This window comes from Arthrobacter sp. Helios, assembly GCF_023167125.1.
GTDB lineage: Bacteria > Actinomycetota > Actinomycetes > Actinomycetales > Micrococcaceae > Arthrobacter_B > Arthrobacter_B luteolus.
In genome coordinates, this window is sequence record NZ_CP095402.1 from 457,719 (window position 1) to 514,435 (window position 56,717).

Annotated in this window: 53 protein-coding genes, 1 tRNA gene and 1 riboswitch (1 of these 55 only partly in view); of the genes, 35 read left to right on the top strand and 19 right to left on the bottom strand. The window is 65.2% G+C overall.

Translation table 11 applies throughout. The features are described from left to right. From ArtHe_RS02005 to purU, 6 genes are all read right to left on the bottom strand, one after another. On the bottom strand, window positions 1-596 hold the 5' portion of the coding sequence (locus tag ArtHe_RS02005) for a sugar-binding protein (RefSeq protein ID WP_248318523.1). It extends 487 nt beyond the left edge of the window; 596 of the gene's 1,083 nt are visible here — the first part of the coding sequence; the start codon lies at window positions 594-596; its stop codon lies off the left edge, out of view. 57 nt (window positions 597-653) lie between these two features. Further along, on the bottom strand, window positions 654-1,949 hold the full coding sequence (gene mmsB, locus ArtHe_RS02010) for a multiple monosaccharide ABC transporter permease (RefSeq protein ID WP_066298752.1): 1,296 nt from the start codon (window positions 1,947-1,949) through the stop codon (window positions 654-656). After that, a complete protein-coding gene (gene mmsA, locus ArtHe_RS02015; protein WP_066298753.1) occupies window positions 1,946-3,517 on the bottom strand; it encodes a multiple monosaccharide ABC transporter ATP-binding protein in 1,572 nt (523 codons plus the stop codon). Before mmsA ends, mmsB begins: the two co-directional genes overlap by 4 nt. 223 nt (window positions 3,518-3,740) lie before the next feature. Continuing rightward, entirely contained in the window at window positions 3,741-4,946 is a 1,206-nt protein-coding gene (locus ArtHe_RS02020) for an ROK family transcriptional regulator (RefSeq protein ID WP_248319634.1), read from the bottom strand. 85 nt (window positions 4,947-5,031) lie between these two features. Beyond that, window positions 5,032-5,556 carry a gamma carbonic anhydrase family protein gene (locus ArtHe_RS02025; RefSeq protein ID WP_248318524.1) on the bottom strand — a complete coding sequence of 175 codons (525 nt, stop codon included), beginning with the start codon at window positions 5,554-5,556 and terminating at the stop codon, window positions 5,032-5,034. A 39-nt stretch (window positions 5,557-5,595) separates the two neighbouring features. After that, on the bottom strand, window positions 5,596-6,471 hold the full coding sequence (gene purU, locus ArtHe_RS02030) for a formyltetrahydrofolate deformylase (protein WP_248319635.1): 876 nt from the start codon (window positions 6,469-6,471) through the stop codon (window positions 5,596-5,598). A gap of 69 nt (window positions 6,472-6,540) precedes the next feature. Between purU and ArtHe_RS02035 the strand changes: the two genes are divergently transcribed. The 6 genes from ArtHe_RS02035 (at window position 6,541) to ArtHe_RS02060 (ending at window position 12,364) form a co-directional block, all read left to right on the top strand. Next, window positions 6,541-7,122: a GNAT family protein gene (locus ArtHe_RS02035; RefSeq protein WP_248318525.1), complete on the top strand. Its 582-nt coding sequence runs from the start codon at window positions 6,541-6,543 to the stop codon at window positions 7,120-7,122. A 2-nt stretch (window positions 7,123-7,124) separates the two neighbouring features. Then, window positions 7,125-7,214, top strand: a riboswitch (ZMP/ZTP riboswitch). A 79-nt stretch (window positions 7,215-7,293) separates the two neighbouring features. Then, window positions 7,294-8,583 (top strand): serine hydroxymethyltransferase, encoded by a 1,290-nt coding sequence (gene glyA, locus ArtHe_RS02040; RefSeq protein WP_248319636.1) that lies wholly within the window; start codon window positions 7,294-7,296, stop codon window positions 8,581-8,583. A 50-nt stretch (window positions 8,584-8,633) separates the two neighbouring features. Continuing rightward, the gene (locus tag ArtHe_RS02045; protein WP_248319637.1) at window positions 8,634-9,536 is read left to right on the top strand and encodes a bifunctional methylenetetrahydrofolate dehydrogenase/methenyltetrahydrofolate cyclohydrolase; all 903 of its coding nucleotides are present in this window, start codon (window positions 8,634-8,636) and stop codon (window positions 9,534-9,536) included. Between the two features lie 122 nt (window positions 9,537-9,658). Next, window positions 9,659-10,627, top strand: a complete 969-nt coding sequence (locus ArtHe_RS02050) for an ABC transporter ATP-binding protein (RefSeq protein WP_066298765.1) — start codon at window positions 9,659-9,661, stop codon at window positions 10,625-10,627. Further along, the gene (locus ArtHe_RS02055; protein ID WP_248318526.1) at window positions 10,620-11,492 is read left to right on the top strand and encodes an ABC transporter permease; all 873 of its coding nucleotides are present in this window, start codon (window positions 10,620-10,622) and stop codon (window positions 11,490-11,492) included. The genes ArtHe_RS02050 and ArtHe_RS02055 overlap by 8 nt, the downstream gene beginning before the upstream one ends. Beyond that, complete coding sequence (locus tag ArtHe_RS02060; protein WP_248318527.1) at window positions 11,489-12,364, top strand: ABC transporter permease; 876 nt, start codon at window positions 11,489-11,491, stop codon at window positions 12,362-12,364. Before ArtHe_RS02055 ends, ArtHe_RS02060 begins: the two co-directional genes overlap by 4 nt. Before the next feature lie 140 nt (window positions 12,365-12,504). On the opposite strand, the gene ArtHe_RS02065 is transcribed toward ArtHe_RS02060, so the two are convergent. Continuing rightward, window positions 12,505-13,152 (bottom strand): response regulator transcription factor, encoded by a 648-nt coding sequence (locus ArtHe_RS02065; RefSeq protein WP_248318528.1) that lies wholly within the window; start codon window positions 13,150-13,152, stop codon window positions 12,505-12,507. Next, window positions 13,149-14,456 (bottom strand): histidine kinase, encoded by a 1,308-nt coding sequence (locus ArtHe_RS02070; protein ID WP_248318529.1) that lies wholly within the window; start codon window positions 14,454-14,456, stop codon window positions 13,149-13,151. The genes ArtHe_RS02065 and ArtHe_RS02070 overlap by 4 nt, the downstream gene beginning before the upstream one ends. Window positions 14,457-14,581: 125 nt before the next feature. Between ArtHe_RS02070 and ArtHe_RS02075 the strand changes: the two genes are divergently transcribed. Further along, a complete protein-coding gene (locus tag ArtHe_RS02075) occupies window positions 14,582-15,577 on the top strand; it encodes a GAP family protein (RefSeq protein ID WP_248318530.1) in 996 nt (331 codons plus the stop codon). A 16-nt stretch (window positions 15,578-15,593) separates the two neighbouring features. Here ArtHe_RS02075 and ArtHe_RS02080 read toward each other — a convergent pair whose 3' ends face one another. After that, complete coding sequence (locus ArtHe_RS02080) at window positions 15,594-16,112, bottom strand: O-acetyl-ADP-ribose deacetylase (RefSeq protein ID WP_066298779.1); 519 nt, start codon at window positions 16,110-16,112, stop codon at window positions 15,594-15,596. A gap of 139 nt (window positions 16,113-16,251) precedes the next feature. Here ArtHe_RS02080 and ArtHe_RS02085 point away from each other — a divergent pair, with 139 nt between their 5' ends. From ArtHe_RS02085 to ArtHe_RS02100, 4 genes are all read left to right on the top strand, one after another. After that, window positions 16,252-16,764: a hypothetical protein gene (locus ArtHe_RS02085; protein WP_248318531.1), complete on the top strand. Its 513-nt coding sequence runs from the start codon at window positions 16,252-16,254 to the stop codon at window positions 16,762-16,764. 96 nt (window positions 16,765-16,860) lie between these two features. Further along, the gene (locus tag ArtHe_RS02090) at window positions 16,861-17,709 is read left to right on the top strand and encodes an exodeoxyribonuclease III (RefSeq protein WP_248319638.1); all 849 of its coding nucleotides are present in this window, start codon (window positions 16,861-16,863) and stop codon (window positions 17,707-17,709) included. 12 nt (window positions 17,710-17,721) lie between these two features. Continuing rightward, a complete protein-coding gene (gene trpS / locus ArtHe_RS02095) occupies window positions 17,722-18,762 on the top strand; it encodes a tryptophan--tRNA ligase (RefSeq protein WP_248318532.1) in 1,041 nt (346 codons plus the stop codon). A gap of 26 nt (window positions 18,763-18,788) precedes the next feature. After that, window positions 18,789-19,349 (top strand): 2'-5' RNA ligase family protein, encoded by a 561-nt coding sequence (locus tag ArtHe_RS02100; protein WP_248318533.1) that lies wholly within the window; start codon window positions 18,789-18,791, stop codon window positions 19,347-19,349. Window positions 19,350-19,404: 55 nt separating this feature from the next. Here the strand turns inward: ArtHe_RS02100 and ArtHe_RS02105 are convergent, their stop codons facing one another. From ArtHe_RS02105 to sdhC, 5 genes are all read right to left on the bottom strand, one after another. After that, a complete protein-coding gene (locus ArtHe_RS02105) occupies window positions 19,405-20,214 on the bottom strand; it encodes an alpha/beta fold hydrolase (protein WP_248318534.1) in 810 nt (269 codons plus the stop codon). Window positions 20,215-20,367: 153 nt separating this feature from the next. Further along, window positions 20,368-21,144, bottom strand: a complete 777-nt coding sequence (locus tag ArtHe_RS02110; RefSeq protein WP_066298786.1) for a succinate dehydrogenase iron-sulfur subunit — start codon at window positions 21,142-21,144, stop codon at window positions 20,368-20,370. Next, the gene (gene sdhA / locus ArtHe_RS02115) at window positions 21,144-22,910 is read right to left on the bottom strand and encodes a succinate dehydrogenase flavoprotein subunit (RefSeq protein WP_066298787.1); all 1,767 of its coding nucleotides are present in this window, start codon (window positions 22,908-22,910) and stop codon (window positions 21,144-21,146) included. The genes ArtHe_RS02110 and sdhA overlap by 1 nt, the downstream gene beginning before the upstream one ends. Before the next feature lie 74 nt (window positions 22,911-22,984). Beyond that, a complete protein-coding gene (locus ArtHe_RS02120; RefSeq protein WP_248318535.1) occupies window positions 22,985-23,449 on the bottom strand; it encodes a succinate dehydrogenase hydrophobic membrane anchor subunit in 465 nt (154 codons plus the stop codon). A 3-nt stretch (window positions 23,450-23,452) separates the two neighbouring features. Continuing rightward, the gene (sdhC, locus tag ArtHe_RS02125) at window positions 23,453-23,833 is read right to left on the bottom strand and encodes a succinate dehydrogenase, cytochrome b556 subunit (RefSeq protein WP_066298792.1); all 381 of its coding nucleotides are present in this window, start codon (window positions 23,831-23,833) and stop codon (window positions 23,453-23,455) included. A 250-nt stretch (window positions 23,834-24,083) separates the two neighbouring features. Between sdhC and ArtHe_RS02130 the strand changes: the two genes are divergently transcribed. The 18 genes from ArtHe_RS02130 to ArtHe_RS02220 all read left to right on the top strand — a co-directional run bounded on the left by ArtHe_RS02130 (window position 24,084) and on the right by ArtHe_RS02220 (window position 45,668). After that, window positions 24,084-25,223 carry a mannose-1-phosphate guanylyltransferase gene (locus ArtHe_RS02130; protein WP_066299390.1) on the top strand — a complete coding sequence of 380 codons (1,140 nt, stop codon included), beginning with the start codon at window positions 24,084-24,086 and terminating at the stop codon, window positions 25,221-25,223. Window positions 25,224-25,359: 136 nt separating this feature from the next. Further along, a complete protein-coding gene (locus ArtHe_RS02135; protein ID WP_246168677.1) occupies window positions 25,360-26,526 on the top strand; it encodes an amidohydrolase in 1,167 nt (388 codons plus the stop codon). A gap of 299 nt (window positions 26,527-26,825) precedes the next feature. After that, the gene (locus ArtHe_RS02140; protein ID WP_248319639.1) at window positions 26,826-27,896 is read left to right on the top strand and encodes a BMP family ABC transporter substrate-binding protein; all 1,071 of its coding nucleotides are present in this window, start codon (window positions 26,826-26,828) and stop codon (window positions 27,894-27,896) included. A 134-nt stretch (window positions 27,897-28,030) separates the two neighbouring features. Then, on the top strand, window positions 28,031-29,575 hold the full coding sequence (locus tag ArtHe_RS02145; protein ID WP_066298797.1) for an ABC transporter ATP-binding protein: 1,545 nt from the start codon (window positions 28,031-28,033) through the stop codon (window positions 29,573-29,575). A 71-nt stretch (window positions 29,576-29,646) separates the two neighbouring features. Next, the gene (locus ArtHe_RS02150) at window positions 29,647-30,933 is read left to right on the top strand and encodes an ABC transporter permease (protein WP_246168678.1); all 1,287 of its coding nucleotides are present in this window, start codon (window positions 29,647-29,649) and stop codon (window positions 30,931-30,933) included. Then, window positions 30,930-32,219 (top strand): ABC transporter permease, encoded by a 1,290-nt coding sequence (locus ArtHe_RS02155; RefSeq protein ID WP_248318536.1) that lies wholly within the window; start codon window positions 30,930-30,932, stop codon window positions 32,217-32,219. Before ArtHe_RS02150 ends, ArtHe_RS02155 begins: the two co-directional genes overlap by 4 nt. A 13-nt stretch (window positions 32,220-32,232) precedes the next feature. Next, on the top strand, window positions 32,233-32,697 hold the full coding sequence (locus ArtHe_RS02160) for a cytidine deaminase (RefSeq protein WP_248318537.1): 465 nt from the start codon (window positions 32,233-32,235) through the stop codon (window positions 32,695-32,697). Next, window positions 32,694-33,980 (top strand): thymidine phosphorylase, encoded by a 1,287-nt coding sequence (locus tag ArtHe_RS02165; protein WP_248318538.1) that lies wholly within the window; start codon window positions 32,694-32,696, stop codon window positions 33,978-33,980. The genes ArtHe_RS02160 and ArtHe_RS02165 overlap by 4 nt, the downstream gene beginning before the upstream one ends. Before the next feature lie 243 nt (window positions 33,981-34,223). Next, the gene (locus ArtHe_RS02170) at window positions 34,224-34,886 is read left to right on the top strand and encodes a DedA family protein (protein WP_248318539.1); all 663 of its coding nucleotides are present in this window, start codon (window positions 34,224-34,226) and stop codon (window positions 34,884-34,886) included. Window positions 34,887-34,974: 88 nt separating this feature from the next. Beyond that, entirely contained in the window at window positions 34,975-36,126 is a 1,152-nt protein-coding gene (locus ArtHe_RS02175; RefSeq protein WP_248318540.1) for an adenosine deaminase, read from the top strand. Next, window positions 36,119-36,835, top strand: a complete 717-nt coding sequence (locus ArtHe_RS02180) for a MazG nucleotide pyrophosphohydrolase domain-containing protein (protein WP_248318541.1) — start codon at window positions 36,119-36,121, stop codon at window positions 36,833-36,835. Before ArtHe_RS02175 ends, ArtHe_RS02180 begins: the two co-directional genes overlap by 8 nt. Before the next feature lie 117 nt (window positions 36,836-36,952). After that, window positions 36,953-38,233 carry a phosphopyruvate hydratase gene (eno, locus tag ArtHe_RS02185; protein WP_248318542.1) on the top strand — a complete coding sequence of 427 codons (1,281 nt, stop codon included), beginning with the start codon at window positions 36,953-36,955 and terminating at the stop codon, window positions 38,231-38,233. A 107-nt stretch (window positions 38,234-38,340) separates the two neighbouring features. After that, a complete protein-coding gene (locus ArtHe_RS02190; protein ID WP_248318543.1) occupies window positions 38,341-39,108 on the top strand; it encodes a septum formation initiator family protein in 768 nt (255 codons plus the stop codon). Between the two features lie 132 nt (window positions 39,109-39,240). Further along, window positions 39,241-40,869: a DUF501 domain-containing protein gene (locus ArtHe_RS17855; protein WP_282568707.1), complete on the top strand. Its 1,629-nt coding sequence runs from the start codon at window positions 39,241-39,243 to the stop codon at window positions 40,867-40,869. Window positions 40,870-40,952: 83 nt separating this feature from the next. Beyond that, window positions 40,953-42,287: a S8 family serine peptidase gene (locus tag ArtHe_RS02205; RefSeq protein ID WP_248319641.1), complete on the top strand. Its 1,335-nt coding sequence runs from the start codon at window positions 40,953-40,955 to the stop codon at window positions 42,285-42,287. Between the two features lie 77 nt (window positions 42,288-42,364). Beyond that, window positions 42,365-43,747, top strand: coding sequence for an FAD-dependent oxidoreductase (locus tag ArtHe_RS02210; RefSeq protein ID WP_248318544.1), 1,383 nt, complete (start codon window positions 42,365-42,367; stop codon window positions 43,745-43,747). A 161-nt stretch (window positions 43,748-43,908) separates the two neighbouring features. Further along, window positions 43,909-43,981, top strand: a tRNA-Leu gene (locus ArtHe_RS02215). Window positions 43,982-44,273: 292 nt separating this feature from the next. Then, the gene (locus tag ArtHe_RS02220; protein ID WP_248318545.1) at window positions 44,274-45,668 is read left to right on the top strand and encodes an ABC transporter substrate-binding protein; all 1,395 of its coding nucleotides are present in this window, start codon (window positions 44,274-44,276) and stop codon (window positions 45,666-45,668) included. A 122-nt stretch (window positions 45,669-45,790) separates the two neighbouring features. Here ArtHe_RS02220 and ArtHe_RS02225 read toward each other — a convergent pair whose 3' ends face one another. The 4 genes from ArtHe_RS02225 to ArtHe_RS02240 all read right to left on the bottom strand — a co-directional run bounded on the left by ArtHe_RS02225 (window position 45,791) and on the right by ArtHe_RS02240 (window position 49,908). Next, window positions 45,791-46,537 (bottom strand): ABC transporter ATP-binding protein, encoded by a 747-nt coding sequence (locus ArtHe_RS02225; protein WP_066298960.1) that lies wholly within the window; start codon window positions 46,535-46,537, stop codon window positions 45,791-45,793. Next, window positions 46,534-47,478, bottom strand: coding sequence for an ABC transporter ATP-binding protein (locus ArtHe_RS02230; RefSeq protein ID WP_248319642.1), 945 nt, complete (start codon window positions 47,476-47,478; stop codon window positions 46,534-46,536). The genes ArtHe_RS02225 and ArtHe_RS02230 overlap by 4 nt, the downstream gene beginning before the upstream one ends. A 116-nt stretch (window positions 47,479-47,594) precedes the next feature. After that, entirely contained in the window at window positions 47,595-48,575 is a 981-nt protein-coding gene (locus ArtHe_RS02235) for a branched-chain amino acid ABC transporter permease (protein WP_066298962.1), read from the bottom strand. A 10-nt stretch (window positions 48,576-48,585) separates the two neighbouring features. Next, window positions 48,586-49,908 (bottom strand): branched-chain amino acid ABC transporter permease, encoded by a 1,323-nt coding sequence (locus ArtHe_RS02240; RefSeq protein ID WP_248318546.1) that lies wholly within the window; start codon window positions 49,906-49,908, stop codon window positions 48,586-48,588. 367 nt (window positions 49,909-50,275) lie between these two features. On the opposite strand from ArtHe_RS02240, the gene ArtHe_RS02245 reads away from it, so the two are divergent. The 6 genes from ArtHe_RS02245 (at window position 50,276) to ArtHe_RS02270 (ending at window position 56,110) form a co-directional block, all read left to right on the top strand. After that, on the top strand, window positions 50,276-51,124 hold the full coding sequence (locus ArtHe_RS02245) for a Bax inhibitor-1/YccA family protein (protein ID WP_066299415.1): 849 nt from the start codon (window positions 50,276-50,278) through the stop codon (window positions 51,122-51,124). Window positions 51,125-51,255: 131 nt separating this feature from the next. Continuing rightward, the gene (locus tag ArtHe_RS02250) at window positions 51,256-51,975 is read left to right on the top strand and encodes a GAF and ANTAR domain-containing protein (protein ID WP_248318547.1); all 720 of its coding nucleotides are present in this window, start codon (window positions 51,256-51,258) and stop codon (window positions 51,973-51,975) included. A 44-nt stretch (window positions 51,976-52,019) separates the two neighbouring features. Beyond that, window positions 52,020-52,943, top strand: coding sequence for an aldose 1-epimerase family protein (locus ArtHe_RS02255; RefSeq protein ID WP_248318548.1), 924 nt, complete (start codon window positions 52,020-52,022; stop codon window positions 52,941-52,943). Between the two features lie 57 nt (window positions 52,944-53,000). Further along, window positions 53,001-54,278, top strand: a complete 1,278-nt coding sequence (locus ArtHe_RS02260) for an AI-2E family transporter (protein WP_248318549.1) — start codon at window positions 53,001-53,003, stop codon at window positions 54,276-54,278. Then, a complete protein-coding gene (ilvA, locus tag ArtHe_RS02265) occupies window positions 54,275-55,516 on the top strand; it encodes a threonine ammonia-lyase (RefSeq protein WP_248318550.1) in 1,242 nt (413 codons plus the stop codon). The genes ArtHe_RS02260 and ilvA overlap by 4 nt, the downstream gene beginning before the upstream one ends. Before the next feature lie 3 nt (window positions 55,517-55,519). Further along, the gene (locus ArtHe_RS02270) at window positions 55,520-56,110 is read left to right on the top strand and encodes a rhomboid family intramembrane serine protease (RefSeq protein WP_248318551.1); all 591 of its coding nucleotides are present in this window, start codon (window positions 55,520-55,522) and stop codon (window positions 56,108-56,110) included. A gap of 33 nt (window positions 56,111-56,143) precedes the next feature. Here the strand turns inward: ArtHe_RS02270 and greA are convergent, their stop codons facing one another. Next, on the bottom strand, window positions 56,144-56,635 hold the full coding sequence (greA, locus tag ArtHe_RS02275) for a transcription elongation factor GreA (protein WP_246168667.1): 492 nt from the start codon (window positions 56,633-56,635) through the stop codon (window positions 56,144-56,146). Window positions 56,636-56,717: the final 82 nt, after the last annotated feature.

The following is a 56,717-nucleotide window of genomic DNA, read 5'->3' on the forward strand; positions in this document are numbered from 1 at the left end:
GCTTCAATTTCGGGCTGCAGCACGTCCATGGCGCCGTCGAAGAAGACCTGGGCGTTGGCATCGTCGGGGGATCCGGCGAACAGTTCAATGTTGTACGGGCCTTCGGGCTTGTTGGCCTTCATACCGTCCAGCAGCGCCTGGCCCTGCAGCTGGCCGACCTTGAAGTTGTCGTAGGCCACGTAGTAGTCGACGTTCTCGGTGTTGGTCAGCAGCCGGTCGTAGGCAATGACGGTGATACCGGCATCCTTGGCTTCCTGCAGCTGCGAGCCAAGCTGGGCGCCGTCGATGGCACCGACCACCAGTACCTTGACGCCGTTGGTGATCATGGAGCTGATCTGGTTCTGCTGCTCGGACACGCCGCCGTTGGCGAACTGGACCTGCGGCTCGTAACCGGCTTCCGTGAGGCCGTCGTTGAACAGGCCTTCAGCAAGGACCCAGTTCTCCGAGGTCTTCTGGGGCAGGGCAACGCCAATGGCGGATCCCTCTTCGAAGCCGGCGGCGTCAGTGGTCCCGGACTCGTCGGCACGGCCGCAGGCTGACAGCGACAGTGCTGCCACCGTGGCGACAACTGCAAATGACTTTGCGATTTTACGCATCGTGTTCTCTTTCTGGGTGGGTGGAGCGGGCGGTTTGGTGGTGCGGTTCAGGGGGACTTAGGCGTCCGTTCCGATGGTGGACTTGGTGCCGGTGGGCATTTCGGGCTTCGGGTTCACCGGAGCCGGTACGGAAAGCTGGTCCGGTTTTCTGCCGAAGCTGCGCATCATCAGGCCGGTGATTGAGGGCTTGCCCTGGGATTTGTTCCACACATCGAGGGCGACTGCGACCAGCAGGACGAGGCCCTTGATGATGGAGGTGAGGTCGGCGCCGATGCCCAGCAGCTGCAGCCCGTTGTTGAGGACCGCCATAACCAGGCCTCCGACGACGGAACCAACCACGGTGCCGACGCCGCCGGACACTGCGGCGCCCCCGATGAACACGGCGGCAATGGCGTCGAGTTCCCAGCCGGTTCCGTCAAACGGACCGGACGCCGTGGAGCGGGCGACGAAGATCATGCCTGCCAGCGAAGCGAGGATGGACATGTTCATCATGACCAGGAAGTTGACCTTCTTGCTTTGCACGCCGGACAGTTCGGCGGCATGCAGGTTGCCGCCCACCGCATAGACGTGGCGTCCGATCACTGTCTTCGTGGAGATGAAGACGTAGAAGATGACCAGGGCACACAGGATGATTCCGGAGATGGGGAAGGACGTCCCGGGCCGGCCGGTGGAGAAAAGGTACGTCGCGTAGAGGATGGCGGCGACCAGCAGGCCGGTCTTGACCACCGAGACCCAGACGGGCGGGTTGGCCGAACCGATCTTGGCGGTCTTGGCGCGGCGCCGGATTTCACCGACTACGACGACGGCGGCCAGGAGCAGGCCGAGCAGGAGGGTCAGGTTGTTGAAGCCCGTGTTCGGTCCAACCTCCGGAAGGTAGCCTGCGCCAATGAACTGGAAGTCCGAGGAGACCGGAACGGTGTTCGACTTGCCGACCCACTGGTTCGCACCGCGGAAGATGAGCATGCCGGCCAGGGTGACGATGAAGGCCGGAATGCCGACATAGGCAACCCACATTCCCTGCCAGGCGCCGATGGCGGCACCGATGAGCAGGCCCAGGAGGATGCCGCCGTACCAGGGCAGCCCCCAGTCCCGCATGGCCATGGCCACGATGATGCCGGTGAAGGCGGCGACCGAGCCGACGGAAAGGTCGATGTGCCCGGCGATGATCACGAAGACCATGCCGACGGCGAGGATCAGGATGTAGGAGTTGCCGTTGAACAGGTTGATCATGTTCGTGGGCGTCAGGGTCTTGCCGCCGGTCAGCCACTGGAACAGGGCAATAAGGACGACGAGGGCGAAGATCATGCCGAACTGGCGGCCGTTGCCGCTCAGGAGCGCTTTGACTGCTTTCATGAGAGGGGTCCTTGAGTGGCGTAGTCTGTGGTCTTTTTCCCGGCGGAGGTCATCAGCCGCATCAGCGTTTCCTGGCTGGCATTGGCCTTGGAGACTTCTCCGGTGATGGCACCTTCGAAAATGGTGTAAATGCGGTCGGAGAGACCCAGCAGCTCGGGCAGCTCCGAGGAAATCACGATCACGCCCTTGCCCTGGTTGGCCAGCTCCTGGATGATTCCGTAGATCTCGTATTTGGCACCGACGTCGATGCCGCGGGTCGGTTCGTCGAGGATCAGCAGGTCAGGATCGGTGAACATCCACTTCGCCAGGACCACTTTCTGCTGGTTCCCGCCGGAGAGCTTGGCGACACCTTCGTCCACGCTGGGAGCCTTCGTCCGCAGGCTCTTGCGGTATTCCTCGGCGTACCGGTACTCCAGGTCCCTGTCCACCACCACGCCTTTGGTGATTTTCTGCAGGTCAGCGGACACGGTGGTGGCCTTGATGTCATCCAGCAGGTTCAGGCCCAGGCTCTTGCGGTCCTCGGTGACGTAGGCCAGGCCGTGGCGGATCGCCTGGTTCACCGACCTGAGCGTCAGTGCCTCGCCATCCTTGATGATTTCCCCGCTGATGAAGTTGCCGTAGGAACGCCCGAAGACCGAACGCGCCAGCTCGGTTCGTCCGGCACCCATCAGGCCGGCGAAGCCGACGATCTCCCCGCGGCGCACCTGGAAATTGGAACCCTTGCAGACCAGACGGTCAGCGACGCTCGGGTGGCCCACCGTCCAGCCCCGGACCTCGAAGAAGACTTCACCGATCTTGGGGGTGTGGTCCGGGAACCGGGATTCCAGTGAACGTCCGACCATGCCCTTGATGATCCGGTCCTCGTTGGCACCGTCCCTGGCGACGTCGATCGTCTCGATGGACCGGCCGTCGCGGATGATGGTGATCGAGTCGGCGATCTGCTCAATTTCGTTCAGCTTGTGGGAAATCATGATGCAGGAAATCCCTTTGGAACGCAGCCCGGCCATCAGGTCGAGCAGGTGCTGCGAGTCCGACTCGTTCAAGGCCGCGGTAGGTTCATCCAGGATGAGCAGCTTGACCCGCTTGCTCAGCGCCTTGGCAATCTCCACGAGCTGCTGCTTGCCGACGCCGATGTCCTTGATCGGAGTGGTTGGATCCTCGTTGAGGCCAACCCGTGCCATGAGTTCGGTGGCCTCGAGATTCGCCCGGTCCCAGTCGATAATGCCAAAGCGTTTGGGTTCGTTTCCGAGGAAGATGTTCTCCGCAATGGAAAGTTCAGGGATGAGGGCGAGTTCCTGATGGATGATCACGATTCCGGCTGCTTCGGAACTCCGGATGTCCTTGAACTGGACTTCCCGGCCTTGGAAGAAGATGGCGCCGCTGTAGGTTCCGTAGGGATACACCCCGGAAAGGACCTTCATCAGGGTTGATTTGCCCGCACCGTTTTCGCCGCAGATAGCGTGGATTTCGCCGGCCTGGACGGTGATGGAAACCTCTGAGAGGGCTTTGACTCCGGGAAATTCCTTGGTGATGGACTGCATTTCCAGGATGGTGTGCCTAGCCGGCATTGGTGTATTCCCTGCCATAGGGGCTTCGGGCGCCCCGCGCCCCAGTTGCCCGAGCTGCAATTGCTGCTCGCATTAATGCCTCCCATTGTGACTTCATTGTCTAAACGCGGACCCTGCGAAGGGCCGCTAAGGAAGTAAACTCTCTTGGCCTGCTTGTCGTCAAGTCTTGAACACAAGAGACCCGAAATTAACCAAAAAACATGCTTTCAAATGTAATTCAGTGTCAGAGTACGGCACGGGCCTGTGCCAGTACCAGCGAAGCTGCTCCCAGGGCTTCCGCCCGGTCTCCAAGCGAGGACATGCTGAGCGTGGTGGTCTCGCCGATCAGCGGCACGGTATGCCGGAGCAGGCCGCGCCGGACGGGGTTCAGCAGCACATCACCCAGACCGGTCAGCGAACCGCCCACCACGATCACTTCGGGATTCAGTGCATTGGCGATCCCTGCCACGGCCCGGCCGACAGCCATGCCGGCGTCATCGACCACCCGCAGGGTGGCCGGATCTCCGGCCGCACCACGGCGGACGATGTCCGCCGTGGTGACCGGACCGGACGATGCGCGGCTGAGCAGGTCCATCATGGTGGAGGTGGAGGCAACCGTTTCCAGGCAGCCGCGGTTGCCGCAGCGGCAGATGAGCCCCTGATCCGAGATCGTTGCGTGGCCGATTTCGCCGGTGACGCCAACGTTCCCGTAAAACAGGGAACCGTTGATGATCAGGCCGGCACCAACCCCGGTGGCCACCTTGACGAAGATCAGGTTTTCGCAGCCCCCGTGCGGCCCCCAGGTCACCTGGGCCAGGGCGCCGAGGTTGGCGTCATTGTCGATGAACACCGGAAGCTGCAGCCTGGCGCCCAGGTCCTCGCGCATGTTGATGCCCACCCATTCCGGCAGGATCGCACCCCGGACCACGGTTCCGGTCCGCCGGTCAATCGGGCCGGGAATGCCGACGCCGGCACCCAGGACCCGGTGCCGTTCCACGTCCGCCTCCGTCAGGACCCGGTCCAGGAGCGCCGACGCCGCATCCATGCCCTCGCCCGCGGAGTGGCCCAGGGGCAGGGCGATGGCAGCCTCGTGGAGGATCTGGTACCCAAGGGTAGCCAGGACAACCCGGATGTGCCGGCGGCCGATGTCGATTCCCGCCGCGACGGCTCCGGTGTCAATGAGGCGCACGGACAGGGCCCGGCGGCCCGAGCTGGTGGTTGGTTCGGTTCTGACCAGCCGGTTTCCACTCATCTGGCGCACAATGTTGGAGACGGTTGCGCTGGAGAGGCCCGTGCTGCGGGACAGCTCTGCCTGCGTCTGCGGGCCGCCGGCCAGCAGCGCCTCAACGATCCGCTGCTGGTTGCGGGCACGGAGGGCGGTCTGGGAACCGGGATTACGGCGCCGGCCAGCGGCGAGGGCCCTCATCGTTGAGGGTGAGTCAGCGGACATGTTGTTCACAGTGCTACACGGGACCTTTGTCGTCAAGAAATGAACGCAAGCTGATGCGGGTTCATCAACCTGCAGCCGGTACGGTTCAGCCTGCCGCCACGGCTTCCCGGTGCGCGGCGGCCGTCTCCAGATAGTGTGCGGCGTTGCGCTGGACCGAGGCGAACTCCTCCTCGGTGAGCGGGCGCCGGACCTTGGCGGGTACTCCGGCTACGAGGGAACGTGGGGGAACCCGGGTTCCCTCGAGGACCACGGCTCCGGCAGCCACCAGCGAACCGGCGCCGATCACGGCCCCGTTCATGATCGTCGCACTCATGCCAATCAGGCAGTCATCTTCCACCGTGCAGCCGTGGACGACGGCGTTGTGTCCCACACTGACCCGGTCACCCAGAGTGGTGGGAAAGCCGGGGTCGGCGTGCAGTACAACGTTGTCCTGCAGGTTCGTTCCCGCTCCGACCCGGATCGAGTTGGAGTCGCCGCGGACACAGGCACCGTAGAAGGCGCTGGCGCCTTCGCCGAGTTCGACCTCGCCGATCAGCGACGCCGTCGGAGCCAGGAACACGCTGGGATCGATGGTGGGTGTTTTTCCGCGGAAGGTAACGATGTGAGCCATGCGACAACTGTAACGGCCGGGAAGCGGGCAGGCTGAGCCCTAGTTGAAGACGATGGTGCGCCTGCCATCGAGCAGGACGCGGTGCTCCGCGTGCCACTGCACGGCCTTGACCAGGGTGCGGCCCTCCACGTCCGCGCCCAGCGCGGCCAAGCGGGCGGCCGTGCGGGAATGGTCCACGCGGATGACTTCCTGTTCGATGATCGGACCCTCGTCCAGATCCGCGGTGACGTAGTGCGCCGTGGCGCCAATCAGCTTCACCCCGCGGGTGTGCGCCTGGTGGTACGGCCGCGCGCCCTTGAAGGAAGGCAGGAACGAATGGTGGATGTTGATGGCCCGCCCGGAGAGGTCGCGGCAGAGCTCATTGCTCAGGATCTGCATGTAACGGGCCAGGACAACCAGTTCGATGTCCAGTTCTTCCATCAGTGCCCGCAGCTGGGCTTCGGCAGCCGGTTTGGTATCCGCGGTGACCGGGATGTGGTGGAACGGCACACCGTAAAACTCTGCCAGGCCGGCCAGATCCTTGTGGTTCGAGACGATCGCCGGAATCTCGATGGGCAGGTTGCCGGCACGCTGCTGGAACAGCAGGTCGTTGAGGCAGTGTCCATCCTTGGAAGCCATGATCAGGGTCCGGACCGGGGCCCCCGAGGGGTGGAGCTCCCACTCCATGCCGAAGGCTTCCGCCACCGGTTCCAGGGGTGCGCGCGTCGCTTCATAGGAGCCCGGCGCGGTGAAATCGACCCGCATAAAGAAGGAGCCGGTGTCCGGGCTGCCGTACTGCTGTGATTCGGTAATGTTCCCCGCCGCGGCGGCCAGGGCTCCGGAAACGGCATGGACGATTCCCGGGCGGTCCGGGCAGGACAGCGTCAGCGTGTAGGAGGCAGGTCGGGAATCGGCGGCTGAGTCGGTTGCCGGCAGTCCGGCGGAAGCATTTACGGTCACCCTGACAAGGTTACCGCCCGGGAGGGGCTGGCCTACTCTGGGTGAATGGACGTTACTTTCGCCCCGTTGTCGGACAAGGACGATGAAGAGCTGGTGAGGTTCCTGACCACCAACCGCTTCCCCTTCCACCTCATCACCGAGCCATCCGAAGAACTGGTCCGCAGGCTGCTGCTTGAAGGGCGGTTCGAGTCCGACGGTGTGTGCACCTACTGGGTTTTTGGTGAAAACCAGCGGCTGGGACTGGTAATCCTGGAAGACCTCGGCACCGAATGCGCTGTTTTCGACCTGCGGCTCGTCGAGGAGCACCGCGGCGAGGGCAAGGGCGTACCGGTGCTGCAGGCGCTCACCGGCAAGGTCTTTACGGATTACCCCCACCTGCGCCGCCTTGCGGGGAAGACCCGGGAAGACAACATTGCCATGCGCAAGACGCTGCTGCGCTCCGGATTCGTCAAGGAATCCCACCTCCGCGAGGACTGGCCGCTGGATGACGGACGGCGGATTGCCTCCGTAACCTATGGGCGCCTGCGCACGGACTGGGAGTCAGACACCGTCACGGATTTCCGATGGGAAGACCTTTCCTCCCCGGATCCGGCGCGCGGACCGGAACCGGGGCCATCTGCGCGGTAACATGGTTGTGCCGCGACTGGCGTCGGGTGGGTAACCACCAGGAAGCGGCACAAGCAGGGCCAAACCACGGATCGCACGCCTGGGCCGGGGTCACGTAGTCATCTGTCTGTCATGCCCGGAAATCGGGGGTGTCCGGCAGGTAGCCTGACCTATAGCCATCTTTCCCAGGAGATCCACGTGAAACTTTCCACCCAGCCCGTCACCAACGCACCCCTCTCGGAGGTCGATCCCGAGATTGCAGCCGTCCTTGAAGGCGAACTCGCCCGCCAGCGGAACACGCTGGAAATGATCGCCTCCGAGAACTTCGCACCGCGTGCCGTCCTCGAAGCCCAGGGCTCCGTCCTGACCAACAAGTACGCCGAGGGCTACCCCGGCCGCCGCTACTACGGCGGCTGCGAGCAGGTCGACGTCGCCGAGAACCTGGCTATCGAACGGGTCAAGGCCCTGTTTGGTGCTGAGTTCGCCAACGTCCAGCCGCACTCCGGCGCCCAGGCCAACGCCGCTGCGCTGGCCGCAATGATCAAGCCCGGGGACAAGATCATGGGCCTGAACCTCGCCCACGGCGGGCACCTGACCCACGGGATGAAGCTGAACTTCTCCGGCAAGCTGTACGAAGTCGCTGCCTACGGCGTGGACGAGAAGACCTACCGCGTGGACATGGACAAGGTCCGCGAACAGGCCCTGGCTGAACGTCCGCAGGTCATCATTGCCGGCTGGTCGGCGTACCCGCGCCAGCTGGACTTCGCTGCCTTCCGCTCCGTCGCCGATGAAGTCGGTGCCTACCTGTGGACGGACATGGCCCACTTCGCCGGCCTCGTGGCAGCCGGTCTGCACCCGAGCCCGGTTCCCTACTCCGACGTCGTCACGTCCACCGTGCACAAGACCCTGGCCGGCCCCCGGTCCGGCGTCATCCTGGCCAAGGAAGAACTTGGCAAGAAGATCAACTCGAGCGTTTTCCCCGGTCAGCAGGGCGGACCCCTGATGCACGTCATCGCGGCCAAGGCCGTCGCCTTCAAGGTGGCCGGTTCCGAAGAGTTCCGCGAACGCCAGGAACGCGTGCTGGAAGGCGCCAGGATCATCGCCGACCGGCTGACCGCACCGGATGTGGCTGAACACGGCGTATCCGTTCTCACCGGAGGCACCGACGTGCACCTGATCCTGGTGGACCTGCGTAATTCTCAGCTGGACGGCAAGCAGGCGGAAGACCTGCTGCACTCGGTCGGCATCACCGTGAACCGGAACTCCATCCCGTTCGATCCCCGTCCGCCGATGGTCACCTCCGGCCTGCGCATCGGCACCCCCGCACTGGCCACCCGCGGTTTCGGCGCGCAGGAGTTCACCGAGGTCGCCGAGATCATCGCCGCAGCCCTGAAGCCGTCTCCCGACGCTGAGGACCTGCGCCGCCGTGTCTCGGTCCTTGCCGAGAACTTCCCGCTCTACTCCGGTCAGGAAGAGTGGTAAGCGTGGAACAGGGCACGAACATGAAAGGCAGCGTTGAGGTGGAAACCGAGATGCCGGAAGGCGCACAGCTCCTCGACGGGCTCAAAGCGGCCCGGGAGATCAAGGACGAACTTGCCGCACGTATCCGGGTCCTGAGCGACGAGCACGGGATTACGCCCGGCCTCGGAACGGTCCTGGTGGGCGGTGACCCGGCCAGCCACTCCTACGTTGGCGGTAAGCACAAGGACTGCGCACAGGTGGGGATCAACTCGATCCGGCGGGACCTGCCGGAGGACATCAGCCAGAAAGACCTGGAAAAGGTCATCGACGAGCTGAACGAGGATCCGGCCACCACCGGCTACATTGTGCAGCTGCCCCTGCCCAAGCACCTCGACACCAACCGGATCCTCGAGCGCATCGCGCCCGAAAAGGACGCCGACGGCCTGCATCCGGTGAACCTCGGGCGCCTCGTTCTGAACGTCTCCGAACCGATGACCTCGCCCCTGCCCTGCACCCCGCACGGCATTGTGCAGCTGCTGGTCCGCAACGGCATTGCCCTCACGGGCAAGAACGTGCTGGTTGTGGGCCGCGGCGTCACCGTTGGCCGCCCGCTGGGACTGCTCCTCACCCGCCGTCCGATCAACGCCACGGTCACGCTGGCACACACGGGCACCGTGAACCTTCCCGAGCTCCTGCACGACGCCGATGTGGTTGTTGCTGCCGCGGGTTTCCCCGGCATGGTCAAGGCAGCTGAGCTGAAGCCCGGCGCGATTGTTCTGGACGTCGGCGTCACCCGTGTCACCGACCCTGAGACCGGAAAGACCACCCTGATGGGTGACGTGGAAAAGGACGCGGCTGCTGTCGCCTCCTGGATTTCGCCGAACCCCGGCGGAGTCGGTCCGATGACCCGGGCCATGCTCCTGTCCAACGTCGTCGAAGCCGCTGAACGCCAGGCCGGTATCCTGGCCGGCTGAGCCGGTCCAGTCCGAGCCGCGCCAGCCAGGCTGCAGGCCCGTCCGCCCTCCGGCGGGCGGGCCTGCGCCGTTGTCAGGGCTGTCTGCACCAGTCCTTGAGCTGCCTGCACTATGATTGCCGGGTGCCGCAGATCACAGCCTTCTCTCCGCCTGCCCAACGGGCCTTCCAAGGACCCGTCATTACCGCCGCGAACCTGAGGAAATCCTATGGAGATTTCACTGCAGTGAACGGCATCAGCTTTGATGTGCCGGCGGGGGAGTCCTTCGGGCTGCTCGGCCCCAACGGTGCCGGTAAATCCACCACCATGAAGATGATCGGCGGCGTCTCCAAACGCACCTCGGGCGAGCTGCGCATTATGGGCCTGGACCCGGACCGCAACGGTCCGGAAGTGCGGGCGCACCTCGGCGTCGTGCCCCAGCAGGACAACCTGGACGAAGAGCTGAGGGTGCGGGACAACCTGCTTGCCTACGGACGCTACTTTGGCCTGCCCAAAAGCTACCTGCAGCCCAAGGCGGACGAACTGCTGGAATTCGCCCAGCTGACCGACAAGGCCAAGGCCCGCGTTGATGACCTCTCCGGCGGAATGAAACGCCGCCTCACCATCGCCCGGTCCCTGATCAATGATCCGAAGATCCTGCTGCTGGATGAGCCAACCACCGGGCTGGATCCGCAGGCCCGGCACATCCTGTGGGACCGGCTGTTCCGGCTCAAGGAAGCCGGTGTCACCCTGATCCTGACCACCCATTACATGGACGAGGCCGAGCAGCTGTGCGACCGCCTGATCGTCGTGGACAAAGGCGCGATCATGGCTGAGGGATCGCCGGCGGCGCTGATCCGCGAATACTCCTCCCGGGAAGTGGTGGAACTGCGGTTCGGTTCGGAACGCAACACCACTGTCGCGGCGGAACTGGGCGGGATCGGAGAGCGGATCGAGACGCTGCCGGACCGTGTCCTGATCTACGCGGAAAACGGTGAGCACGCTCTCGAAGCGGTCGCTTCCCGCGGCCTGCGCCCCATCACCTCACTGGTCCGGCGCTCCTCTCTGGAGGACGTGTTCCTGCGGCTGACCGGAAGAAGCCTCGTTGACTGAGCAGCAGACGCACGCCGTCCTGGGGCTGCGCTCACCACTGACGCCGGAGGAAACGGCGCGCCGTGCCCGGAGGTTCGGCGCCTTCTATTACGCCGAGCACTGGCTGCGCCGGATGCGCGGTTATGGCTGGACCGTGCTGGTAACGGCGATCGGGACTCCGCTGGTCTATCTCTTCGGCATGGGAGTTGGCCTGGCCTCGCTGGTGGATACCGGGACCAACGCAGCCTTCGACGCCGGTGACGGCAGCTCGGTGTCCTACCTGCTGTTTGTCGGGCCGGCCCTGCTGGCGACTGCTGCGATCATGGTCTCCAGCGAGGAGAACACCTACACCGTGATGTCCGGGTTCAAATGGCGCCGGACCTACTACGGCCCCAACGCTTCGCCCTTGAGCAGCGCGCAGCTGGTGGACGGGCACGTCCTCGGACTGGGAACCCGGCTGCTCATTACCTGCGGTGCCTACTTCGGCTTCCTGCTGCTTTTCGGCGCGGTCGGAAACCCTGCGACTGCCTGGCTGATGGTGCTGACGGCGATCCTGGGCGGGCTCGCCTTCGGGCTGCCCCTGATGGCTTACAGTGCCTCAATTACCGAGGACAGAGGCCAGTTCGCGATGGTCCAGCGGTTCATTGTGATGCCGCTGTTCCTGTTCTCCGGCACGTTCTTCCCCCTGGACACGCTGCCGCTGGTCATCCGGTGGATCGGCTGGATTTCGCCGCTGTGGCATGCGTCCGAACTGGGCCGGATGGTCAGCTACGGGCTGGCGGAACCTGTGTTCCTGACCGTGGTTCACGTCGCCTACCTGCTCCTGCTGGCGGTGGGCGGCTGGCTGCTGACCCGGCGGAACTTCACCCGGAGGCTGGGAAAATGAGCGCAGCACACCGCACCGGCAGCACGGGGGAGACCCTGGCCGCCGGCCACACCCTGCAGGGAGCAGCCTGGCCCGAGCCGCGGCAGCGTTTCCTCGGTTCGCTGTACGGCCGGAACATCCGGGCCGTCTTCGCCCGCGGACTCAAAGCCACCTGGGGAACCAACTGGTCCATCATGATCAGCGGGTTCGTTGAACCGGTGCTGTACCTGCTGGCCATGGGCATCGGCCTCGGTTCGCTCATCGGCACGGTCGCCGGGCCCGGCGGAGAGCAGATCAGCTACGCGGCCTACATTGCTCCGGCGCTGCTGTCGGTGTCCGCCATGAACGGTGCCATCTACGACTCCACCATGAACGTTTTCTTCAAGCTCAACTTCGCCCGGCTGTACGAGGGAATGCTCGCGACCTCCCTCGGGCCGCTGGACGTGGCCCTCGGCGAGATTCTGCTTGCCCTGCTGCGCGGCGGAATGTACGCAACCGGATTCACTGCCGTGATGGCCGCCATGGGGCTGGTCACGTCGCCGGCCGCGCTGCTGATGATTCCGGCTGCGGTAGTGATTGCCTTTGGCTTCGCCTCCATCGGCATGGCCATCACCAGCTACATGAAAACTTTCCAGCAGCTGGACTGGGTCAGCTTCGTGATGCTGCCCATGTTCCTGTTCTCTGCCACGTTCTACCCGCTGAGCGTCTACCCGCAGGGTATTCAGCTTGTTATCCAGGCGCTGCCGCTGTGGCACGGCGTGGAGATGCTGCGGCAGATCAACGCCGGAGCCTTCGGGCTCGACACCGCGGGGCATCTGCTCTACTTCGTGGTGATGATCGCCTTCGGCCTGGTGATCACGACGCGGCGCCTGGAAGCCCTTTTCCAGAAGTAGCGTTTCCGGAAGCAGCGGCGTTCCAGAAACAGCAGCGTTCCAGAAACAGCAGTGTCCCGGAAAAGCAGTGTCCCGGAAAAGCAGTGTTCCGGAATAGCAGTGTTCCGGAGGCAGCGGCGTCCAGCACCCGTGCCGGCTGCTCAGGAGGAGCGGGCCCGGGCTGCCAGCGCGGCCTGCAGCCTGGACTCGACGCCCAGTTTGGCCAGCACATGGGACACATGCGTCTTCACCGTGGTTTCGGAGATACCCAGCCGGCGGGCAATCCGGACATTGCTCAGTCCTTCGCCCAGGCAGTCCAGGACTTCGCTTTCACGTCCGGTCAGTTCCACCACCGGAGGCGGCGGGACCGCACCGGAGGTCTGCCGGCTGACCGCCGCGGCGACCAGCCGGCCGGCAACCTCGGGGGCAATAACGGTTCCGCCTTCGTGCACCCGGCGCAGCGCCGTCGTGATTTCTGCCGGTTCGGCAGTTTTCAGCAGGAACCCGGCAGCTCCGGCGGCCAGGACCCCGAAGAGGTAGGAATCGTGGTCGAAGGTGGTCAGGGCAACCACCTTCGCCAGGCCGTCGGCAATGATGGCTCCGGTTGCTTCCACACCGTCCATCACCGGCATCCGCAGATCCATGAGCACGACGTCGGGCTGCAGCGCCCGGGCCATGGAGACAGCTGTGGCGCCGTCGCCGGCCTCGCCGACTACTTCGAATCCAGGTTCCACCTCGATGACCATCCGCATGCCCAGCCGGATCGCCGCATGGTCGTCGGCCAGCAGGACCCTGAGCGTTTCACTCATGCTTTGGTTCCCCCCTGGACCATGGAACCGGTGCCGGACGGGAAGCTGAGATGAGGGCCGTCTGCCGGGCGGTCAGGGACGGCCGCAGCGGGCGCGAGGGGAGTTTCCGGCAGAACTGCCTCCACCGCCCAGCCGCTGCCCCGCGGGCCTGCGGAAGCGTATCCGCCCAGCTGTTCGGCCCGGGCCAGCATGCTGGGGATGCCGGTTCCGGTACCAACTCCACGGTCCGGCTCGGAAGCAGCAGCACCGGTGACGCTCGAATCAGGGCTTGTGCCGCCGTCATTTTCAACCTGGAGCCGGACCCCGGCAGGAACCGGGTCCAGGGACATCCGGACGGCCGAGCCCGGTGCATGGCGTCCCGCGTTGACCAGCGCTTCCGTGACTATCCGGTAGAGGGCGGCCTGCACCGGCCCGGGGAGCCCGGCACCGCCGCCGGGCAGCCCATTGGTCCACCTGATCGTCAGCCCGGCAGCCCGGTGCCCATCCACCACGGCATCCAGATCCGCGGCGTTCCCGGCGAGGGGACGGGGCTCGCCGGTACTGAGCATCCGGATCATGCCGTTGAGTTCCTCCAACCCCGCCACGCTCTCCCGCCGCACATGGGAGAGCACTTCACGTGACAGCCGGCCGTCCGGACTGCTCAGCGCAGCGCCGGACTGAAGCGCGATGGCGGACAGCCGCGAGGACAGGACATCGTGAAGCTCACGGGCCATGTCCTGGCGTTCAGCCGCCAGCGCCAGCTCGTGCTCACGGGAGGCGAGGCTGGCCTGGTCGCGGGCAGCCTGCCGGATTGCCGCCGCCCGGGCAGACTCACTTTCCGCCAGCTGGCCCGCCTTCCGCAGGTTGCCTGCCCATTCGGCAGGCAGCAGCAGCACCATCCCGGAGGTCAGGAGGAAAACCACACCCGCGGCAAGGCTCCCGGTCAGGAACCAGGCCGCGGCCCCGGACGCGGCGCAGACCGCCAGAGTGGAGATCTCCGTGGTCCTCGCGGCACGCGCTGAGCCGAAGAGAACCAGCGAGAAAACGGCTTCAAAAGCGAAAAAGTACCCGCCGGCGCTCCCGGCCAGCGCCAGGGCCAGGGCTGCGCCGGCACAGACCACCACCATAAGGACCGTCCGGCGTCGGCGCAGGACGACGGCAGCGGATCCGGCCACGGTGAGCAGCGGCCACCACGGAGCCAGCCAGGGCAGCAGCGGTTCACGGGTTGCGGTGATATCGACCGAATGCAGCAGCCAGGCCAGCGCAGCATAACCCAGTGCCAGCACCACGTCCTCGCGGCGGATCCGGCCGGAAGAAGAATCCATACCCTCCATCCTGATGGCCCGGACCCCGGCAGCCAAGCAGGCCGCACCGGCCTGAGACGAAAGGATGAGGTCCGCTCCTCCTGATGCCGGATGCCCGCTGAATCCGCTCCCGGAAGAGTGGGGACATGACCTTGGAAATCCTGGCCCAACTGGCCATTCTCGCCCTCATCGACAGCACCAGCATCGGCACGCTCGTGATCCCCGTGTGGCTGCTCCTGCGCCGCGGTGCGCGCAGGAGCGCCGGGAAGGTTGCGGTGTACCTGGGGGCAGTCGGGGTGTTCTACTTCCTGGTGGGACTTGTCCTGCTTTCAGGAGCCACCGGGCTCACCGGTGTGTTGGGCAGCGGCAGCATCGGGTCCGTGCTGGAGCTGCCGGCGGTGCAGGCCGTGATGGTGGCCGCTGGGGCGGGCATGCTGATCTGGTCATTCAAGGACTCAATCGGCATTTCAAAGCCCGGTGCCCGAAACAGCTCAGCAGGGGGATCCGGTGCTGCCGGTCCGGGGGCTGCGGTTCCGGCTCCCGGTCCCGCAGCTGCGGAACCGGGACTCCAGATACCAGCCCAGACACCAGGCCGGATACCAGGCCGGGAGCCGGCCCAATCGAGCCCCCAGGGGGACCGGCCGGGCTACGCGGCCGGCTACGCCACCACAGGCAGTACCTCCGGCAGCGGAAGTCCGGCCGGAGCCCGCGGAGCCAAGGTGGCAGCCGCCGAGCGCTCCGAGGCAACTGAGCGGCGGTGGCAGCACCGGATTGCCAGGGCACTCGACACCCGCGGCGGTCTGCTGGGCCTGGCCCTGCTCGCCGGGCTCCTGGAACTGCCAACCATGCTGCCCTACCTTGCCGCCGTCGGTCTGCTCACCGGTTCCGGTACAGAGTGGCAGGCCTCTGCCGGGATTCTGGGCCTCTACTGCCTGGTGATGCTGCTGCCGGCCGGACTCCTGGTTGCCGGCCGGCTGCTGATGGGACGGCTGCTGGATTCTCCGCTGGAACGGCTGGGCGCCTGGCTGTCCAGGGTTTCCGGGGAGGCCGTGCTGTGGGTGGTGGGAATTGTCGGCTTTCTGCTCCTGCGGGCAGGACTTGCCGGGCTCTTCCCCGGGGCTGCCTGGAACCCGTTCGGCTGAGTTCCGGGCAGGTCAGTCAGTCCGCGGCGGCCAGCGCCGAGCTGAAGATCCGGGTCATGGCGTCGTTGAAAAGGACGAACTCGACAGTGTCTATCCCGGTGCCCGGATGATTCCGGACGGTCCGCACGGCAATCTCCGCGACTGTTCCGGCGTCCCACCCGTAGACTCCGGCGCTGATTGCCGGAAACGCGACCGATGCCGCACCCAGTGAGACCGCCGCGTCCAGGCTGTTCCGAAACGCTGCCGCGAGCAGACGGGGATCTGTCTGGCCGGCGTGCCGGTTGGGGCCGACGGTGTGGATGACCCAGCGTGCCGGCAAGGCAAACCCCTCGGTAACCGCTGCCTGGCCGACTGCAAGTCCGTCCCGGTAGTCTCCGGCCCGCAGGGCACGGCACGCCTCGAGCAGTTCCGGCCCGGCGGCCCGGTGGATCGCGCCATCAACGCCGCCGCCCCCAAGCAGGGAGGAGTTCGCGGCATTCACCACGGCGTCCACGGACCGCCGGGTGATGTCTCCGGTCACTGCCTGAATCTCCATCGCACCAGCCTCCCAGCAGGGCCACCCGCCCGGCAACCGGCAGGCCCGCGTAACCGCAGCCAAGAGCAATCCGCCGCTCCGGGTTTCGCCGTGGGGGTAAGCGGAATCGATCTGCATGAATTTTTGAGAGAATAAACCCATGCAGTCCATCCCTAACGGCAAAACGCCGCCAGCATCCAGCCCCGGCAGGGGAATCAGCCGCAAGATGGCCACCATCGGCACCACCCTTATGGTGTTTGTGTTCATCGTGGCCGTGATCTTCGCCGCCAATGAGAACGACGTCGTTGGCTGGCTGGTGGTGATTATCTCCCTCGGGTGGCTGCTCCTGTTCGCCTTTGTGGTCTTCAGCATCCGCGGGGCTGCCCGGAAGGCCGGCGCAAAGCTGGCGGAGGCACAGGACTCGCTGAACCGTGCAGCGGGGGGTGCTCCGTCTGTGCAGGTCATGGATGAGGCAACCACTCTGCGCGACCAGAAGCTGGATCACAGCTTCAAGATCATCCAGGTGCAGTCCCGGGTGATCCGCGAGAACCTCGGCAGTGACGAGGGCCAGGTGGAACGGGCGATCGAGACGATAGAAATCACCGCGCACAATGCCCGCGGCATGATGAAGAAGGACGACGGCGGCCCGGTCGAGGGCACGCTCGTCGACTGATCCGCGCATCACCTGCGCAGGCCGCATGCCGCTTTGCCGGCAGACCGGCCAAGATGAACCCGCAAGCTACCGAGGGGTATGGTTATTGGCGTGAGCATGGCATCTGCAGGGGAGCCCAGCCCCGCATCGGCACTGGGAACACTGAGAATCGCGACGGTCAACGTCAACGGAATCCGCGCCGCGTACAAGCGCGGCATGGCCGATTGGCTGGCGGAGCGGAACATCGACATCCTCTGCCTGCAGGAGGTGCGCGCGCCGGACAAGATTGTCCGTGAGCTGCTCGGAGACGAATGGCACATCCTCCACGCCGAAGCCGAGGCCAAGGGCCGGGCCGGTGTGGCGATCGCCTCGCGGCAGGAACCTGTTGCTGTGCGCGAACACATCGGCGAAGACTACTTCGCCCTGTCCGGCCGCTGGGTCGAAGCAGACTTCAAGGTGCCCGTGGATGGTGAGGAGAAACTGCTGACCGTTGTCAGCGCGTACGTGCACTCGGGTGAAGCCGGAACCCCCAAGCAGGAGGACAAATACCGCTTCCTGGACGTGATGGCGGCGCGGCTGCCCGTACTGGCAGCAACCAGCGACTACGCACTGATCGTCGGCGACCTGAACGTGGGCCACACCACCCTGGACATCAAGAACTGGAAGGGCAACGTCAAACGGGCCGGTTTCCTGCCCGAAGAACGTGCCTACTTCGACCGTTTCCTTGGTGAGGAGATCGGCTACGTCGACGTCGCCCGGAAGCTTGCCGGCGAGGTTCCCGGTCCGTACACCTGGTGGTCCTGGCGAGGCCAGGCCTTCGACAACGACGCCGGCTGGCGCATCGATTACCACATGGCCACTCCCGGGCTCGCCGACCGCGCACTGAGCGCCGTCGTCGACCGCGCCGCCACCTACGATGCCCGTTTCTCTGACCACGCCCCCGTCGTGGTCGACTATCAGTTCTGAGGTCCAGAAAAGATGACTGAAACCACCTCCACACCTGCACCACGCCAGCGCATCCTCTCCGGGATGCAGCCTTCCGCGGACTCCCTGCACCTGGGCAACTACCTTGGTGCCCTTGTGAACTGGGTCCGGCTGCAGGAGCAGTACGACGCCTACTTCTTCATTCCGGACCTGCACGCCATCACGGTGCCGCAGGATCCCGAGGACCTGCGCAAGCGGACCCGGGTTACCGCCGCGCAGTACATCGCCGGGGGAGTGGACACCGAGCGCGCCACCCTTTTTGTCCAATCGCAGGTCCCGGAGCACGCTCAGCTGGCCTGGGTGCTTAACTGCCTGACGGGTTTCGGTGAGGCTTCCCGCATGACGCAGTTCAAGGACAAGCAGCAGCGCTTTGGTGCCGACGCCGCTTCCGTGGGCCTCTTCACCTATCCGATCCTGCAGGTTGCGGACATCCTTCTCTACCAGCCGCACGGTGTGCCCGTAGGAGAGGACCAGCGCCAGCACGTTGAACTGAGCCGGGACCTGGCCAAGCGGTTCAACAGCCGCTACGGCGAGACCTTCACGGTCCCGGAGGTCTTCATTCAGAAGGACTCGGCGAAGATCTACGATCTGCAGAACCCGGCCGCGAAGATGTCCAAGTCCGCAGCGTCGCCTGCGGGCCTGATCAATCTGCTGGACCCGGACAAGGTCATCGCCAAGCGGATCAAGTCCGCTGTCACCGATGACGGGACCGAAATCCGCTTCGACCGCGAGGCCAAGCCGGGAGTCTCCAACCTGCTCTCCATCTATTCGCTCATCACCGGACGCAGCGTTGACACGCTGGTGAAGGAGTATGAAGGAAAGATGTACGGACACCTCAAGGTTGATCTGGCAGACGCCGTCACCGAGCACATCCGCCCGATCCGCGAGCGGGCACTGCAACTGCTGGACGATCCGGCGGAACTCGACCGGCTCCTCGCCCACGGCGCACTGAAAGCCCGGGAAACGGCGTCGGCTACACTGGCCGATGTGTACGAGAAGATGGGTTTCCTGCCACTGGGTTCCAGCACCCGCTAATCCTTATGGGCTACACGAACTCGACGGTGCAGATTCCAACCGGCGCAGCGCGCGGCGGCCGCACACGGATGCCCGAAACGGAGTGCCAGGTAGGGATTGTCATTCCTGTTCCGGAGCCCATCGCCTCCTATCTGAAGCGGGCGCGTGCGTCCTTCGGCGACCCGATGGCATCGGTTATTCCAGCCCACATCACCCTGGTTACCACCACCCCGGCATCGGACTGGCCGTCCGCGCTGCGCCACGTCCGGCAGGTGACCGCAGCGCACCGCCCCTTCACGGTGACCCTGCGCGGCACCTCGTCGTTCCGGCCGGTGACCCCTGTCGTGTACGTCAACGTGGCCGAAGGGTTCGAAGAGTGCGCACGCCTGCACCGGGAGCTCCAGCGCGGGCCGCTGGAGCATAAGACGCCCTACCCCTACCACCCGCACGTCACGGTTGCCCACGACGTCAGTGAAGCGGGCATGGACGAGGCCCTCACCTCACTCAGCGGATATGAGGCGAGTTTCACGGTGGACCGGATCGGAGTCTTCGAGCACGACGAGAAGGGACTCTGGATCCTTCGCGAGGAATTGGCCCTCGGAGGTTAGGCGAGTCCGCCTGCGCTGCCCGCGTGCCCGCTGTCTTCCCGCGGCTGCGCTTCCCCTAGCTGTGCTGCCCTAGCTGCGCTTCCCCTAACTGCGCTTCACGTGCCCGCCGCAGGTAGACGCGCGACCACGCGGCGATGATGTCAGCCGCACGGGTTGTCTGCTCCCGGTCCGGCATCAGGTGGCTGGCTCCCTCCAGGGAGACGAAGCTGCGCGGCGAACGGGCTGCCAGGAAGATCTCCGAGGCATTGTCCACGTCCACGGTGCCGTCCTGCGGTGAATGCATCACCAACAGCGGGACGCCGAGGCTGCTGATGCGCCCGGCCAGGTCGTGGCTGCGCAGGTCATCGACCAATTCCTGCCGGATGGTCAGGGTCCGCCCACCGAGGGTAACCGCCGCGTGCCCCTGCCGGGCGATGGTCTCCAGCTCGTCTTCGAAGAGGTGCACCACGTGCGAGGGGCGGAAGGGAGCCGCTATGGTCACCAGGGCGGCGAGCCCGGGAACCGCGTGTGCTGCGGCCAGGGCAGCTGCGCCGCCGAGGGAATGCCCCACCAGCAGCGTGACGGGCCGGTCCCGTGACCGCAGGTAGTCCACGGCATTGAGGAGGTCCGCGACCTTGGTGCTGAAGGATCCGTCCGCCCAGGTGCCGGTTGACCTGCCCAGGCCGGCGGCGTCGTAACGAAGCACCCCAATACCCTGGGCCGACAGGCCCTTGGAGATGCGGGAAGCAGCCGCACTGTTCTTCCCCAGGGCGAATCCGTGGCAGAACACGGCCCAGCCGAGCGGGTCACCGTCCGGGATGTCCATGGTCCCGGCCAGTGTGGTCCCGTTGGCGCCGGGAAAGGAGACGGATTCGAACGCTGGCATAAATAAACCCTAGCCCGTCTGCCGGAACGCGGGAAAAGCACCCGGATGGAACGAGCACCGGCCCGGCGGCCGGTGAAATGCAAAAAGACAGCGGCCCCGGTGATGACCGGGGCCGCTGTCTTTCGGGCGGAAACCTTCCGCCCGCTGTGCTGCTTAGATGGAGCGGTTCAGGATGGCCTGCTTGACCTCTGAAATAGCCTTCGTGACCTGGATGCCGCGGGGGCATGCTTCCGAGCAGTTGAAGGTGGTGCGGCAGCGCCACACGCCCTCTTTGTCGTTCAGGATCTCCAGGCGCATATCTCCGGCGTCGTCGCGCGAGTCGAAGATGAAGCGGTGGGCGTTCACGATTGCCGCCGGGCCGAAGTACTGTCCATCGGTCCAGAAGACCGGGCAGGACGAGGTGCAGGCGGCGCAGAGGATGCACTTGGTGGTGTCGTCGAAGCGTTCACGGTCCTCAGCGGACTGCAGGCGCTCCTTCGTCGGCTCGTGGCCCTTGGAGACGAGGAAGGGCATGATCTCGCGGTAGGACTGGAAGAACGGTTCCATGTCCACGATCAGGTCCTTCTCCACCGGGAGGCCCTTGATGGGCTCCACCAGGATGGGCTTGGACGTGTCCAGGTCCTTCAGCAGCGTTTTGCAGGCCAGGCGGTTGCGGCCGTTGATGCGCATGGCATCGGACCCGCAGACGCCGTGGGCGCAGGAGCGGCGGAAGGAAACGGAACCGTCGTGTTCCCATTTGACCTTGTGCAGTGCATCGAGCACGCGGTCGGTGCCGTACATGGTGAGGGTCCACTCGTCCCAGTGAGCCTCGTCAGAGATCTCCGGGTTGTAGCGGCGGACCTTCAGCGTGATGTCGAAGGAGGGGATTTCACCCCCGGTGGCTTCGGTCAGATCGACCTTTGAGGCCGGCTCTGCTGTTTCCGTTGTCATTAGTACTTCCTCACCATCGGCTCGTAGCGCGTGAAAATAACCGGCTTGGTATCGAGCCGGATGCCGGCGGTGTGCTCGGCGTTGTCCGCTTCATCGACCTTGTAGGCCATGGAGTGCAGCATGAACTTCTCGTCATTACGGTCCGGGAAGTCTTCACGGAAGTGGCCGCCGCGCGATTCCTCGCGGTGCAGCGCTGCAACCGTCATGACCTTGGCCAGTTCGAGCAGGAAGCCCAGCTCTACGGCCTCGAGCAGGTCAAGGTTGAAGCGCTTGCCCTTGTCCTGAACATTGATCTTCTTGTAGCGCTCTTCGAGATCCGCGATATCGGAGAGCACCTGGTTGATGGTCTCCGCGGTGCGGAACACCTGCATGTTGGCGTCCATGGTGTTCTGAAGGTCACGGCGGATCTCAGAGACACGCTCGGTTCCCTCGGAATTGCGAACCACGTCAAGCAGCGCGATGGTCTCGGCTTCCGGATCCTCCGGCAGGTCAACGAAATCGGCCTGCAGCGCGTACTCCGCGGCGTAGATGCCGGCACGCTTGCCGAAGACGTTGATGTCCAGCAGCGAGTTGGTGCCCAGACGGTTGGAGCCGTGGACGGATACGCAGGCAACCTCGCCGGCGGCGTAGAGGCCCGGAATGACGGTGTCGTTGTCCTGGAGGACCTCAGCCTTGATGTTGGTCGGGATACCGCCCATCACGTAGTGCGCCGTCGGGAAGACGGGAACCGGCTCGGTGTACGGCTCCACACCCAGGTAGGTCCGGGCGAATTCCGTGATGTCCGGGAGCTTGGCATCGATGTGCGCCGGCTCCAGGTGGGTCAGGTCCAGGAGGACGTAGTCCTTGTTCGGGCCGCAGCCGCGGCCTTCACGGACTTCGTTCGCCATCGAGCGGGCCACGATGTCACGCGGCGCCAGGTCCTTGATGGTCGGTGCGTAGCGTTCCATGAAGCGCTCACCCTCGGAGTTGCGCAGGATGGCGCCCTCGCCGCGGGCTGCCTCGGAGAGCAGGATGCCCAGACCGGCCAGGCCGGTCGGGTGGAACTGGATGAACTCCATGTCTTCCAGGGGGATGCCCTTGCGGAAGGCGATGCCCATGCCGTCACCGGTGAGGGTGTGGGCATTGGACGTCGTTTTGAAGACCTTGCCTGCGCCGCCGGAGGCGAAGACTACGGACTTGGCCTGGAAAACGTGCAGTTCGCCGGTGGCGAGGTCATAGGAGACGACGCCGGCCACGCGCTTCTGCCCGAAGCTGTCGGTGACAGTCAGGAGGTCCAGCACGTAGTACTCGTTGTAGAACTCCACGTTGTGCTTGACGCAGTTTTGGTACAGCGTCTGCAGGATCATGTGGCCGGTGCGGTCTGCTGCGTAGCAGGCACGTCGAACCGGGGCCTTGCCGTGGTCACGGGTGTGGCCGCCGAAACGGCGCTGGTCAATGCGGCCTTCGGGCGTGCGGTTGAACGGCAGCCCCATCTTTTCCAGGTCCAGCACTGCGTCAATGGCTTCCTTGGCCATGACCTCAGCTGCGTCCTGGTCAACCAGGTAGTCGCCGCCCTTGACCGTGTCAAAGGTGTGCCACTCCCAGTTGTCTTCTTCTACGTTGGCCAGTGCTGCGCACATGCCGCCCTGTGCCGCGCCCGTGTGGGAGCGGGTCGGGTACAGCTTGGTCAGTACCGCCGTCCGCGCGCGCTGTCCGGATTCGATGGCGGCACGCATACCGGCGCCGCCGGCGCCGACAATGACGACGTCGTACTTATGGACCTGCATACCAGATGCTCTTTCTGTTGAAACTGAACCTTACTCAGGTCTTACTCAGGGAGTGCTGCGGTACCGCTCCGGGCCTACGGGGCCGGGCAGAAGGACGGCAGCTGGTCCAGCGTGGCGTTGGCCGGGCACGGATCGAACGTGAAGATCACGAGGGTGCCGAGGACGATGATGACCACGGTGGCGGAGTAGAGAACCGTCTTGAGCCACATCCGCGTGGAGTTCTTCTCTGCGTAGTCGTTGATGATCGTGCGGACACCGTTGGTGCCGTGGAGCATGGCAAGCCAAAGCATGACCAGGTCCCAGATCTGCCACAGCGGAGAGGCCCACTTGCCGGCGACGAAGCCGAAGTCGATAGCCTTGATGCCATCGCCGAGAACCAGGTTCATGATCAGGTGGGTGAAGATCAGCACGACGAGGAGTGCACCGGAAATGCGCATGAAAAGCCATGCGAACATCTCGAAGTTGCCCTTCCCTGACTTGCTGCGGGTGTACCTGGGGGAGATGCGTCCGGCCCGGGGGGCTTCAATATTCGTGCTCATGATTTAGTGACCCCCGAGAATGATGGGAATGTGGCGAATGGAGAAGCCGATCATGGTCACGGCCCACAGGCCGACCACGCCCCACAGCAGCTGACGCTGGTACTTGGGGCCCTTCTTCCAGAAGTCGATAAGAATGACCCGGATGCCGTTAAAGGCGTGGAACACGATGGCGGCGACCAGGCCGAGCTCACCGATACCCATAATGGGGTTCTTGTACGCTCCGATGACCACGTTGTAGGCCTCGGGCGACACGCGCACCAACGAGGTATCCAAGACATGGACCAAAAGGAAGAAGAAGATCACCACGCCAGTAATCCGATGGGCAACCCAGGACCACTGGCCTTCGCGGCCGCGGTAGAGCGTGCCTGCTGGTAACTTCGACACTGAATTTTCCTCCCTGCAACGCAGCGGCGCTAGCGCGTCTTCCACGCAGTGATGACGCCGGTGCGAGAGCACTTATAGGCTCAAGCATAATCTAGGTCCCGGTAGGGCCGGGATCAATTTAGGTTCCCCTATTGTGTGACCTGGCTTACACTGCCTGTCATCTGTGCCAGGACAACCTTCGCCCGCTTAGGCGGGGCTTCAGCAGGCCGGAGGGAACGTTCAGCTAACCTTGGCACTGATGAGTACTGAAATGAAAAATGTGAACGCGGGTTCCACTCCGGACGCCGGCGTCTTCAAACGCTTTTACGGCGTTATTCCTGCTGGCGGCGTTGGAACCAGGCTGTGGCCGCTGTCGCGGGCTGCGGCTCCGAAGTTCCTGCATGACCTGACTGGTTCGGGCTCCACCCTGATCCGCGCCACCTATGACCGTCTGACGGAACTCAGTGAAGACAGGGTCATGGTTGTCACCGGCCAGCTCCACCGGGCCGCCGTGCTGGCCCAGCTGCCGGAGATTCAGCCGGAGAACCTGGTGCTGGAGAGCGAGCCGAAGGATTCCGCTGCCGCGATCGGGCTGGCAGCAGCCATCCTGTACCAGCGCGACCCGTCCATCATCATGGGGTCCTTCGCCGCGGACCAGGTCATCACCCCGGTCGAGGTCTTCCAGGAGACAGTCCGCGAGGCGATCCACACCGCCGCCCAGGGCTACATCGTGACCATCGGCATCCATCCCACCCACCCGTCCACGGGATTTGGCTACATCCGCGCAGGTGAAGCACTGGACATTGCCGGCGCTCCCAGCGCCCACGCCGTCGTCGAGTTCGTGGAGAAGCCCTCCGAAGACACGGCCCGCTCCTACCTGCGCAGCGGCAACTACAGCTGGAACGCAGGAATGTTCGTTGCTCCGGTGGCACTCATGCTCAAGCACCTGCAGGCGAATGAACCCGAGCTCCACGCCGGGATCATGGAGATCGCCGCGGCCTGGGACACTCCGAGCCGCCGCGAAGTGGTCCTCCGGGTCTGGCCCACGCTGCCCAAGATCGCCATTGACTACGCGGTAGCCGAACCGGCCGCCGCCGCCGGTGACGTGGCAATGATTCCCGGGATTTTCAGCTGGGACGACGTCGGCGACTTCGCTGCGATCGGCCGGCTGAACCCGGCCGAGCAGAACTCGGAGCTGACGGTCATGGGTGAGGGTGCCCGCGTCTACTCCGAGGACGCCTCGGGAATCGTTGTCTCCGACACCAAGCGCGTGATCGCCCTCATCGGCATCGAGGACGTCGTTATTGTTGACACACCTGATGCCCTGCTGGTGACCACCAAGGATCATGCCCAGGCCGTGAAGAAGGCCGTGGAGCACCTCAAGGCCAGCGGCGACACGGACGTACTGTAAGCCGCCGGGGCTTCGGCCCGCGGTGTTATGAGCGTTCGTGAAGTCTTAAAGCCAACTGGTTCCCGCAAGCCAGCGCAGGTTGGCTAACCTTGAACATGTGCAGACAACCTCGCTGAGTAACTCGCCCGTACCGTCAATCAGGGGCAGTGTTGCTCCGATCCTGGGTGAGTTGATCGATTTCCGGCGGGACCTCCACTCCCATCCGGAACTCTCGCACAAGGAATTCCGCACCACGGACCGGATTATCGAAGCCTTGGAGGCCGCCGGCCTGCAGCCGAAGCGGCTCTCCGGCACCGGCGCCTACGTTGACATCGGCGACGGCCCCATCCAGCTCGGCCTGCGCGCGGACATTGATGCGCTTCCCGTGCTCGAGGAGACGGGTCTGCCCTACGCGTCCGTCAACACCGGGATCACCCACGCATGCGGGCATGACATCCACACGACGGTAATGCTGGGGGCGGCCAAGGTGCTTGCCCGTCTGGATGCGGAAGGCAGCCTCGGCGGCCGCATCCGCGTCATCTTCCAGCCGGCCGAAGAGGTGATGCCCGGCGGTGCCCTTTCCGTCATCGAACAGGGCATCCTCGAAGGTGTGCCCCGGATTCTGGCGCTGCACTGCGATCCGCGGGTCGACGTCGGGCAGGTGGGCACCCGCATCGGTGCCATTACCTCGGCGTCCGACACGATCCGGATTGAACTCTCCGGACGGGGCGGCCATACCTCCCGTCCGCACCTGACCGAAGACCTGGTGTTCGCCCTGGGACAGATTGCGGTCAGTGTTCCCGCTGTCCTGTCCCGCCGGATCGATGTGCGCAGCGGCGTTTCCGTGGTCTGGGGCCAAATCCACGCCGGATCGGCGCCCAACGCGATTCCGGGGCACGGCTTTCTTGCCGGAACCATGCGCTGCCTCGATGCCGAGGCCTGGTACGCGGCGGGCAAGCTGCTTGACGACGTCGTCCGGGAAGTCGCGGCACCCTACGGGGTGGAGGTGGCGCTTGAGCACACCCGCGGCGTTCCGCCGGTGATCAACTCCGAGACTGAGACCGGGCTCATTGAAGCCTCCGCACGGGCCGAACTGGGTGAAGACTCCGTGGTGCTCACGCCGCAGTCCATGGGTGGGGAAGACTTCGCCTGGATGACCCAGGCCGTTCCCGGTGCCATGATGCGGCTGGGAACCCGCACGCCCGGCGGTGAAACCTACGACCTGCACCGGGGGGACTACAACCCCGATGAGCTCTCCATCAGCTGCGGCGTTTCGGTGATGGCTGCGGCTGCGGTCCGGGCGGCACGCGGGCTGCGCCACTAGTCCAACCGGCTCCGATAAGCCCCCAATCGGAGCGGCCGGCACCGCGGCATTGATAACAACATACAAACGATGTTCTTCAGCGCTCCCAGATCGTAGGTGGTTTGCGCCACATGCCACTATGGTTGGGTCTGCTGCGCTCCGCTGAGGTAAGGGGCGCGCACCACACGCGCCTGCGCGCGAGGCCGTTCAACCGGATGGCCGTGCTGCAGACTCCAACGGGTGGACCCCTTTTCTTTTCTGGAGGAACATTGAAGAATTTTCCGCGCAGCATAAAGCGCAATGCCGGTATTTCCGCCGCCATGCTGGGCGCTTCGGCGCTTCTGCTGGCCGGCTGCGGTGCCGCTCCCGAGGAAGACGCTGCCTCGGACACAGCCAGCAGCGGCAGCAGCGCCAGCAGCGATTTCCTGGCGTGCATGGTTTCGGACTCCGGCGGGTTCGATGACCGCTCGTTCAACCAGTCCAGCTTCGAGGGCCTGCAGGCCGCGGAGAAGGACCTCGGCATTGAGATCAAGACTGCCGAGTCCCAGTCCGAGACCGACTTCCTGCCGAACCTGGACTCCATGGTGGTCCAGAACGGCTGCGACATCACCGTCACCGTTGGCTTCCTCCTGGCAGACGCCACGAAGGAAGTTGCTACCGCGAACCCCGAGAGCAACTTCGCGATCGTTGATGACAACAGCATCGAACTGGATAACGTCAAGCCGATCATCTATGATACGGCGCAGGCTGCCTTCCTGGCAGGCTACGTAGCTGCCGGCACCTCCGAAACCGGCAAGGTGGCCACCTACGGCGGCATCAACATCCCCACCGTCACCATCTTCATGGATGGCTTCGCGGACGGTGTTGAGTACTACAACGAGCAGAACAGCGCCAACGTTGAACTGCTCGGCTGGAACAAGGCAGACCAGACCGGTTCCTTCATCGGCAACTTCACCGACACCGGTGCCGGTAAGACCACCACGCAGAACTTCCTCAACGAGGGTGCGGACATCATCATGCCCGTGGCCGGACCGGTCGGAACCGGCACCCTGGACGCGGTGGTTGAAGCGAACGCCAACGGCGGCACCAACAAGGTGGTCTGGGTCGACTCCGACGGTTTCGAGACCGCGGGCACCGGCCAGGAATACATCCTCACCTCGGTTATGAAGCTGATGGGCGACGCGGTGGAAACCGTCATCTCCTCTGACGTGGACGGCAACTTCGACGCCACCCCGTACGTCGGAACCCTGGAGAACGGCGGCGTCGCACTGGCCCCGTTCCATGACCAGGAAAGCGCTGTACCTGCGGACGTGAAGACCGCAGTGGACGAAATCAAGGCCAAGATCATCTCCGGTGAAATCACCGTGGATTCCGCCGCCAGCCCCAAGTAATTCGGGCATGCAGTGAACTCAACCGCCGTCCGCCCCGGCTGCACCGCAGCGGGGCGGGCGGCGGTTTGTTCTGGTCCCGGTAGTCTTCCTTCCGGGAACCCAAACACTCAGACTCAAACAGATTGGTTGGGGTTGTGAAACTCGAACTTAAGGGCATTACCAAGCGCTTCGGCACGCTGGTGGCCAACGACCACATAGACCTGGTGATCGAGCCCGGGCAGGTACACAGCCTGCTGGGTGAGAACGGTGCCGGCAAATCGACGCTGATGAACGTCCTGTACGGCCTCTATGAACCCACCGAGGGTGAAATCCTGGTCAACGACAAACCGGTGGTCTTCTCCGGCCCCGGTGACGCCATGGCCGCAGGAATCGGCATGGTCCACCAGCACTTTATGCTGGTGCCCGTCTTCACCGTTGCGGAAAACGTTGCGCTGGGACATGAGAGCACCAAGTTCGCCGGCACCCTGAACCTGGAAACCACCAAGGCCCGGATCCGGCAGATCTCCGACCAGTACGGGTTCGACGTCGATCCCGAGGCAGTCGTTGAAGACCTGCCGGTGGGCGTGCAGCAGCGCGTGGAAATTATCAAGGCCCTGATCCGGGACGCGGAAGTCCTGATCCTGGACGAGCCCACCGCCGTCCTCACCCCGCGCGAGACGGATGAGCTGCTCGCCATCATGCGCCAGCTGACCGAGGACGGAAAGTCCGTGGTCTTCATCTCCCACAAGCTGCGCGAGGTAAAGGCCGTCTCGGACGTGATCACTGTGATCCGCCGCGGCCAGGTGGTCGGCGACGCTCCGCCCAGCGCCAGCACCTCGGAACTGGCTGCCATGATGGTGGGCCGCTCCGTCAGCCTGACCTTGGAAAAGGCCCCGGCCGAGCCCGGTGCGGCCACCTTCCAGGTCCGGGACCTGGTGGTGCTTTCAGACTCCGGCCAGGCCATGGTGGACCACGTGAGCTTCGAGATCGCCAAGGGCGAGATCCTCGCCGTCGCCGGTGTCCAGGGCAACGGGCAGACCGAACTCACCGAAGCCGTGATGGGCCTGCAGGACCACGTAAGCGGCTCCATCCAGCTCGACGGCAAAGAACTCGTTGGCCGGCGCGCTGACCAGATCATCGACGCCGGTGTGGGCTTCGTGCCCGAGGACCGCAGCGTTGACGGGCTCGTCGGGCCCTTCTCGGTGGCGGAAAACCTGATCCTGAACCGCTACAAGAAGGCACCGTTCGCGCGTGGGCTGTCCATGCGCCCCGCAGTTGTTGCCGCCAACGCCGCCGAGAAGATCAAGGAGTTCGACATCCGCACGCAGTCGGCGGAGTCGGCAGCGGGAACACTCTCCGGCGGCAACCAGCAGAAAGTCGTGATGGCCCGCGAACTTTCGCGGCCGCTCTCACTGTTCATCGCGTCTCAGCCGACCCGCGGCGTCGACGTCGGGTCCATCGAGTTCCTGCACAAGCGGATCGTGGCGGAACGCGACGGCGGCACACCGGTCCTGATCGTGTCCACCGAACTGGACGAGGTCCTGGAGCTGGCTGACCGGATTGCCGTCCTCTACGGCGGCAGGCTCATGGGGATTGTCCCCGGCAACACCCCGCGCGGTGTCCTTGGCCTGATGATGGCCGGGATGGGCGCCGATGAAGCACTTTCGCATGACCGTGAGACTGAGGAAGGGACACAGTGAGCCCGGAGGAAAAAGGCAGCAAATCAGAGGATGCCCGCAGCAAGGATGTGGCAGCCGCTGAAGACACGCGGCTGCTGACCGCCGCGGAAACGGCCGGCGGGGCGCTTCCGCCGCCCGCCGTACCGGTCTCCGGTTCCGAGCTCCGCCCCGAGGGCGGCAATGAATCGGTCCTGCACCGGATAGTCACCGGCAATGCGCTGGTCTCGGTTCTGGCAGTCCTGATGGCTCTGATCCTCGGCGGCCTGCTCATTGCCGTCACCGACGAAGCCGTCGCCAACTCCGCGGGCTACTTCTTCAGCCGCCCAACAGACCTGCTGGGGGCTGCCTGGTCGGCGGCTTCGGGAGCCTACATCGCCCTCTTCCAGGGATCGGTCTTCAATTTCGAGGCCGACAGCTTCTCCCGGATGATCTATCCGCTGACCCAGACCCTGACCGTCGCGACCCCGCTGATCTGCGCCGGCCTCGGAGTCGCCCTGGCCTTCCGGGCCGGGATGTTCAACATTGGTGCCCAGGGCCAAATCATCATCGGTGCCACCCTGGCGGCCTGGGTCGGTTTCAGCTGGCACCTGCCGGTGGGGCTGCACCTGTTGGTTGTGGTGATCGCGGGAGCCGTCGGCGGCGCCCTTTGGGGCGGGATCGCCGGTCTCCTGAAAGCCCGAACCGGTGCGCACGAGGTCATTGTGACCATCATGCTGAACTACATTGCTATCCAGCTGGTGCTCTTCCTGCTCACCACACCGGGCTTCCAGCGCCCGGGCTCCACCAACCCCATCAGCCCCCAGCTGGACAGCACCGCGATGTTCCCGCCGCTGCTCGGTGAGGGATTCCGGCTGCACTGGGGTTTCATCATGGCCATCGCCGCGACCGTGTTCATCTGGTGGCTGCTCAACCGCTCCACCGTCGGCTTCGAACTGCGCGCAGTGGGCGCCAACCCGGCTGCCGCACGCAACGCCGGCATCAGCACCACCAAGGGCTACGTGATTGTTATGCTGATCGCCGGCGCCCTTGCCGGTCTGGCCGGCGTCGCGCAGGTCTCCGGCACTGAGAAGGTACTCACCTCCGGTGTGGCGGCCAGCTTTGGCTTCGACGCCATTACCGTCGCCCTGCTCGGCCGCTCCTCACCGTGGGGGACCTTTGCCGCGGGCCTGCTGTTCGGAGCCTTCCGCGCAGGAGGCGTCACCATGCAGACCAGCACCGGAACCAGTATCGACATTGTCCTGGTGGTCCAGTCGCTGATCGTCCTGTTCATCGCCGCGCCTCCGCTGGTCCGGTCCATCTTTCGGATTCCACCGCCTGGTGCCTTCAAAACATCGGGCAAGCGCACCACCACTAACGCCGCAGCCGGAGGAGCAGCATGAGCACCGCAACCACCCTTGCTTCCGCCGGGCAGCCTGCTGCCGTCCAGGCCATCCGCAGCTGGAAGACTCCGATCCTGTTGGGATGCCTGGCGATCCTGGCCTTCCTCATTTTCGGGCTTGGCGCGCCGGCCAGCGAGGTGACGTTCAGGCTCACCGAGGATGACGCCGCCATCCAGCTGCCGAATATCGTGGCTTCGGCCATGGCGGTCGGCTGGATTTCCTCGGTGGTCCTGCTGGCCTCCGCAGCGTATGCCGCCTTCCTGGTGAGCCGTTACCAGCCCGTGCCGGGCTGGCTGATCGCCGTATTCGCGGTGTTCTTCATCGCCGCCTTCCTGACCTGGTCCGTTGGCAGCGCCCGCAGTCCCAGCGTGGCCCTCTACGGCCTGCTCGCAGGATCCTTCACACTGGCGTTCCCGCTGATCTTCGGTTCCCTCTCCGGGGTGCTCTGCGAACGCTCCGGTGTTGTGAACATCGCCATTGAGGGCCAGCTGCTCTTTGGTGCCTTTGCCGCCGCCGTCGCGGGCTCCCTCTCCGGGAACGCCTTTGTGGGCCTTTTCGCCGCCGCTGTCGCCGGTGTCCTGGTCTCCCTGGTGCTGGCAGTCTTCAGCATCAAATACATCGTGAACCAGGTGATCGTCGGCGTCGTCCTGAACGTGCTGGTCTCCGGCCTGACCGGGTTCCTTTTCTCGACGGTGCTCAGCGCCGACCCTGAGACATGGAACTCGCCGCCGCGCCTGGATAAGATCCCGATCCCGCTGCTGGAAGACATTCCGATCATCGGCCCGATCCTCTTTGACCAGTCCGTGATCGGCTACCTGATGTACGTGGCCGTGGCAGCGATCTACTTCGGCCTGTTCCACACCAAGTGGGGGCTGCGCACCCGGGCCGTGGGCGAGCACCCCAAGGCTGCCGACACGCTGGGCGTGAACGTCAACCGCACCCGGTTCTACAACGTGCTGCTGGCAGGCTCAGTGGCCGGCGTGGGCGGTGCCTTCTTCACGCTGGTTTCGGTGTCCTCCTTCAACCGGGACATGACCTCGGGTCAGGGGTACATCGCCCTGGCGGCCCTTATCCTGGGCCGCTGGAACCCGATCGGAGCCCTCTTCGCCGCCCTGCTCTTCGGCTTCGCCTCGAACCTGCAGTCGGTGCTGAGCCTCCTCGGCACCCCCGTCCCGAACCAGTTCCTGGCCATGCTGCCCTACGTGGTGACCATCTTCGCCGTCGCCGGCGTGGTGGGTAAATCACGTGCCCCGGCTGCCAGCGGCATTCCATACATCAAGGGTTAGGCGGCAGGAAACCATGCAGGAGAATCACCAGAATCCAGCGGCCGCCAGCGGCGGGACGGAACCGGAGATTGCAGAACCGGAAATTGACTGGGAGGTGCTGCAGGACGCGGCCCGTGACGCCATGGCCCACGCCTACGTCCCGTACTCCCGGTTCCCGGTGGGCGCCGCAGCGCTGACCGACGACGGACGGATCGTTTCGGGCTGCAATATCGAAAACGCGTCCTACGGGCTGACTCTGTGTGCCGAATGCTCCATGATCAGCCAGCTGCAGATGACCGGCGGCGGACGTCTGCTGGCCTTCACCTGCGTTGACGGTGAAGGGCAGACCCTGATGCCGTGCGGCCGCTGCCGCCAGCTGCTGTACGAATTCCGGGCACCGGGCATGAAGCTGCTGACCGTCAGCGGGATCAAGACGATGGACGAGGTGCTGCCGGATGCCTTCGGCCCCCAGCACCTGGAAGGGGACAACAAGCAATGAGCTCCGAGCAGTTCGACACCGTTGACATCATCCGAATCAAGCGGGACCGCGGCACACTGACGCCCGAGCAGATTGACTGGACGATCGACGCCTACACCCGGGGCGCGATCGCCGACGAGCAGATGGCGGCCCTGAACATGGCGATCCTGCTTAACGGCATGAACCGGGAGGAAATCTCCCGGTGGACGGCCGCCATGATTGCCTCCGGGGAGCGGATGGACTTTTCCGCCCTGGGCAAACCGACATCGGACAAGCACTCCACCGGCGGAGTGGGGGACAAGATCACCCTGCCGCTGGCACCCCTGGTCGCCGTCTTCGGGGTTGCCGTTCCGCAGCTTTCCGGCCGCGGCCTCGGCCACACCGGGGGCACCCTGGACAAGCTTGAAGCCATCCCCGGCTGGCGCGCCGACCTGAGCAACGCGGAGATGATGGCCCAGCTGGCCGACGTCGGAGCCGTCATCTGCGCGGCAGGTGCCGGGCTGGCACCCGCCGACAAGAAGCTCTACGCGCTGCGGGACGTCACCGGAACGGTGGAAGCGATCCCGCTCATCGCCTCCTCCATCATGAGCAAGAAGATCGCCGAAGGCACCGGCTCGCTGGTCCTGGACGTCAAGGTCGGTTCGGGCGCCTTTATGAAGGACGTGGAGGACGCCCGGGAACTGGCCCGCACCATGGTCACACTCGGTAAAGATGCCGGCGTCAACACTGTGGCCTTGCTCACCAACATGGCCACCCCGCTCGGTCTGACCGCCGGGAACGCCATCGAAGTGGAGGAATCCGTGGAGGTCCTCGCCGGGGGCGGACCATCCGACGTGGTGGACCTGACCGTGGCTCTTGCCCGGGAAATGCTCACCGCGGCGGGACGCCCCGATGCCGACCCGGAAGCCGCGCTGAGGGACGGCCGCGCCATGGACGTGTGGCGGCGGATGATCTCCGCGCAGGGCGGCGACCCGGACGCGCAGCTGCCTGTCGCGCGGGAATCGGAGACGATCCTGGCCCCGGCTGACGGCGTGCTGACCGAACTCGATGCCCTGGCCGTTGGTGTTGCCGCCTGGCGGCTAGGCGCCGGAAGGGCACGGAAGGAAGACGCCGTGCAGGCCGGAGCCGGTGTCCGGCTGCATGCCAAGCCCGGAGACACGGTCAAGGCCGGCAGCCCGCTGATGACGCTGCTGACCGACACCCCCGAGAAGTTCGAGCGTGCGCGGGAGGCCCTCGCGGACGCGGTCACCGTGTCCCCGGACCCGATGACGGCCGCGCCGCTGATCATCGACCGCATCAGCTGACCGCCGTGGCATGCGAAGGACCGCAGGCCGCCGGCCTGCGGTCCTTCTGCGCGCCAGGACGGGGCGGGCTGAGCGATTCTGCGTCTGCTTCGCAGCACCGGGCAGGTCAGGGTTAACCCCTGAGAAGGTTCAGGGTGCTACGGGGGTGATGCCCGATAGCGGGCACTCTTTCTAAGATGGCATCGTTGTAGGTACAGATACCGATTCGAGGAGTGCCGCCCATTGGACGTGCTAGACGCCGTAATGGACAACATCAACAGCTTCGTCCTGGCTTACTCAGGGGCTCCCTGGGTTTACCTGGTGCTCTTTGCCTGTTGCCTGCTGGACGGGTTCTTTCCGCCGATTCCCAGTGAATCACTGGTAGTGGGACTCTCCGCCCTGATCTTCACGGCATCCGGCCCCAACTTCTGGCTGATTCTCCTGGCCGCTGCCGCCGGAGCGTTCATCGGCGACAACATCGCTTATGCCCTGGGCCGGACACTGCGGACCGACCGGTTCCGCTGGATGCGTGGCCCGCGTATGCAGCGCGGCTTCGTCTGGGCCCGCAAGGAACTGGACAAACGCGCGGTGTCCCTGATCCTGATCGCCCGCTTTATCCCGGTTGGACGTGTGGTGGTGAACCTGACCGCCGGCGCAACGCGTTATCCGCGGCGGATGTTCGTTGCGCTCACCGGGCTGTCCGCGGTGCTGTGGGCAGCCTATTCGGTGGCCATCGGGGCACTCGCCGGAGCCTGGTTCCAAGAACACCACCTGCTCGCCGTCGTCGTCGCCGTTGCGGTGGCGCTGGTCCTCGGCCTGATCATCGACCGGATCATCAACAAACTCCGCGGCCCCACCCCGATGCATACCCCAGAGCCGCTGGCTCAGCCGGCCGAGCCGGCCCAGCCTGCCGAGAAAAAATCCTAGCCAGCAAAATCCTAGCCAGCGAAGTCCTCACCAGCGAAGTCCGGGCAGCCCCCGGCCCGCGGTGGTGCGGCTCACGTAGAGTTGGCGTGTGACTGAGCCCATTACACATCCCGCTGCCCTTTCCGCCTTCGACATCCGCGTCCTGCCCAAGGTTTCCCTGCACGATCATCTTGACGGCGGGCTGCGCCCGGCCACGATCGTGGAGCTCGCCGAGGCTGCCGGCCACACCCTCCCATCCACGGATCCCGTGGCCCTGGGGGAGTGGTTCCGCGAATCAGCCAACTCCGGCTCCCTGGTGCGCTACCTGGAGACCTTCGACCACACCATCGCCGTGATGCAGACCCGTGAGGGCCTCACCCGCGTCGCCCGCGAGTTCGTTGAAGACCTGGTGGAGGACGGCGTCGTTTATGCCGAGGTCCGCTGGGCGCCCGAGCAGCACCTGCGCGGGAACCTGAGCCTGGATGAGGCAGTGGAGGCAGTCCAGGCCGGCTTGGAAGCCGGAGTCGCTGACGCCGGGGAGAACGGCCACCTGATCCAGGTTGGCCAGTTGATCACCGCCATGCGCCACGGAGACCGCGGCCTGGAAATTGCCGAACTGGCCGTGCGTCACCGGGACCGGGGAGCCGTTGGATTCGACATCGCCGGTGCCGAAGACGGCTTCCCGCCCTCGCGTTTCAAGGACGCTTTCACGTTTCTGGCCGAACAGATGTTCCCAGTAACCGTCCACGCCGGCGAAGCCGCCGGGGTGGAGAGCATCGTTGACGCACTGGTCCACGGCCGGGCGCTGCGCCTGGGCCACGGCGTGCGCATCGCCGAGGACATTGAAGTGGACTTCGAAGACGAAGACGCGCCCGACGCCGGTGGGGACACCGCCGTCGGCATGGTTACCCTGGGCGAGGTCGCGGCCTGGGTGCGGGACCGCGGTATCCCGCTGGAACTCTGCCCCTCTTCGAACCTGCAGACCGGAGCAGTGGAATCCTTCGGCGAGGACATCGAATCCCACCCGATCGACCTGCTCTACCAGACCGGTTTCGTAGTCACCGTCAACACTGATAACCGCCTCATGAGCGGCGTCAGCCTCACCGATGAGTTCGACCTCCTGGTACAGACCTTCGACTACGACCTGGACGATGTCCTGGAACTGACCATGAACGCGGCCAACGCCGCTTTCCTCCCGCTCGAAGAACGGGCGGTCCTGGCCGAATACATCACCGAAGGTTTCAACCGCGTCCGTGGCTAGCCAGGAGCCAGGCAGCGATGACCTGGGCCGGGCTTTCAGCCGTCTGGCCCAGGTCATCGCGCTGCTGCGTGACCGCTGCGCCTGGACGGGCGCGCTGACCCATGAGTCCCTGCTGGAGTATCTCCTCGAGGAAGCCTATGAGGTCATCGAAGCGGTGGAGACAGGCCACACCGGTGCACAGGACGCGGCAGAGCTCAGCGGCGAGCTGGGGGATGTGCTGTTCCAGGTCCTGCTGCATGCCCGGCTGCAGGAGGAGGCCGGAAACTTCTCCATCCTTGACGTGGTCGAAGGCCTGACCGCAAAAATGGTCCGCCGCAACCCTCACGTCTTCAATCCGGACGGAACGCCCGCGGACTCCACCACCGGGGATCCCGCCGAAATCGAACGGGCCTGGGACGCCGCCAAGAGACTGGAAAAACCCCGGCGCAGCAGTGCCTTCGAAGGTATCCCCGCGTCCCTTCCGGCTTTGGCCCTGGCCGCGAAAACCCAGAACCGTGCCCGGCGGGCCGGCATCGGTGTTCCCGCTGCGGCAGCCGGTTCCGGGGCCGCGTCCGGCGATGCCGTGCCCGGCTGGGACAGAGAAAAGGAACTCGGCGACCTGCTGTTTGAGACGGTGCGGCAGGCAACCGAACGCGGCATCGACCCGGAGGCTGCGCTGCGGGCTGCCATCCGCCGTTTTACGGCCGCCGCGCCTCCCATTACCGATTGACCCGCCCGGTCCTTACTACCGGACGGGATTCCACTAGGCTTGGAGCAGGCAGCGCGGCTCCCGTTTCAGGCCTGGCTGTAGTTTCCATCCCAAGTTCCAACGAACAGGAGCATTCCCATGGCCATCATTGATGCCATCCACGCCCGTGAAATCCTTGACTCGCGGGGCAACCCGACCGTCGAGGTCGAGGTCCTGCTCGACGACGACACCTTTGGCCGCGCCGCGGTTCCCTCCGGTGCTTCCACCGGCGCCTTCGAAGCCAACGAACGCCGCGACGGTGAAAAGGACCGCTACCAGGGCAAGGGTGTACTCCAGGCCGTTGAAGCCGTCATCGACCAGATCCAGCCCGCCCTGCTGGGCTTCGATGCCGCCGACCAGCGCGCCATTGACCAGGCCATGATTGACCTGGACGGCACGGAGAACAAGTCCGGACTTGGCGCCAACGCCATCCTGGGTGTCTCCCTTGCCGTTGCGCGTGCCGCTGCCGAATCCGCGGCGCTGCCGCTGTACCGCTACCTCGGCGGCCCGAACGCACACATCCTGCCCGTGCCGCTGATGAACATCCTCAACGGCGGCTCCCACGCCGACTCCGACGTCGACATCCAGGAATTCATGATTGTTCCCCTGGGCGCCGAAACCTACTCGGAGGGCCTGCGCTGGGGTGTTGAGGTTTACCACCACCTCAAGTCCGTGCTGAAGGAAAAGGGTCTCTCCACCGGCCTCGGCGACGAAGGCGGCTTCGCTCCCAACCTGCCCTCCAACCGTGCAGCCCTGGACCTGATCCTCGAAGCCATCACCCGCGCCGGCTACACGCCGGGCACCGACATTGCGCTGGCACTCGACGTCGCCTCCTCCGAGTTCTTCAAGGACGGCGCGTACGTCTTCGAAGGCCAGAACCGCAGCGCTGCGGAAATGTCCGCGTACTACGAGGAGCTCGTCCGCGACTACCCGCTGGTCTCCATTGAGGATCCGCTGGATGAGAACGACTGGGAAGGCTGGAAAGCCCTCACCGCGAGCCTCGGCAGCAAGGTTCAGCTGGTTGGCGACGACCTCTTCGTCACCAACCCGGCCCGCCTCGAGACCGGCATCAAGGAAAATGCCGCCAACTCGCTGCTGGTGAAGGTCAACCAGATCGGTACCCTGTCCGAGACCCTCGACGCGATCACCATGGCGCAGCGCGCCGGGTTCACCACGATCACCTCGCACCGCTCCGGCGAAACCGAAGACACCACGATCGCTGATATCTGCGTTGCCACCAACGCAGGCCAGATCAAGACCGGTGCCCCGGCCCGTTCAGAGCGCGTGGCCAAGTACAACCAGCTGCTGCGCATCGAGGAAGAGCTCGACGACGCCGCACGCTACGCAGGCCGCAGCGCCTTCCCGCGTTTCACGGCATAGTTCCACACCTTCCGGTGGGTACCCTCGAATATGGGGGTGCCCACCGGCGGCATTTCCACGGGGAAACAGCGCCGAAGAAACCGAGAGTCAGTCAGACGAGGAGCAGCATGTCCACCCGACGACCCAAGGTGCCGAAACCGGCGGCGGACGGGCTTCCGGCGGGAGCCCCGCGCCGCGCAGCGCCGAAGACCCCGGGTGTGGAGAAAAGCAGGACAGCCGCTGCGCCGGGCACTGGAACAGCTGCTGCCGCGCCACAGGCAGGGACTGCCGCGTCCGAGGGCGGTGCTCCGGCAGCCAAAAGCGGTGCAGGCACCGCTGAGGGCCGCGCCAGGAAGCCCCGGCAGCCCAAACCCGCAAAGACAGTGAAGCCGGAAAGCGCATCGGCGGCGCGGGCCGCGGCACGGCAGGAGCTGGCAGGGGAGATCCGCCGGGATGTGCCGGCCGGAACCGCCGTGCCGGCAGGGCCGGCCAGGACAGAACCCGCGCTGAAGCCGGTCCCGGCGAAGTCCTTCTCCGGGCGGCTGCTGGCCCTCGGAATCGTTATGGTCGTCATCACTGTCCTGCTGGCGCCCTCCGTCCGCACCTACCTGCAGCAGCGGTCAGAAATCGCTGCCCTGCAGGCCGACATCGTGGAGGCCGAACAAACCGGGGCACAGCTGCAGGAAACGCTGAACCGCTGGGAGGACCCGGCGTACATCAAGGCGCAGGCACGGGAACGGATTTTCCTGGTGATGCCCGGCGAAACCCGGTACCTGGTCAAGGGCGAAGACGGGGTTGAGGAAGTCGAGGAGCAGGCAGCTTCGGAAACCCCGCAGGACCTCGAATGGGTGGATGCCCTCTGGGATTCAGTGGTTCGATCCGCGGCCGCTCCCTGACCCGGAAACGCCCCGCCGCCGGCCTGGGATGACCGGGAGCGGACGCCTGGGCCCCCGGCGGCACAGTACGCTGGACTATTGAAACATCACCACTCCGGGTCCGCAGCGGACCCCCAGGAAGGACCTTCCGGCATGATCCAGGATCAGCTCACACCGACCCAGGAAGACCTGGAGACTCTGAGCCGGCAGCTCGGACGGCCGGTCCGCGACGTCGTCGAAATTGGCGCCCGCTGCGTCTGCGGCAACCCGCTGGTAGCCACCACCGCGCCCCGTCTGGGCAACGGCATACCGTTCCCCACCACCTACTACCTGACCCATCCGGTCATCACCTCCGCCGTCTCCCGCCTCGAGGCGGCAGGCGTTATGGCGGAAATGACCGCCCGGCTGGAACAGGACCCGGAACTTGCCCGCCGCTATGAGCAGGCACACCAGGCCTATCTTCAGGTCCGCGACGAAATCGGCGAACGCACGGGGACCGGACCGGTCCCGGAAATCGCCGGGGTCTCAGCCGGCGGTATGCCGACGCGCGTCAAATGCCTCCATGTGCTGGTGGGCCATTCCCTCGCAGCCGGTCCCGGGGTGAACCCGCTGGGGGACGAAGCCATCGAGGGCATCGCCGAATGGTGGACCCGTGAGCGCTGCTATTGTGAGGGCGCGTGGGCCACGGACGGACCCGCCCCGGCCCGGGACCTGAGCCGCCACACCAAAACGCAGGGGCTGTCTGCCCAGGAGCTGGACCGGAAACGGGCGGCCCGCCGGGCTGCGCTGGAGGCTGAACAAGGGGGCCAGGAACCAAGCATGGATAATCCGACGATGCGTGTGGCCGCAGTCGACTGCGGCACGAACTCAATCCGCCTCCTGATCGCGGACGTAGTGACGCGCGGCGGCGTCACCGAACTGACCGACGTCGTGCGCCTGATGAGGGTGGTCCGGCTGGGGGAGGGCGTGGACGCCACCGGCCGGCTTTCACCTGCTGCCCTGGAGCGCACGTTCACCGCAGCCGATGAGTACGCAGCGCTGATCCGTGAACACGGTGCCGAAAAGGTCCGCTTCGTTGCCACCTCGGCCACACGCGACGCCGAGAACAGCGAAGAGTTCACGGCAGGCATCCGGCAGCGGCTGGGCGTGGCCCCGGAAATCATCTCCGGCGACGAGGAAGCCGGGCTCTCCTTCGCCGGTGCCACGAGCGTGCTGGGCAGCAGCGACGGTATGCAGACTCTCGTTGTCGACCTTGGCGGCGGATCCACCGAATTCGTCCTGGGGACTTCCGACGGTGTGCTGGCGTCACGGAGCACCGATATGGGCTGTGTGCGGTTCACCGAGCGGCACCTCGTTTCGGACCCGCCCACCGAGGCGGAAATCGCAGTCGCCCGGGGAGACATCCTGGACATGATCGCGCAGGTGCTGGAGACGGTTCCGCTCGCTTCGGCCGACCGCCTGGTCGGGGTGGCCGGAACCATCACCACGGTGACGGCCCATGCATTGAAACTGCCGGAGTACTCCTCCGAGGCCATTCACGGAACTGAGCTGAGTGTGGCCGCGATTGACCATGCCTCCGAATCACTCCTGCGGATGTCCCGCAGCGAACGCGCCGGGCTGCCCTACATGCACCCCGGGCGCGTCGACGTCATCGGTACCGGATCCCTGATCTGGCAGACCATCGTGGACCGCATGGCGGAACTGACGGACGGACGCATCGATTCCGCGGTGACGTCCGAACACGACATCCTCGACGGCATCGCCCTGAGCACGGTTCGGTGAGCGCGGAAACGAAGCGGCGCCGCCCCGGTGCCGCGATGAAGCGCGCAGCGGGTGCCGGAGCCCTCTCGCTGACGGCCGTACTGATGTTCCAGCTTGCCGTGCCGGCTGCAGCCCACGCGGACGAATGGCGGGACCGGGAATACTGGCTGGCCGACTACGGGATCACGGAAGCCTGGAAGAAGACCCAGGGCGAAGGTGTCAAGGTTGCCGTCATCGACACCGGGATCGACTCCAGCCACCCGGACCTTGCCGGCGCAGTCACCGGAGGAACCGATGTGTCCGGTGCCGGCGACCCGGCCGGCGCCAGGGGCCTGGGTGTCAACCCGGAACACGGGACCCTGGTCGCCACGCTGCTCGCCGGACGCGGACACGCTGCCGAAGGCGGCGACACCAAAGATGCAGACAAGGACAAGGCCAAATACGACGGCCCCGGTAACGGACCCGACGGAATCATTGGAGTCGCTCCGAAGGCGGAGCTGCTTTCGGTGTCCGCCTGGATCGGCGGTTCCAACCCCGGCGGAGTTCCGATTGATGCTCAGCTCCCCAACGCGGTCCGCTGGGCCGTGGACAACGGAGCCAAAGTCATCAACATGTCCCTGGGATCGTCCTCCACCGCCTGGCCCGAGAGCTGGGATGACGCGTTCCTCTATGCCGAGCAGCACGACGTCGTGATTGTGGCCGCCGCAGGCAACCGCGGGGTGGGGATGATCCAGGTCGGTGCGCCGGCCACGATTCCCGGGGTCCTGACGGTTGCCGGCCTGGACCGCCAGGGCAAAGCCAGCTGGGACTCCTCCTCCGAAGGAATCAGCATCGGCGTCGCGGCGCCGGCGGAGAACCTGGTGGGAGGTCTCCCGGACGGCCCGTCCCGCTATGCCGAATGGTCCGGCACATCAGCAGCTGCTCCTCTGGTCTCCGGTGTGGCAGCCCTGATCCGCTCGGCGCATCCCGAGCTCAGCGCGGCCCAGGTGATTAACCGCATTATCACCACGGCTAAGGATGGTGGAGCACCGGGACGCGACACCCTCTACGGTTACGGAATCGTCGACGCCAACGCGGCGGTCAACGCCGATGTTCCGGCCGTTGCCGGCAACCCGCTGGGAACCATTGAGGAGTGGATCCGCATTCACCGGCGCGGTGAAGCGCCGGCTGCCCCGGAAAGTGACGATCCTCCCGCCGGCCCCGCGGTGCCGGACATCCCTGAGCCCCAGGTGCCTGTGGCTGCGGAACCCTATCTGGAAGAGGATCCGCTCCCGGCGGCCCTGGTCCTGGGCTTCGGCGGACTGGTCCTGCTCGTGGGAACAGCCGGGACCGTCGCCGTCCTGCGGATCCGGCGCTCCGGGCGGTCGGTTCCGGAGCCTGGCGCCGAGGGCCCGCCAGCTGACGGAGAGCGCGAAAAGCAACCCGCGGGGCTGGTGTAGCAGACCCTTATACCCGGGCAGAAACAGAGTTCGGGACACTTCGTGAAGACTTTCACAAGTCGGGTAGGATATGTGCCATGGCATCGCACACACAATTTTCTGATCGTCCCCGCGTCCTGGTGGTTGGCGGTGGCTACGTCGGTTTGTACGTAGCCAAGAACCTTCAAAAGAAGGTCAAGGCCAATGGCGGGATCGTTACGGTAGTGGATCCGCTGCCGTACATGACCTACCAGCCCTTCCTGCCGGAAGTGGCCGCCGGCACCATCCAGGCCCGCAACGCCGTCGTATCCCACCGGATGCACCTGAAAGACTCCGAGCTGATCGCCGGCAAGGTAACCGCCATTAACCACGCGGCCCACACCGCCACGGTGGAACCTGCAGACGGCAGCGAGCCGTTCGAGCTCAGCTACCGCGACGTGGTTCTCTCCGCCGGTTCCGTGACCCGTACCTTCCCGATCCCGGGCCTGGCCGAAGCCGGCATCGGGATGAAGACCATCGAAGAAGCCGTCGAGATGCGTAACAAGGTGCTCGAGCGCATCGAGACCGCATCCCTGATGACCGACCAGGCCGCACGCGCCCGTGCCCTGACCTTCGTTGTGGTGGGCGGCGGGTTCGCCGGCATCGAAACCATCACCGAAATCGAAGACATGGCCCGCGGCGCCGTGCGCGCCAACAACCGGCTCAAGCGTGAAGACCTCCGCTTCGTGATGATCGAAGCCATGGGCCGCGTTATGCCCGAGGTCAAGCCCGACCAGGCCGAGTGGGTTGTCTCCAGCATGCGTGAGCGCGGCATCGAGGTGCTGCTGAACACGTCCCTGGCCAGTGCCGAAGGCGGACTGCTGAAGCTGATCAACATGGCGGACAAGTCCCCGGCCGGCGAATTTGAAGCCGACACCCTGATCTGGACCGCCGGCGTGCAGGCCAACCCCATGGTCCGCGCCACCGATTTCCCGATTGACGACCGCGGCCGCGTGCGCGCCAACGCTGAACTGCGGATCACCAGCGACGACGGGCCCCTCGAAGGTGCCTGGGCCGCCGGCGACGTCTCCGCCGTTCCCGACCTGACCGGCGGCGGTGTCGGCGGCTTCTGCGTCCCGAACGCCCAGCACGCCGTCCGCCAGGCCAAGCGCCTCTCGAAGAACCTGCTGGCGTCCCGCTACGGCCAGGGTGCCGTCAAGGAATACCGCCACAAGAACCTCGGTGCCGTGGCCGGCATGGGCCAGTACAAGGGTGTTGCCAACATCATGGGCTTCGGCATGAAGGGCTTCCCGGCCTGGCTGGCACACCGTGGCTACCACGGTATGGCAATGCCGATGTTCGAGCGTAAGTTCCGGGTTGTTTCCGGCTGGGCCGCGAACTTCTGGTTCGGCCGCGACTTCACCCAGCTGCTGCACCTGAAGAACCCGCGCAAGGCGTTCGTCGAAGCAGCCACGCCTGCCAAAAAGCCTGCCGGCAAGTAACCTGCAGCTTTAGCACAGACCTGCCATCCGACGGCGGCCAACGGAGCACTCCTCCGGCGGCCGCCGTTGGCGGTTAAGGCGTTTCCTGTGCTCCCCGCGGCTCAAGTAGGCTTGTCTTTGCCCCCGAACCACCGGCGCCCAGGCGCCGGGTCACGGGGCATGCCCCAGTAGCCCAATGGCAGAGGCAACCGACTTAAAATCGGTGTGTTGTCGGTTCGAGTCCGACCTGGGGTACCTGGCGGCCGGTTGATCGGCCGTGCGGCGTCAGCCGCGCGTTTTCCGATGCGCCGAGATGCAGCGCCGAGATATCTCGTTGAGGGCTAACGTTCCCAGCCGCACATAATGACCCCTCAGCAAGCACATACCTACGCACGATGTAACATTCGCGCCATAGGTGTGATGAGTGTTACAAGGCTGTAACCGGAACCCCTTATCTTCGTCACATTATTCAACTAGCTTTTCTTCCACCAGGAACACCTGGTGACAGCATCAAAGGCACCCGCCTTTCGATCGGGGAGAAAAGTACATGACTGCACTTCGCAATACCGGGCCGCTTGGCCTCGGGGATGGGTATGGCCGCGCCGCAAAGATCGCAGCACTGGGCATGGGTATTGCCCTGTTCGCATCGGCCTGTGCCAGCGGCGGCGACTCCGGAACGGAGTCCTCACCGTCTGAAGAATCTTCGTCATCGACTGCCAGCTCTGTACTGAGTTGCCCGCCCAGCCAGGGCGGCACCGGCGAGGACCCCGGAGAAAAGGGCGACCCCGCAGCCGTTCCGGCCTCCACCGGCACCACCGACGCTCCGCTGAAGCTCGGCACCCTGCTGCCGACCACCGGCGCCCTCGCCTTCCTCGGCCCGCCGGAAATCGCCGGCGTGGACCTGGCGGTCCAGGAAGTCAATGCCTCCGGCGGTGTGCTGGGCAAGCCGGTCGAGGTTGTCCACCGAGATTCCGGTGACACCACCACCGACATCGCCACCCAGTCCGTAACGGACCTGCTCGGCCAGGACGTCAGCGCCGTTATCGGTGCTGCTTCCTCGGGTGTTTCCAAGACGGTCATCAACCAGATCACCGGCGCCGGCGTCATCCAGTTCTCCCCGGCCAACACCTCGCCTGACTTCACCGACTGGGACGACAACGGCCTGTACTGGCGCACCGCACCCTCCGACGTTCTCCAGGGCCGCACCCTGGGCAACTACATCATGGAGTGCGGCGCCCAGACCGTCGGCATGATCGTCCTCAACGACGCCTACGGAACCGGCCTGCAGTCCAACATCAAGAGCTCCGTTGAGTCCGCGGGCGGCCAGGTTGTCTCCGAAGCAATGTTCAACGAAGGCGATTCCCAGTTCAGCAGCCAGGTTGATGCCGTGACCGGCGCCAACCCGGACGCGATCGTGGTCATCAGCTTCGACCAGGCAAAGAGCATCGCGCCCCTGCTGACCGGAAAGGGCGTGGACCCGTCGCAGATCTTCTTCGTGGACGGCAACACCTCCGATTACAGTGCAGACCTTGAAGCAGGCACGCTCGAAGGAGCCCAGGGCACCATTCCTGGCCCGTTCGCATCGGAGAACTTCAAGAACGCACTGCTGGAAATTGATCCGGCGCTCAAGGACTGGGCCTATGCAGGTGAGAGCTACGACGCCGTGACCCTGCTGGCGCTGGCTGCTGAAGCTGCCGGCAGCACGGACGGGCAGGCCATGGCCGCAGAGCTCCAGGGCGTATCGCAGGACGGCGAGAAGTGCTTCGACTACGCCAGCTGCGTAACGATCCTCCGCGGCGGCGGGGACATCGACTACGACGGCTACTCCGGGCCGGTGAGCTTCGATGAGAACGGCGACCCGACCGAGGCCTTCATTGGCATCTACCAGTTCGACGCCGACAACAAGCCGGTGCCGAGCCGCTCGGAAGTGGGCAAGCTCTAACCGCCGCCGCTTACCCGCACCAGGGCTGACCCGGTTCACGGGCTCACCCGCACCAAAGGAAGGGCTCCCGCCACGGCGGGAGCCCTTCCTTTGCGATGGAGTGCCCCGCGCCGGCGGGCCGGTCAGGCGGTATCGGCCAGTGTGCCGAGGTAGAGCTGGATGACCTTGGGATCCTTCATCAGTTCCCGGCCGGTGCCGGTGTAGGCATCCTTGCCCTGGTCCAGGACATAGGCCCGGTCGCAGATCTGCAGGCAGCGGCGTGCATTCTGTTCCACCATGATCACCGACACACCGGCCCGGTTGATCTCATGGACCCGCAGGAAGGTTTCGTCCTGCTTCACGGGGGAGAGGCCGGCGGAGGGCTCATCCAGGAGAAGCACCGCGGGTTCCATCATCAGCGCGCGCCCCATGGCAACCATCTGCCGTTCGCCTCCGGAGAGTGAACCTGCCCGCTGGCTCCGGCGTTTCTTCAGCTCGGGAAACAGCTCCGCCACGAACTCGAAACGGTCCTTGAAGTTCTTCGGCTGCTGGTAGAGGCCCATCTGCAGGTTCTCTTCGATGGTCAGCGACGCGAAGACGTTGTTGTTCTGCGGGACAAAACCGACGCCCCGGGTCACCAGCTTGTTTGCCTTCAGCCCGGTCAGGTCCTGGCCGCGCACCATCACGGTGCCCGAATGCACCTTGACCAGGCCGAACATCGCCTTCAACAGTGTGGACTTGCCGGCCCCGTTCGGCCCGATGATGCCGATAAGTTCCCCCCTGCGGGCTTCGATCGAACAGCCGTTCAGGATATTGACGCCCGGAATGTAGCCGGCCACCAGGTCAGTAACCTTGACGACGGAATCGCCCTCGAAGTTCTCTGCGCTCATGCCAGGTCCTTACGTTCGTGGATGGTGGGACTGGACAGGTCATCTTCGGGCCGGATGTCCGATTCAGGGTCCCTTTCCAGCACGGCCTCGAGTTTCTCGAAGCCTTCGGAATCACCCAGATCGACGTCGTGATGGGCGCCCAGATAGGCGTCGATCACTGCCTGGTCCTTCATGACCTCACCGGGCGGGCCCTCAGCGACGACCTTGCCTTCGGCCATCACAATCACCCAGTCGGCAATATGGCGGACCATATGCATGTCGTGTTCCACAAAAAGGACCGTCATGCCTTCGGCCTTCAGGTTCTTGATGTGGTCCAGCAGTGACTGGGTCAGGGCAGGATTCACTCCGGCCATTGGCTCGTCTAGCATCACCAGCCTGGGATTGACCATCAGCGCGCGCGCCATCTCCAGCAGCTTGCGCTGCCCGCCGGAGAGCGACGCCGCGTACTCGGTGCGTTTGGTGTCCAGCTTGAACTTTGCCAGCAGACGGTCCGCCTGTTCGGTGATTTCGTCCTCGCGGCCCTTCCACAGCGGGCGGAACAGCGCCCGGCGCAGCGCCTCACCGGGCTGCTTGTTCGCACCCAGCCGCATGTTTTCCAGAACGGTCAGCTTCCCCATCACTTTCGTCAGCTGAAAGGTCCGCACCATGCCCAGGCGCGCCACCCGGTAGGCAGAGACGCCGGCCAGGTCCCGGTCCTCGAACTTCCACTCTCCGGACTGCGGAGTATCAAACCCGGTCAGAAGGTTGAAGAGCGTGGTTTTGCCGGCACCGTTGGGCCCAATCAGCGCCGTGATCTTATGCCGCGGGATTTCCACGTGCTCGACGTTGACGGCGTGGATGCCGCCGTAGGTGCGGGTCACGTTCGAGGCCACCAGGATAGGGTCGCGCTTGCGGCAGCCAGGCACCGCGGCGCCGGTGGAGATTGGGCGCTCATCGATCATGTACTGGTTCTCGGCCCAGCTTTCCTCCGGGCCGGAGTCCGCCGGTTCCGCCGCGGCAGGAACGACGGCGTGGGCGCCGTCGCGGCGTTTCGGCTGGGGGCTTTGTGCTTCATGGCTCATGCGAATGACAGCTCCTTCTTATTGCCCAGCACGCCCTGCGGCCGGAAGATCATCAGCAGCATCAGGGCCACACCTACAAGGATGTAACGCAGCTGGCCGGCCTGGGTAGTGGTCAGGAAAGTGATGAACCCGGACTCGATGGCACCGTAGAGCAGTCCCTGGGTGAGGGAGAGTACTGCCCAGAAAATCATGGCGCCGATCACCGGCCCGAGCACCGTGGACATACCGCCCAGGAGCAGGGCCGTATAGAGGAAGAACGTGAGCTCCGTGCCGTAATTGGCCGGCTGGACGGCGCCGCGGGGGAGGGTGAAGATGATGCCCGCAAGCGAGCCGAGCAGGCCGCCGATGATCAGTGCCTGCATTTTGTAGGCGTACACGTTTTTGCCGAGCGAGCGCACCGCATTCTCGTCCTCGCGGATGCCCTTGACCACGCGGCCCCAGGGGCTGCGGACCAGGAGCCAGACCACCAGGCAGGCCAGCGCGACGACGCCCCAGGCCACGACCCGGATCCAGAGGTCCCGCTCGTTGAGGCTGAACGGCCCCAGCGTGTAGACGCCCGGTGGGAACGGGTTCAGTGCATAGAACCCGCCCTCGAAGGACGCCAGGCCGTTGGCGGAGCCGGTGACTTCCGTCAGCCCGTTCGTGGTGACAATGTAACGGACGATTTCGGCGGCGGCGATGGTGACGATGGCCAGGTAGTCCGCCCGCAGCCGCAGGGTCGGCAGGCCCAGGATCACCGCGAACGCCACAGAGGCCAGCATGGCAATCAGCAGTGCCACCGGCAGCGGTGCATTGAAGCTCAGGGTGGGAATGGCGAAGCCGTAGGCTCCGATGGCCATAAAGCCGGCCTGCCCGAAGTTCAGCAGCCCGGTGTAGCCGAAGTGCACCGCGAGGCCCAGCGCGGCCAGCGCGTAGGCCGCCGTGGTGGGAGTGAAGAATTCGTTGACTGCACCCAGCAGTATGTTTCCGAAGTCCATGTCGAAGCCCCTAACCTATGCGCTCACGGCGGCCGAGGATGCCCTGCGGCCGGACCAGGAGGACGAGAATCATGATGAGCAGCGCGCCGACGTACTTCAGGTCCGCCTCGAGCCAGAGCGTGGAGATCTCCACGAAGAGTCCCACGATGATGGAGCCGATCAGGGCGCCGAAGACTGTGCCGAGCCCGCCAAGCGTCACGGAGGCAAAGATCAGCAGCAGGATCTGCTGCCCCATGTTGAAGGAGACCCCGGGGCGGTAGTAGGCCCAGAGAATGCCGCCCAGAGCAGCCAGCGCACCGCCGGCCATCCAGACGATCCGGATCACCCGGTCGACGTCGATGCCGGACGCGGCAGCCAGCGGCGGGTTGTCAGCGACCGCCCGCGTGGCCTTGCCGATCCGGGTCCGCAGCAGCAGGGCTGCAACCACGAGGATGACGGCCAGGGAGACGCACAGGGACACCAGGTTGTTCCGTGAGATCGAGATGGGACCGAGTTCGAGCATCGGACTCTGGGAATCGGGCAGCTGCTGGGTCGCGCCGCCGAAGAAGAAGAGGATCGTATAGCGCAGGGCCAGTGCCAGTCCGATGCTGACGATCATCATCGGGACCAGGCCGGTGCCGCGCATCCGCAGCGGTTTCCACAACCCGGCGTCCTGCACGTAGCCCAGACCCGCACCGCCGGCCACCGCAAGTATCAGCGCCAGCCACAGCGGCAGGCCGGCGGCGGAGAAAGCGAAGGCCAGCACAGCACCAAACGTGACCATTTCACCGTGCGCGAAGTTGGTCAGTCCGGTGGTCCCGAAGATGAGCGAGAGCCCGACGGCGCTGAGCGCGAGCAGGAGCCCGAAACTGAGTCCGGCGACGGCCCGCTCGATGAGTTTGGTCCCGAAGCTGTCTCCCTGGAGGACGATGCCCTCGCCGAGGAGGAAAAGGGTGGTGATGTTGGAGGTGCCGGCGAATGTCACCGTACGGGGGTTTTCCTGCCCTTCGGCAAGTCCGAGGCCCTCGGGGAGGGTGGACTCATCGAGTTCCACTTCGTAAGCACCCTGTTCCGGGACGCCGATGGACCAGGAACCGTTTTCAGCCGTCTGCGTCTGCGCTTCATAGCCGTTGGCGCTCGCCTTGATCGTGACCCCGGAGACCGGAGAGCCCGCGTTCCGCAGGACACCGCTGATGCGGTCCTGGTATTCGGCCCCGTCCGTGACGGTGCCGCCGGGGCTTTCGGATTCTCCGGCGCCTGTCTCAGATGCGGGGCTTTCTGATGCCGAGGGTGGAGCTGTCGTTGCATGCACGGCAGGGGCGGCGAGCAGGAGACCGGCAAATATGCCGGCCACCGCCGCGAGCGTCCCTATATACCGGGCGAGTGCCGATATTCGTCCCAAAGTGAATAACCTCCGCCGGGATATGAGTGCGCCGGTTTTCGGCGCACTTTTTGTGTGACCAATGTGATGTGCGTCACGGGTGTGGATCATGCTACCCGGCAGATGTTTCAGTGGGGTGACCGGACAAGTGAGCTTTTGTCGCGATCGTGTAACGACTCCGCTGGGGTGCTTCATTATGGAAGCCGGAGGCCGGATGCGGGTCCAATGGTGCCAAACCGTTATCAACCGATTCTGTCCCTGCGGAATCTTCCGGCGCCGCCGCACGTTCTGGTTGATAGGCTCATTTACAACCAAGCCCCCCAAGATGGAGGACATTTTCATGGCACAAGGCGGTAACCCGGTTTTCAACGGAAAGAATTTCCGTTCCCAGACCCGTGGCGGAGCAGCCACAGTACCGGCCAGTGGACCGTTTGCAGGGCAGGACCCCATGAGCCCGCAGCAGCTGCAGGACATGTATGCCGCACCCTCGGCCGGACCCGCCCAGACCGGCCGGATGACGTATGACGACGTCATCATGAAGACGCTGGGCTGCCTGGCCGTGGTGCTCCTCGGGGCTGCCATTCCGGTGTTCGTACTGCCCGGCGCGGCCGGCCTGCTGATGATCGTCGGCGCCCTGGGCGGTTTCGCCCTTGGCCTGGTCAACTCCTTCAAGCGGGAACCGGTTCCGGCCCTCATCCTGGCGTATGCCCTCCTTGAAGGTATGTTCCTCGGTGCACTGACCCAGGTCCTCGACGCCATGTACCCGGGCATCGGGCTGCAGGCCGTACTGGGCACCCTCGCCGTCTTCGCCGTGACCCTGGTGCTGTTCAAGAGCGGCAAGGTCCGCGCCACGCCGAAGGCCATGCGCTTCTTTATGATCGCGATGATCGGCTACCTGGTGTTCTCGCTCATGAACATGGGCCTGATGATCTTCGGTGTCGTGGATGACCCGTGGGGCGTGCGCGGCGTGGAGATCGCGGGAATCCCGCTGGGCGTCATCATTGGCCTGCTGGCCGTGGGCCTGGCTGCCTTCTCGCTGATCATGGACTTCACCTCGATCGAGCAGGGCGTCAAAGCCGGCGCCCCGCAGCGCTACTCCTGGACCGCTGCCTTTGGCCTGACGGTCACCCTGGTCTGGCTCTACGTGGAGATCATCCGCATCCTCGCGATCCTGCGCGGAAGCGAATAGCCTTCAGCCTCCGGGCATCATCCGCGGGACCGCAGCTGCCAAGCTGCGGTCCCGCGGGTCTTTAACCGGCACTACGCTTCTGCCGGGCAGCGGTCAACCGTACTATCGGGGCCACTGATCTAGGGGGAAAAGTGACCGAGGAACATACCGGGCACGCTGCGGCGTTCCAGGAGCTGCTGCTGGGTGCGGAGGAACTGGAGGCTTTCCTGGCCGGGGTGGCGGGGCTGGCCGCCGCGCACCTGGGCGCAGACGGGGTCCGAGGCTGTTCCCTGGTCATCGAGCGGGCACGCCGTGCCAGGGCCGCAGCGGACAGCGACGAACGTTCGGCCCGCATGGCTGCCGCCGCCTTCGGCAACGGCGGACCAGGACTCGCAGCACTGGCCGAGAACCAGTCCGTGGCGGTCACGGACGCCTGGTCTGAAACCCGCTGGCACGGATTCCCGGGAACGGCTGCCGCCGACGGAATGCGTTCCATGGCCGCTGTTCCGCTGACCCTGGAGGGAACCGCCAGGGGCGCCCTGTGCGCCTACTCTCCGCGCCCGCATCTCTTTGCACCCCAGATGCTACGGACCGTTGAGAAGGTCGCGGGAGAAGCCTCCCGGACCCTGCGGCTGGCCCTGCGGATCGACGCGCACCTCCATCGCGCGCGCAACCTCCAGGCGGCCTTGGAATCCCGGACCGTCGTGGACCTTGCCGTCGGCATCATCATGGGACAGAACGGCTGCAGCCAGCAGGCCGCCGTCGAGATCCTGCGCAGTGTCTCCAACACCCGGAACGTGAAGATCCGCAGTGTCGCGGCGGGTGTGGTGGCTGCCGTGAGCGAACGGGTCAGCACGCACTTCGACGAGTAGCCTCCGGCCGGCCGCCAGGAGCGTCCCGGGACTAGGCTGGGGCCATGACAACCGTGAACAACAAGCTCCAGCCCGCCACCGGGGAACAGTTCCGGCTCACCCAGGGCAGTTCCGCCGCCGTCGTGGCCTCCCTGGCCGGCGCCCTGCGCAGCTACACTGTCGGCGGGACGCAGCTGGTGGAAACCTACGCTGATGACGCAGTTCCGCCGTCAGCGGCCGGGATCCTGCTGGCGCCCTGGCCCAACCGGGTTGCGGGCGGGCGCTGGGAACTTGAGGGCCAGCCACAGCAGCTGGACATCACCGATCCGGCCCACGGTAATGCGATCCACGGCCTGCTCCGCAACACCGGCTACACAGCGGTGGAGGCATCGGCCAGCAGCGTCCGGCTGACTTCGGTGATCTATCCGCAGCACGGGTATCCGTTCCACCTGGAACACGGAGTCCGCTACAGCCTCGACGCCGACGGAGGGCTGAGGGTCAGGCAGTCGCTCACCAACCTCTCCGGCGCCCGGGCGCCGTTCGCCCTCGGCGCGCATCCCTTCCTCCGGCTCGGGGAGGTCCCCACCGAGGAGCTGACGCTCCAGGTCGACGCCGCCACGACCCTCATCACGAACGAGGCGATGATACCTACCGGGCAGGTACCCGTGAGCGGCATCCGCGATCTGCGCCTGCCCAGGAAGGTCGGGCCGCTTGCGCTCGACGCTGCCTACACCGGTCTGGCCGAACGCGGCGGCAAGCACCGGCACACACTCTCCGCGGATGACGGCCGCTCGGTCGAGCTCTGGTCGGACACCGCCTTCGGGTACGTCCATGTGTTCGTCACGGACAAGTTCCCGGGGCGTTCCTGCGCCGTCGCGCTGGAACCCATGACTGCCCCGGCCAATGCGCTGAATTCCGGCGACGGGCTGCGGTGGCTGGAGCCCGGCGCCACCTTCAGTGCCGAGTGGGGAATCCGGGCGGACCTGTAAAAGTCCCGAAGGCGTAAAGGTCAGGGATTGCCCACCCAAATATGGAAAGATGACCCCATGAGACCCCATGCCCGACGGGTAGCCGCGCCCAAAGCCGTCCAGGCCGCAGCGGTGCGCTCAAGCCGTGCCGGTGATGATGTTCCGTATGCCCTGCGGGTCAGTGCCTCATGGGCCTGGCGGCTCGGCGTCGTCCTTGTTGTCAGCGGCGGACTGATCTGGATCCTCAGCCACTTCTCCCTGCTGATCATTCCGCTGATGGTCGCGGCCCTGCTGGCCGGACTGCTGTCGCCGATCAGTTCCTGGCTGCGCCGTAACAAGGTGCCCTCCGGCCTGGCGGTGGCAGTGACAATCGTCTCCTTCCTGGGGCTGATCGTTGCGGCCCTTACCCTGGTGGGCAGGCAGCTCGCCCTGGGTTTCCGGGACCTCTGGGACGAAGTGCTCACCGGTTTCGACCAGATCCAGGAATGGCTGGCTGCCGGACCGCTGCGGGTCACCTCAACCCAGATAGACAGCCTGCTGGGCGAGGCCACCTCGGCGCTGCAGCAGAACTCCGCCAGCATCCTCTCCGGCGCACTCAGCGTTGGGAGCAGCGCCGGGCACTTCGCCGCAGGCGTCCTGCTCACCCTGTTCGCCCTCGTGTTTTTCCTGCTGGACGGACGCCGGATCTGGCGGTTCCTGGCAGGCATTATGCCGCGCCGGGCCCGTGCGGCCGCCTATGGCGCCGGCATCCGCGGCTGGGAATCCATGACCACCTATGTCCGCGTGCAGCTGCTGGTCGCGTTCATCGACGCAGTGGGGATCGGCGCCGGCGCCGCGATCATCGGTGTTCCGCTGGCCCTGCCGCTGTCCGTGCTGGTTTTCCTGGGCTCTTTCATCCCGCTCATCGGTGCCTTCGTGTCAGGCTCGATCGCCGTTCTGCTGGCGCTGGTCGCCAACGGCTGGCTCAATGCCGTGATCATGCTGGGAATCGTCCTGCTGGTCCAGCAAATCGAATCGCACATCCTGCAGCCGCTGATCATGGGGCGGGCCGTGTCCCTGCACCCGCTGGCAGTGATCCTGGCAGTGACCGGAGGAACGCTCGTCGCCGGGATCGCCGGGGCCCTTTTCGCGGTTCCCGTGATGGCCATTCTCAACTCGTTCGTCCGGTATATCGCCGGCCGCCGCTGGGAACAGGACCCGCTCCTGGCCGGGGATAGCAATTTCGGACCGCCGGGATCGCCACCGCCGGATCCCGACCGGGAGGGCGAGGCGGATGACTTTGAAGCTGCAGCCCCGACCGGCCAAACCACCGCAGCCGACCACACCACAGCAAACGAAGAAGAGAACCGACGTTGAACGACTTTCCCCAGTTGCCCGTAACCCTCGACGACATCCAGGCGGCAGCCAAGCTGCTGGACGGCGTCATCGCCCACACCCCGATCGAACAGTCCCGGGCGCTCGGCAGGATTACCGGATCCGACGTCTACCTCAAGTGTGAGAACCTCCAGCGCGCAGGATCCTTCAAGGTCCGCGGAGCCTACGTACGGATGGCCAAGCTGAGTGAGGAGCAGAAGGCCAGGGGCGTAGTGGCGGCCTCCGCGGGAAACCACGCGCAGGGTGTGGCCGTGGCTGCGGCCCGGCTGGGGATCAAGGCCCGGATTTTCATGCCGCTGGGCGTCGCCCTGCCTAAGCTGGCTGCTACCCAGGGCCACGGCGCCGAAGTGGTGCTTCACGGCCACAACGTCGATGAGGCCCTGGCGGAAGCCCAGCGCTACGCGGACGAGACCGGTGCCGTTTTTGTGCATCCGTTCGACAACGTGGACATCGTGGCGGGGCAGGGAACGCTCGGACTGGAACTGCTGGAGCAGATCCCCAACCTTGACACCGTGCTGATGGGCGTCGGCGGGGGAGGGCTGCTGGCCGGCGTGGCGGTCGCCATTAAGGCGCGGGCCAAGGAACTGGGCCGGGAGGTCCGGATCATCGGTGTCCAGGCGGAGAACGCAGCAGCCTACCCGCCGTCGCTGGCTGCCGACGCGCTGGTGCCGCTGAGCAAGGTGTCAACGATCGCGGACGGCATTGCCGTGGGCCGGCCGGGCCAGCTGCCGTTCTCCATCATCCGTGAACTGGTGGACGACGTCGTCACCGTCAGCGAAGACGCGCTGGCACGGGCACTGATCTTCCTGCTGGAACGCGCCAAGCTCGTCGTCGAGCCGGCCGGCGCAGTGGGCGTGGCCGCCATCATGGAGGGCAAAATCGAGAACCCGGGGAACACTGCAGTGATCCTCTCGGGCGGAAACGTGGATCCGATGCTTATGCTGAAGGTGATCCAGCGCGGCCTCGCGGCTGCCGGACGGTACCTTGTGGTACGGATCCTGCTGGATGACCGTCCCGGTTCGCTGGCCACGATTTCGCGAATTATCGCCGAATCGGATGCCAACGTCACCGGCGTGGACCACACGAGGGTTGGAGGATCGATCAGCATGGGAGACGTCGCCATCACCATCAACATGGAAACCAAGGGCCACGAGCACGGTGAAAAGGTGCTGCAGAACCTGCGGGCTGAAGGTTTCCATCCCGTCGTGCTGCACGGCTAGACGATGCTGGCCCAGCGAGCAAAGAGCGCGCTGTTTCTTTCCGCCTGCCTCACGGCGGGAATCTGGCTGGTGTATTTCCTCACTCTGCCCTTCCAAGCCACTCTGCTGCCCGCCTTGGGGATCCTTCCCCGGCAGCTGGAGGGGCTGGACGGCATACTGTTCGCGCCGCTGCTGCATGCCGGAGCCGGGCATCTGCTGAGCAACAGCCTGCCCCTGCTGGCCTTCGCCTTCCTGGTGCTCCTGGAAGGCGTGCGGAGGTTTGCCGCGGTCGCCGCGATCTGCTGGCTCGTGTCCGGGACCGGTGTCTGGCTGCTGGGCGGAGGACTCACCATCGGGATTTCCGGTGTGGTGTTTGGACTGTTCGCCTACCTGATGGTGCGGGGCTTCTACAACCGGGATCTGCTGCAGATCCTCATCGGGGGAGTCCTGTTCCTGGTCTACGGGTCGCTGCTGTGGGGGATCCTGCCGACGGCTGCGGGGGTTTCGTGGCAGGCGCACCTCTTTGGCGCCGCGGGAGGCGTTATCGCAGCGCTGGTGCTGCGCAGCCGCGGCGATGCCGACCGGTTCCGGACGCAGAAACGGGCCCGCCAATAGGCGGACCCGCTGCGAACCGCCGGTGGCGGAAAACTACCCGGCGTAAGGCTTGGCCGAAACGATCTCGACTGAAATGCTCTTGCCGTTGGGAGCGGTGTAGTGCGTCGTGTCTCCGGTCTTCAGACCCGAGATCGCGGCACCCAGCGGCGACTTCTCGCTGTACACGTCAATGTCGCTGTCGCCGGCGATTTCGCGGCTGCCGAGCAGGAAACGCTCCAGGTCCCCGGCGATCTTGGCTTCGACGAGCATGCCCGGCTCCACGACGCCGTCGTCAGCCGGAGCCTCGCCGACCTGTGCGTCACGAAGGAGCTGTGTCAGCTGGCGGATACGGGCCTCAGCCTTGCCCTGCTCCTCCTTGGCAGCGTGGTAGCCGCCATTCTCCTTCAAGTCGCCTTCGGACCGTGCCTGTTCAATACGTGCAACAATTTCGGTCCGGCCGGGGCCCGAAAGGTGGTCCAGTTCCGCCTTCAGGCGGTCGTAAGACTCCTGCGTGAGCCAGGCGACAGATGCGCTGTTGGTAGACACGGGTCTCTCCTTATATGACATCCGAATCCTCGGAACAGATTCGGCTTGGCTGAAAATTGCTGTGCGGCCGGGGTGGCCTGAC

Excerpts from the sequence above, each read along its gene's own strand:
- mmsB (WP_066298752.1), bottom strand. The coding sequence starts at position 1,949 with ATGAAAGCAGTCAAAGCGCTCCTGAGCGGCAACGGCCGCCAGTTCGGC.
- mmsA (WP_066298753.1), bottom strand. The coding sequence starts at position 3,517 with ATGCCGGCTAGGCACACCATCCTGGAAATGCAGTCCATCACCAAGGAA.
- ArtHe_RS02020 (WP_248319634.1), bottom strand. The coding sequence starts at position 4,946 with ATGTCCGCTGACTCACCCTCAACGATGAGGGCCCTCGCCGCTGGCCGG.
- ArtHe_RS02025 (WP_248318524.1), bottom strand. The coding sequence starts at position 5,556 with ATGGCTCACATCGTTACCTTCCGCGGAAAAACACCCACCATCGATCCC.
- ArtHe_RS02035 (WP_248318525.1), top strand. The coding sequence starts at position 6,541 with ATGGACGTTACTTTCGCCCCGTTGTCGGACAAGGACGATGAAGAGCTG.
- ArtHe_RS02045 (WP_248319637.1), top strand. The coding sequence starts at position 8,634 with ATGCCGGAAGGCGCACAGCTCCTCGACGGGCTCAAAGCGGCCCGGGAG.
- ArtHe_RS02060 (WP_248318527.1), top strand. The coding sequence starts at position 11,489 with ATGAGCGCAGCACACCGCACCGGCAGCACGGGGGAGACCCTGGCCGCC.
- ArtHe_RS02065 (WP_248318528.1), bottom strand. The coding sequence starts at position 13,152 with ATGAGTGAAACGCTCAGGGTCCTGCTGGCCGACGACCATGCGGCGATC.
- ArtHe_RS02070 (WP_248318529.1), bottom strand. The coding sequence starts at position 14,456 with ATGGATTCTTCTTCCGGCCGGATCCGCCGCGAGGACGTGGTGCTGGCA.
- ArtHe_RS02075 (WP_248318530.1), top strand. The coding sequence starts at position 14,582 with ATGACCTTGGAAATCCTGGCCCAACTGGCCATTCTCGCCCTCATCGAC.
- ArtHe_RS02080 (WP_066298779.1), bottom strand. The coding sequence starts at position 16,112 with ATGGAGATTCAGGCAGTGACCGGAGACATCACCCGGCGGTCCGTGGAC.
- ArtHe_RS02085 (WP_248318531.1), top strand. The coding sequence starts at position 16,252 with ATGCAGTCCATCCCTAACGGCAAAACGCCGCCAGCATCCAGCCCCGGC.
- ArtHe_RS02090 (WP_248319638.1), top strand. The coding sequence starts at position 16,861 with ATGGCATCTGCAGGGGAGCCCAGCCCCGCATCGGCACTGGGAACACTG.
- trpS (WP_248318532.1), top strand. The coding sequence starts at position 17,722 with ATGACTGAAACCACCTCCACACCTGCACCACGCCAGCGCATCCTCTCC.
- ArtHe_RS02105 (WP_248318534.1), bottom strand. The coding sequence starts at position 20,214 with ATGCCAGCGTTCGAATCCGTCTCCTTTCCCGGCGCCAACGGGACCACA.
- ArtHe_RS02110 (WP_066298786.1), bottom strand. The coding sequence starts at position 21,144 with ATGACAACGGAAACAGCAGAGCCGGCCTCAAAGGTCGATCTGACCGAA.
- sdhA (WP_066298787.1), bottom strand. The coding sequence starts at position 22,910 with ATGCAGGTCCATAAGTACGACGTCGTCATTGTCGGCGCCGGCGGCGCC.
- ArtHe_RS02120 (WP_248318535.1), bottom strand. The coding sequence starts at position 23,449 with ATGAGCACGAATATTGAAGCCCCCCGGGCCGGACGCATCTCCCCCAGG.
- ArtHe_RS02130 (WP_066299390.1), top strand. The coding sequence starts at position 24,084 with ATGAAAAATGTGAACGCGGGTTCCACTCCGGACGCCGGCGTCTTCAAA.
- ArtHe_RS02140 (WP_248319639.1), top strand. The coding sequence starts at position 26,826 with ATGCTGGGCGCTTCGGCGCTTCTGCTGGCCGGCTGCGGTGCCGCTCCC.
- ArtHe_RS02155 (WP_248318536.1), top strand. The coding sequence starts at position 30,930 with ATGAGCACCGCAACCACCCTTGCTTCCGCCGGGCAGCCTGCTGCCGTC.
- ArtHe_RS02160 (WP_248318537.1), top strand. The coding sequence starts at position 32,233 with ATGCAGGAGAATCACCAGAATCCAGCGGCCGCCAGCGGCGGGACGGAA.
- ArtHe_RS02165 (WP_248318538.1), top strand. The coding sequence starts at position 32,694 with ATGAGCTCCGAGCAGTTCGACACCGTTGACATCATCCGAATCAAGCGG.
- ArtHe_RS02170 (WP_248318539.1), top strand. The coding sequence starts at position 34,224 with ATGGACAACATCAACAGCTTCGTCCTGGCTTACTCAGGGGCTCCCTGG.
- eno (WP_248318542.1), top strand. The coding sequence starts at position 36,953 with ATGGCCATCATTGATGCCATCCACGCCCGTGAAATCCTTGACTCGCGG.
- ArtHe_RS02190 (WP_248318543.1), top strand. The coding sequence starts at position 38,341 with ATGTCCACCCGACGACCCAAGGTGCCGAAACCGGCGGCGGACGGGCTT.
- ArtHe_RS17855 (WP_282568707.1), top strand. The coding sequence starts at position 39,241 with ATGATCCAGGATCAGCTCACACCGACCCAGGAAGACCTGGAGACTCTG.
- ArtHe_RS02205 (WP_248319641.1), top strand. The coding sequence starts at position 40,953 with ATGTTCCAGCTTGCCGTGCCGGCTGCAGCCCACGCGGACGAATGGCGG.
- ArtHe_RS02210 (WP_248318544.1), top strand. The coding sequence starts at position 42,365 with ATGGCATCGCACACACAATTTTCTGATCGTCCCCGCGTCCTGGTGGTT.
- ArtHe_RS02220 (WP_248318545.1), top strand. The coding sequence starts at position 44,274 with ATGACTGCACTTCGCAATACCGGGCCGCTTGGCCTCGGGGATGGGTAT.
- ArtHe_RS02225 (WP_066298960.1), bottom strand. The coding sequence starts at position 46,537 with ATGAGCGCAGAGAACTTCGAGGGCGATTCCGTCGTCAAGGTTACTGAC.
- ArtHe_RS02230 (WP_248319642.1), bottom strand. The coding sequence starts at position 47,478 with ATGATCGATGAGCGCCCAATCTCCACCGGCGCCGCGGTGCCTGGCTGC.
- ArtHe_RS02235 (WP_066298962.1), bottom strand. The coding sequence starts at position 48,575 with ATGGACTTCGGAAACATACTGCTGGGTGCAGTCAACGAATTCTTCACT.
- ArtHe_RS02245 (WP_066299415.1), top strand. The coding sequence starts at position 50,276 with ATGGCACAAGGCGGTAACCCGGTTTTCAACGGAAAGAATTTCCGTTCC.
- ArtHe_RS02255 (WP_248318548.1), top strand. The coding sequence starts at position 52,020 with ATGACAACCGTGAACAACAAGCTCCAGCCCGCCACCGGGGAACAGTTC.
- ArtHe_RS02260 (WP_248318549.1), top strand. The coding sequence starts at position 53,001 with ATGAGACCCCATGCCCGACGGGTAGCCGCGCCCAAAGCCGTCCAGGCC.
- ArtHe_RS02270 (WP_248318551.1), top strand. The coding sequence starts at position 55,520 with ATGCTGGCCCAGCGAGCAAAGAGCGCGCTGTTTCTTTCCGCCTGCCTC.